The sequence below is a fragment of the Peptoniphilus hominis (ex Hitch et al. 2025) genome (assembly GCF_040096015.1).
Lineage (GTDB): Bacteria > Bacillota > Clostridia > Tissierellales > Peptoniphilaceae > Peptoniphilus_A > Peptoniphilus_A hominis.
Genome location: NZ_JBBMFO010000011.1, coordinates 1 through 51,590, shown reverse-complemented (window position 1 = coordinate 51,590; position 51,590 = coordinate 1). Strand labels below are relative to the sequence as shown.

Below are 51,590 nucleotides of genomic sequence, written 5' to 3'. Positions count from 1 at the left end.
ACTAAGATAAAGACTTTAAAGAGAAATTGTTTTGGTATGAAAAATTTTAATTTGTTTAGAAAAAGAATTATGTTTGCATGTAAGTAATGATAGGAAAACGAGAAAATTCGCAAAACCCCTAGGGGTTTTATTTGCTATACCTATTTTTAGTAATTTTTTAGTTATTTTAGTTTTGATATTCTATTAGCGTCTAAGTATTGATTTTTAAATGAAAAGAGAAACTCGAGTTAACGAGTCTCCCCAATATTTGACATAGAGCCTTTTTTCTTGTAAATTTTTTTAATAAATTTTAAAAATTTTTAAATACAATTTTTTTAACTCCCTTAAATATATAAAAGCTTCACAAAATTTTGCCTTTCTATTTTTTTTGAATAATGTGATATCATGTTAATAGGAAGAACTAAAGATAGACCAAAAATTAAAAAGGAGTGTGTCTTATGAAAAGAAAGTTTTATATTAAGCTTGGTTTTTTATTATTGCTAATGATGGTATTCTCTTCTTGCAAATCTCAGAAGGATACAACAGTAGAAAATACTTCCAATGCAAAAGAAGTTAGCCAAGAAAATGTGGGCGAAGAAAAAGAGGAAGAGATGGCGCATAAACTCTTTGTAGAAAAAGAAAATCCAAGAATTGTTGCCTTGTCAGTGAAGGCTGCAAAGGCCTTAAAATTTTTGGGTTATGAAAATGTTGTGGCAGTACCTAATGGAGCAGAATCTATTTATCCTGATGCCAGCTCAATAGGCGATGAAAAAGAGCCCGATTTTAAGCTTATAAATAACTTAAACGCAGATTATTTTTTTACAGATTCAAGTGTAACTTATGATAAACCTTTGGGACTAGACTTTGCTTCAGCTTCCTTTGAAACCTTAGAGGACACAAAAAATGGTCTCAACTTCTTTGCCAAGGGTTTGGGTTTAGATGAAGATGATGTCAAAGAAAAAATAGATTCATTAACAGAAAATATTTAGACTCATTAATTATTTTTATAAAATTTAAAAAATTTTAAAAAAAAGTATTTGACAAGTTGATTTTTGTCTCTTATAATAACAAACAAATCATAATTTTATTTATAAAAAATATTGGAAAAAACGAGTAGGTTTATTAAAGTTTTCAGAGAGTGGGCGTTTGGTGAAAGCCTATAATGGAGATATATTCGAAAATCCTTTTTCTTTATGCAAGTCTGAATTAACAGTAAGATTTGCCGCTTTAGTAGGCGTTATCTATACTCGGCATTGATTGATGCTTGTTAAGAGAGCTTACATTTTTGTAGGAACTAAGGTGGTAACGCGATAATTCGTCCTTTGTCTATTATTTAGACAAGGGACTTTTTTTTATTTATAAAATTAAAAATTAGGAGGAAAAAATGAAAAACTTATCAAGAAGTCAGTTTACTCAAGTGAGCATAATGCTCTTTGGATTGTTCTTTGGAGCTGGAAATTTAATTTTCCCTCCATTTTTAGGAAATCAAGCAGGGAATAGAACTATAATTTCCCTTTTAGCTTTTTCTGTTACCGCAATTATCTTTCCAATACTTGGAGCTATAGCTGTTGGCAAGACTGACGGACTTAAAAACTTATCTTCAAGAGTTGGAGAAAAGTTTGCCTTAATTTTTACTACTGCAATATACCTTTCAATAGGGCCTGGTCTTGGAATACCAAGAGCTGGATCTGTTCCTTTTGAAATGGCAATAGCACCTTATGTACCAGAAACTTTTAACCTATCTCTTGTAAGGCTTGCCTATACATTTGTATTCTTTGCTGTTGCAATGTGGGTTTGCTTAAAGCCTAACAAGTTAGTTGCAAGAGTTGGAAAATATTTAACTCCAACACTTTTGCTTTTAATATTTATAATGTTTGCAAAAGTTATGACTCTACCAAAGGTACCTGCAATGGCAAGTGGAAATTATAAGGATGCTCCAGTAGTTGCTGGTTTCCTTGCAGGCTATGACACCATGGATGCAGTTGCAGCCCTTAACTTTGGTTTTGTTGTCACTCTTGCTATAAGAAGATTTGGCGTTGAAGATAAGAAGCTTGTTACAGCTTACACTGCTAAGGCTGGTTTACTTGCAGGAAGTGTTTTGTTTGTAGTTTACCTAATGCTTTCAACAATGGGCATGGTTACATCAAAGGCCTTCGCTGGCGTAGAAAATGGTGCAGTAGTACTTACAGAAGCTGTTAAGCTTGTATTTGGCAACTCTGGTTTAGTTCTTTTAGCTTCAATATTTACCCTTGCTTGTTTAACTACTTGCATAGGTTTAATATCAAGTGGATCTGAATATTTTTGCACACTATTTAACCGCAAGATGTCTTACGGCAGATGGGTTTTCCTTTGGACCTTCTTCTCCTTTGTAATGGCAAACTTTGGACTTAATAAACTTCTTGCTTTATCAGTGCCACTACTAACTGTTATATATCCAGTTGCCTTAGTCTTAATACTTCTAGGATTTACTCATGACTTTGTTGGTTACTCCAGACTTTCTTATAAGGCATCAGCCTTCTTTGCAGTTTGTCTACCAATTGTATCTGTTGCCAAGTCAACATTTAATCTAAGTCTGCCTCTATTGACAAAGCTTGAAGCAAGCCTTCCAATGGCATCAAACGGTTTGTCTTGGGCCCTACCAAGTCTTGCTGCTGTAGTTTTAGTTGAAGCATATTCAAGACTAGTGTCACCATCAAAGGCTAAGGTAAAAGCAGAAAATTATATGTAAGATAAATTAGAAATTTAAAAACAGTCTCACATGATTAATGTGGGACTTTTTTATGCTTTCTTGCAAAGAGGATAAAAAAAATTTTTGATGCTTGTGATGAAAGGAAAATATGACAAATAAATTCTAATTGAATATGATTAAAAATTTTTTTGAATAGAAAAGTATTTTTGTTAAGAAAATTGGAAAAAGAAATATTATAATAATCTCGATAATTGTTATCAATTAATTTTTTATTTAATAAAGAGAGGTGTTATATTTTGAAATTATACAAAAAATTATTTTCCTACATACCTGAGAGAAAACTTCACGGTATTCTTGCATGTCTACTTACGACCTTGGGCATTGTTTTAGAATTTTATGCCTATTATTTAATTTGGATTTTGCTAAAGAATGTATTTACTGGTGGGGTCTTATCAGAAGAAAGAAGTCTTGCAATAAAAATTTTATTTTTATTTATTGCCTATGGTCTTTTATACTTTATGGGTCTTTGGATGAGTCACTTAGCAGGTTTTAGACTTGAAACGCGTCTTCGTGAAAGAGGCATAAGGCATCTTCTTAGGGCGTCTAATACTTTTTTTGACCTACACAATTCTGGAGAAGTGAGAAAAATAATTGACAACAATGTGGAGCAAACTCACATGATTGTGGCTCACCTAATTCCTGATCAAACAGCAGCATTTTTGACTCCTATACTTATGATTATCTTGACCTTCCTATTGGATTTATATCTTGGAATATTTTTTGTAGTCATTGTACTAATAAGTCTAGTCCTTGTAAAAAATATGATGGGTGATCAGTCCTTTATGAAGAAGTACATGGATATGCTTGACGAAATGAACGCAGGTGCAGTTGAGTATGTTAGGGCCATGCCTGTAGTAAAGATTTTTAACGCACCCCTAATTGGTTTTAAAAAACTTTATGATTCGATTCTAATTTATAAAGACATGGTCTACAAGTATTCTATGTCCTGCAGGATTCCTTATGTCCTCTTCCAATGGCTTTTAAATATTTTTATAATTACGCCAATATTTTTGGGAATCTTTATGGTTAATAGGGGAGCTGATCCTGGTCTTTGGGCGGCAAAAATTTTATTTTTCACTTTATTCTCGGGGATATTCTATTTAAACACAATGAAAATTATGTATGTATCTATGCATATCTTCCAGGCAAATTCTGCTGTGGATAATCTTGAAAATTTATTCAAGGAGATGAAGGCGAAGGAAATAGAATTTGGAAACCAAAGGGAATTCTTAAACAAAAATATTGAATTTAAGAATGTAGACTTCTCCTATGACGGAGAAAATAAAATTTTAAATAACTTTTCTCTCAGTCTTGAAGAAGATAAGGTCTATGCCTTGGTGGGTAGTTCGGGTTCAGGCAAGTCAACTATTGCAAAATTAATTTCTGGTCTATACCCCGTTGACTCAGGAGAAATTTTAATTGGAAATAAAAAGATTTCTTCTTATGACAAGGAAAGTCTTATGAAAAACATAGGAATTGTTTTTCAAAATCCACAACTCTTCCAAGGTATCTCCATTTTTGAAAATGTTAAGCTTGGAAAAAGTGATGCAAGTGATGAAGAAGTATTAAGGGCATTAAGGCTTGCAAGGTGTGATGAATTTATAGACAAATTTAAAGATGGTTATGATGTAGTGATTGGAGCAGAAGGTGTAAATCTTTCTGGGGGAGAAAAGCAAAGGGTAAGTATTGCTAGGATTTTCTTAAAGAATCCAAAAATAATAATAATGGACGAAGCTTCAGCAGCTGCTGACCCTGAAAACGAGTATGAATTACAAAGAGCCTTTAAGGAATTAATAAAGAATAGGACTACAATTATGATTGCCCACAGGCTTACTTCCATAAGAGGAGTAGATGAAATTCTTTTAATCGAAGATGGAAAGCTAATTGAAAGAGGAAGTCACGATAAACTTTACAAGGAAGACAGCAAGTATAAGAAGTTTGTGGAAATGTATATGAAGGCAAATGAATGGAGGGTTGACTGATGAAAACTTATTTAAAAAATCGCTATGGACTTACAGACAAGGGGGCAGAGGGTGCCCTTGTTGCAATAAGATATTCTAGCCTAAAGACCCTTTCTTATATGCTACCTATGTTCTTACTTATGTATGTAATGCAAGGCTTGTTAAATTTAGGAGACTTTAGTCCATGGATTTCAGTCATCGCCTATGTAATAATTGCCCTTCTTATGATTTTTGTAATTAATAGGGATTACATTACAACTTACAACGAAACCTATAAGGAATCTGCAAACCTTAGGATAGAAATTTCTGAAATAATTAAGGACTTGCCTCTTAGTTTTTATTCAAGTAGAGATTTAACAGATCTTTCTCAAACAATAATGAAGGATGTAGAAGCAATTGAACATGGCCTTTCTCATGCAGTTTCAGGATTTTATGGCTTTATAATAAATCTACTTATTATTACCATTTTGTTACTAATTGGAAATTTAAAACTGGGGCTTGCAGTTATAGTGCCAATTTATATTTCTGCTATTTTGAGTTTGCTTTCCGGCAAGATTCAAAAGAAGGGAGTAAGTTCCTATTATAAGGAGCAAAGGAAGTCCTCAAAGATGTTTCAAGAACTCATAGACCTATCTACAGAGATCAAGTCTTACAATTTGACTGGAGAAAAGGAAAAAAGTGGCGTTGACTTTGTTAGGTCCTTAGAAAAGGAGCATATTAAATCGGAATTGGGACAAGTTATCCCCAATGTTTTTGCAACAGTTGTGGCAAACTTATCCCTTGCCCTTGCAATATATGTTGGATTAAATAGCTTGATAGATGGAGAAATAAATATCTTGTATTTTGCAGCCTACTTATTTGCTTCAGCAAGATTAATTGATGGAGTTGCAGCCTTCAGTGCATTTTATATGGAGTTAATGTATATTGATTCACCAGTTGAAAAGATAAAGGCCCTAAGGAATGAAAAAATTCAAAGGGGAAAAAGAGCAGATTTGAAGTCCTTTGACATTAAAGGAGATAAGGTTTCCTTCTCTTACCTCGATGACAAAAAAGTTATAGATAATATTTCCTTTAAGGCCTTGCAGGGAAAGACTACTGCCCTTGTTGGTCCATCTGGTTGCGGGAAGTCTACCCTAATAAAATTAGTGGCAAGATTATATGATTACGACTCTGGGGAAATCACAATTGATGGTAAGGAGATAAAAAATATTGCCACACAAGACTTGTTCAAACACATTTCCATGGTCTTTCAGGACGTAACCCTCTTTAATGGATCGGTAATGGAAAATATTAGGCTGGGCAGGTCCAGTGCCAGTGACGAAGAAGTTCTTGAAGCAGCAAGGCTTGCCAACTGTGATGACTTTGTAAAGAAATTGCCAAGGGGATATGAAACAGAAATCGGCGAAAATGGTTCCAACTTATCTGGCGGTGAAAGACAAAGAATTTCTATAGCAAGGGCCTTCTTAAAGGATGCAGAAATAATTCTTTTAGACGAAATTGCCGCATCACTTGATGTGGAAAATGAAAAGTACATCCAAGAGTCTTTGAATAAATTAACAAAGAATAAAACTGTTATCATAATATCTCACAGGATGAAGTCAATAGAAAATGTAGACCAAATAATTGTTATGAAAGACGGAAAAATTGAAGACTTTGGAAAACATGAAGAACTAATAGAAAGAAGCAAGACTTACAAGAAGATGATTGAGTCATCAAATAAGTCAGAAGAATTTGTATATTAGGAGGAGATAAAATGAATAAAAATAATATGAATGGTCTAAAAACAAAGGATTTGATTACTATAGGGGTTTTCACAGCTCTCTATTTTATATTTAATATGATTGGGGGAATGCCTTTTGGAATGAATCCTGTATTAACCTTTTATCAGCCAATGGGTAGTGCTCTTCTATCAGGAATAATATTTATGTTTCTGATCTCGAAAGTGGCTAAAAGAGGAACAATTGCTATTTTGGCAATAATAATTTGTATTTTGAGATTTGCAACAGGCATGCATTGGGCTATGGGTCTTGGAACTTTAGTTATGGGAATAATTGCTGAATTTATAGCAGGAAGCAAGGCATATAAAAGTAAAAAAATAAACATCCTTTCTTTTGGAGTATTTGCACTTGGAGATATAGGGACTTTTGTCGTATATTTTATGGATCCTAAGTCTTGGTCAAATGCAATGATAGAAAAGGGGACAGATATAACATATATACAGTCTATGAATGCAGCAGCTGCTGATTGGATGATTTATGTTATTGTGATTGGAACTTTTTTAGTTGCTTTATTTAGTGCTTTTATAGGTTCTAAACTTTTAAAAAAGCAATTTGAAAAGGCGGGTATTATATGATTTTAGGAGAATTGAATACACATATTAATCCATGCACAAAAATAGTTTTACTATTTTTGTGCATAATTATATCTAGTATATTGCCCTCAATAGAATATGAATTAGCTTTTGTAGCATTAATTGCTATTTTTAGTCTTATAAATAGAAAAATCAAAATTGCTTTTACTGGGATATTAATATATCTATTAGTATATTTTCTTAGTATTTTAACTGTAAGATATGGAAGTAATACTTTTAGAAGCATATTTATGCCATTTTTGGGTTTAGTTAATAAAATTTATCCGGTATGTATGCTTTCTATGACAATACTAAGGACAACGAAAGTGGGGGAATTTTTATCTGCTATGGATTACGTTAATGTTTCTAAAAAAATTTCTATTCCCCTAGCAGTAATGCTTAGGTATATGCCAACAGTAAAAGAAGATTGGCGATATATAAAAGATTCAATGGGGCTTAGAGGGATTTCTCCATCCTTTTTTGGATTTATAAAAAACCCTTCTTTAACCGTAGAATGCATTTATTCTCCTATGATAATTATGGCAGCAAAAGCAGCAGATGAATTAACTATAGCTTCCATCACAAGAGGAATTGAATCACCAAATAAACGAACTTCAATTATAAGAATTAATTTTGGAATTTTAGATTATTTATCTCTAATAATTGGAGTAATAATTACTGCATTTACAATATATTTGAGGTATTTTTATGATTAAGTTAAATGAAGTTTGTTTCAAATATAGAAACACTAAGGATATTAGCTTAGATAATATAAATCTAGAAATAAAAAAAGGAGAGTTTATTTTAATATGTGGTTCTTCTGGATCTGGCAAAACCTCTATTACAAGGCTTATAAATAAGTTGATACCATATTATTATGAAGGAGATTTAAATGGTGATGTAAAAATAAATGATAAATTATTATCTAACTATCAAATGTTTGAACTTTCAAAAAATGTCGGAAGTGTTTTTCAAAATCCTAGAACCCAATTCTTTAATGTGGATACAAATAGTGAAATTGTATTCGCATTAGAAAACCAAGGAATAGAAAGAGAAATTTTAGAAAAGAAATTAGATGAAACCTGCAATAAATTAGAAATAAATAAACTAAAAAATAGAAATATTTTTTATTTATCTGGAGGAGAGAAACAAAAAATTGCTTTTGCATCAGTTTATGCAACAAATCCAGATATTTATTTACTTGATGAGCCTTCTTCTAATTTGGATATACCTACCATAGATATATTAAAAAAACACTTATCCATGTTGAAAGAGAGTGGTAAAACAGTTATTATATCTGAACACAGAATCTATTATGTAATGGATTTAGTTGATAGAATTATTTATATGAAGAATGGGAAAATTGATAAAATTTTTTCAAATAAAGATTTTTTAAGTTTATCTGAAGATGAAATTAAGGATATGGGTTTAAGAACAAGAAACAAACCTAGTTTAAATATAAAAGAAAAATCACCAATTATAGATAAGTCTTATTTACAAGTAAATAATGTTTCGATATATAGGAAAGATAAATGTCTTATAGATAAACTTAATTTTTCTGCAAATAAGGGAGATATTATTGCTGTTTTAGGATCTAACGGCATAGGGAAAACTACTTTTTTAAGAACTCTTTGTGGACTTTATACTGATTATAAGGGTGAGTTTATTTTAAAATCTAAAAAAATTGATGAAAAAGCAAGAAAGCAAATATCTTATATGGTTATGCAAGACGTAAATTATCAATTATTTGCTGAGAGTGTCTTTGCTGAGTGTAAATTAGGCATAAAGAACGCAAAAGATGATTTAATTAATGAACTACTAAATGATTTTGACTTATATAATTATAAAAATAGCCACCCTAACACTTTGTCTGGGGGACAAAAGCAAAGACTTGCAATAGTTTGTGGACTATTGTGTAACAAAGAAATTTTTATTTTAGACGAGCCTACAAGTGGGCTTGATTATAAAAATATGATTAAAACTGTAGAATTATTAAAGTTACATTCAAAAGATAAAATTATTTTTATAGCTACCCATGATTTTGAATTTGCAAGTTTAATTTGTAATCGTGTATTGAATTTATAAAAAGTTCGAAAGAAAATATTTTGGAGTTTGTAAATGAAAAATAATAAGAATTTAGCTTCTTGGGACTTTGAAGTCGTCGATGATAATGATGATTTTATAGAGTATCGAGGGATAAGCCATCCTAAAAATAAAATGAAAAATTATAAACTTTTCCCAGGACTTATGCTCATGTATATTGACTTAAGAGAAAAGTATCAAGTGCAGGCTTCTGATAGTAAGGGGATGAAGGGTTATAGGATTTCTTATAGCTATGAAGGTAATTACTTTACCTATATCAATGATACAAAAATTTTAATAACTCGAGAAATTTTTATTGGCAAGGCCCTTCCCTATGCAAGGGAATCCTATACAACCAAGGACAGGGTTCAGGCCTTTAACTTTTTCATTTTTGAAAACCAGATAGATAAGGATTCCTTTTACGGTAAAATCCTAGTGGAATTTTTGAAAAAAATAAATTCAATAAAGGATATGGGTTTTGTATATAGGAATGAAAGACTAATTCAAAGGGCCAATGAACTTATCCAAGTCCTAAAAAGTGAAGATATCTTGGGGATTTCTATAAAGGCTCTGGATTTAATTTACGATATTACACGAGAAAAAACTTCAGAAATAAGAAAATCTTATCAAAAGGAAGAAAAAAGCGAAGAAATTATTTTAATTGAAGAGTTTATTAAAGAAAACTTAGATAAGGATATTACCTTAGACTTACTTACCAAGAAATTTAAAATCTCGAAGTCAAACCTAAACAAAAAATTCATCAGAAAATTTCAGTACACTCCTATAAAGTACCTCAACAATTTAAGGATGATGAAAGCAGAAGAAATTTTAATGAATACAGATAAAAACATAACAGAAATTTCTATGGAACTTGGTCTCACAAGTCCATCAAATTTCACAAGGTCCTTTAAAAAATTTACGGGACTAAGTCCAAGTGAATACAGAAAAAAAGAAGCTCTAAGTGAATGAGCTTCTTTTTAATGTTTAAATTTTATAAAGTAAAGGAACCGATGTAATAATATTTACCTGCGTCCTTTAAGTCGATTGTCCATTTTTTATTTATGCCAATAGTCTTTAGCATTTCTTCCATGTAGAATAAGATTACGCCCATGTCGATAAGTGATCTGTTGTCTTCATCAGATTTTACCATATAAGCATCAACTTCTGATCCCTTAAGGACAAATCTCCAAGGTTGGAAATTTTTGTGACTTGGTGCATATCTTACTGATGAAAATACATCGAAGACGCCATAGTTTTCAAGTGTTTCTATGGAAATAGGATTTCCAATTGTATCTGCGAAGACAATTTCTTCAACGCTAAGTCTTGAACTTGTAACTTCTGGGTCAAATAATTTTTTCTTTTGTCCATAGCCAAGAGCAATTAGATAATCTATGCCTGTGCCATTTTCTCCGAAGATGGCTCTTTTTGTGTCTGCATCAACGCTATCAACTGTAATCCAACAAGTGTCTATGTCAAGGTCAACAATTTTTGTGTTTAATTTTTCTAGGCAGTAGCCACCCTTTAATATGTTAAGCGGTTTGTCTCCGTCAATGTCTAGTGCAATGTAGTGTGGAGCTTCTATCATGACTCCTGCATAGCCTGCTTTGCCTCTTAGTCCTTCAGCAACAATTTTTCCGTTTTCATAAAGAGAAAAACTTATGCCGCTTTCATTAGTTCCCATTTCGTCCATAAGTAATTTTATATTTTCCAAGGCATCTCTTGGAACTGTGTCCGTTTTAAAATTTCTGACAGACTTTCTTTTTTGCAAGAAATTTGTCATTAACATAGTAATACCCCCTAAACCAGTTTATATTTAAATTATATCACAATAGCAGGGTTAAAAAAATAGATTTAAAATATTTATGAAATAGTTTACACTAGAGTGGGAGGGATAATGTGAAATTAACATCTAGTCAATTAAAAGCTGTGGAACATTTTAAGGGACCTGCAATAGTTCTTGCTGTTCCTGGCGCAGGCAAGACAACTATGATTTTACATAGGACTAAGAGATTAATAGATAGGGGAGTGGACCCAAAGAGCATTCTTACTATTACTTTTTCCAAGGCGCAAGCTGTTGACATTAAGATGCGTTACAATTTAATGTTTGAGGATAAAAATGTTGTCTTTTCCACTATTCACGCCTTTTGTTATTCCATAGTTCGAGATTACTCTAAAAAATCTGGCAAGTCCCTTAGCCTCATTGATTCAAATTTAAAGAAAAAATATGAAATTTTAAGAGATATTTATAGAGATGTCAACAAAACTTATCCCACTGAAGAGCGAATTGAGACGGCAATTTCTGAAGTTGGCTACTGCAAAAATATGATGCTAAGTCCAGCTTCCTTTGCCAAGACAAAAAGATGCGACACTGACAACTTCGTCAACTTTTATGAGACCTATGAAAAGTATAAAAAGGACAAAAATTTAATTGACTTTGACGACATGATAAATCTAGCTTATGAGATTTTAAAAAGTAATGCATCTATAAGAAAAAAATATAGAGATAGGTTCAAATTTATTCAGCTTGACGAGGGGCAAGACACAAGTAGGAGTCAGTTTCAAGTTTTAAAACTTTTGGCTAAGCCTGACAACAACTTATTTGTTGTTGCTGACGACGACCAATCTATTTACGGCTTTAGGGGCGCCAGCACTGAAGAACTTTTTAAGCTGCAAAAAGACTATGAGGACATTGCGACTTTTTATATGGAAGAAAATTTTCGTTCAACAAAAAATATTGTAAACATTGCAAATATTTTTATTGCCCAAAATGAAAATCGCTTCGAAAAAACTGTTGTCACAGACAATCCCTTTGCTAAGCCTGTAAATATTATTAAGGTCAAGGAGCCCAAGGACCAGTATGCCTTTATCGAAAGGGAACTTCAAAAGGAGGCAGGGGACCTTTGTGTTTTATACAGAAACAATCTATCCAGCATTGGTCTTGTGGAGTATTTTGAGAGAAAAAATTATGATTTTAATATAAAGGACAAAAAGACTAAGTTCTTTTCTCACTTTATAACTCGTGATATTCTAGATATTTTAAATTTTTCTCATGATCTTTCTGATATTGACCTCTACGAAAAATTTTACTTTAAATTAGATGGCTACATTTCCAAAAAGCATATCGACTATATGAAGAGAAATAGGGGCAAAAATATTTTTAATATTTTAAAGGATTATCCAGGACTTCCATCTTACTACCACAAAAATATTAACAAGTTATTAGTTGGCTTTAGAAAAATTGCAAGATCTAATGTCTACGATGCCATTAATTATATAGACAAGGAAATGGGTTATGGAAAATATTTAAGAGAAAATGCCAAGAGATTCATGGAAACAGAGGCGACTTTAAACGAATACCTCTACTATTTAAAGTTAATTGCAAAAAACACTGAGTCTCTGGATTTATTTATTGGAAGGTTAAAGGAGTTGGAGTACGACCTCTTAAAGCCAAGAAGTAATAAGGCAAATTTAACTTTTTCAACTATTCATTCTGCCAAGGGGCTTGAGTTTTCCCGAGTTTTTGTTGTAGACTTATATGAGGGGACTTTGCCCTCTACTGCAAGTCTTGATGCCATAAGAGAAGATGAAGAGCTTTTTTGTGAAGAGCGAAGACTCTTTTATGTTGCCATGACTAGGGCAAAAAATGAATTATACTTAATGTACTCCCGATACACAAATGGAATGAAAAATGAAATTTCATCTTTTGTAACAGATTTAGAAACTTTGGCAGGTGATTAAAATGGATTTAAATGAAGAGATAAGAAAAATAATTAAAATAAAAGATGACATGCTCTTAAACAGTCTCTTTGATGAGTATCACCCTGTGGATATTGCCCTGGAGGCAGAGGACTTGGAAGATGAGGAACTGGAAACTTTTGTCAGCCTAGTAAGCCACGACAACATGGCACTTCTCTTTGAATCGGCAGAAGATGACCTTAGCGCAAGGATGATGGCATATTTTACTGATGATGATTTAATAGATATTTTTGCTCACATGGAAACTTCAATAGTTGCCGACCTTTTGGGTGTTCTTTCCACTGTGAGGAGAAAGGCAATCTTGTCCTCAATGAAAAGTGCAGAGAAAAACACCTTGAAGATGATACTTTCCTTTGACGAAGAGTCTGCCGGCGGTATCATGACCACAAATTTTATTGCCCTAAAGGAAAATTTGACGGCAGAAGAAGCCATAAAAAAACTTAGGGCAATTTCACCTGAGACGGAAATTATTGACGAAATTTTTGTAACAGACGATTATCACAGACTGCAAGGCATTGTGACAATTAGGGACCTTTTGGTTTCCAATGCAAAGACAGCTTTAAGAGATATCTTGGAAGAAGTGGACTTTTATGTATATGGCACTGATGACCAAGAAGTTGCAGCAAACCTCTTTAGCAAGTACGAGCTTGACATTTTGCCAGTAGTAAACAGCAACATGGCAATCCTTGGCGTTATTACATCAGAAGACATCATCGCCATCATCGACCAAGAGCACAATGAAGATATTTTGCAGATGCACGGTGTTAATGCAGATGAAGTTTATGACTCAACTTGGTTTGACTCCTTTAAGAGCAGGATTCCCTGGTTAATTGTAAATTTACTGACAGCCTTTTTGGCATCATCTGTTGTAAAGGGTTTTGAGTCCACAATTTCACAGGTAGTCGTCCTATCTGCAGCCATGCCAATTGTAACTGGAATGGGCGGCAACGCAGGCTCACAAACTCTTTCAATTATACTTACATCACTCGCTCGTGGTGAATTGTCCCTCAAAGAGGATTATAAACTCATTTTTAAGGAAATATTTTTGGGACTTTTTGAAGGAGCCATTATAGGAATTTTGGCGGCAGGAGTTTTTGTATTTTGGCATCACAATATCTATTTAGGATTTATTTTATTCTTAGCCATGATTGCCAACATGATAATTGCCTGCTCCATGGGCTTTCTCATTCCACTGGTCTTGGATAAGATGAAAATAGACCCAGCCATAGCCTCATCAATTTTTCTAACAACATTTACAGATGTATTTGGATTTTTTATCTTCTTAGGACTTGCCACAGTTTTCTTGCCACTTTTAATTTAAATAAAAACCACAGTTTACTTTAAGATTTTTGTAAGCTGTGGCTTTTTTTAATTTCTTTCAATATAATTTTGTATTTCTCTTTCGCTTGAAACTACAACTTTTCCATCAGAGTCTAGGAGGGGAGTGAGGCTGATTCCGTAGCCTGCATTTAGGTGTATATAGTTAACTCCCGTCTCAGTGTCTAATAGAATTTGTATGGACTCAGTAAGAGAGCCCTCCTTAAAAATTTTTATAAATCTCTTGTCTTCTCTATCTTTAAACATATTAAGCTCCCAATACTTTTTCATAGGCAAATCTTTCACTTTTGCCGCCAAGATAAACTAGTCCCACATAAGAATATTCCATTGAGTTTAAAAGATTTTGCATGGACTTATTTTCTCTGTGGGTGTCAATGCGAACTGATTTAAAATTATTTTCCCTTGCATAGGCTTCTGCAAATTCAATAATTTTTCTGCCATAGCCCTTTTTTCTTTCACTCTCGAGAGTTCCAATCCTGTGAAGAGCCACATAGGGCCTTGGACTTTTCCATTCTCCAGCTAAATTATTTTCATAGTCCTCATCATGGTCGTAAATTATTACAGTGGACACTACTTTTCCTTGGTCTTCTAAGACATAAATATTTCTGTTTTCTATAAGATCTTTAAAATTATTTAAATTTGGCTTGTCAGGACCCTGCCACTGGTTTATGCCCAGCGATTTTAATTTAAGAGAGCCATCTTCATAAATTTTTTCGATTTTTTCTCTATCTAATTCTCTTGCAAGTCTAAATTCCATGTTTCCTCCAAAACTACAGGCACTTTTTCTGATATTTCCAGTGAATTTCTCGTGACAAGGCAGTCGTAGGCGAGAATTTTTACCCCAGCCTCTCTTGCCCTTATAAGTCCCTGCGAAAAATTTTTATCTGTCAGGTAATTTGGCGTGAAAAACTTTACGCCCTTCATTTGAATTACAAAGAGGATGTAAGTTAAGTATTCGCCACTAGCATCAATGAGACCATTTATATGCTTAAGTCCCCTTGTAGTTGGCGCATCGGGGAAGGAGACGATACCCTTATTTTCAAGAGTCACGCCCTTGACTTCTAAAAGAGCCCTTTTGCCTTCGCCTTCTAAATAAAAATCAAAGCGGGAATCGCCATGAGAGTATTCTCTTTTTATTTTATTATATTTAAAGCCAAGGTCAATTTTATTTTGCAAAAATGCCTGGTAAGCTACCTCGTTGGGAGCTTGTGAGTCAATATTTATAATTTTATCGCCCTTCATGACGGCAATGAGGGTGTAGGAAGTCTTTCTATTGGGACTGTCATTATAAGTTAGAAAAACTGTGGCACCTTCTCTTAAAATTTCCTTGCACCTGCCAGTGTTTGGCACATAAACAGTAAGAGTCAAGAAACCCTTTTTGCAAAGAGCGATAAATCTATTTTTTCTATATAAAAATTCTGCTTTTAAAACACTCTTGTATTTCATAATTCACCCCAAAATATTATACAGTGAACTTTAAAATATGTAAAACTTGTTGTATCATAGGATAAAGGAGTGAGGACATGGACGCATTAGTTGTAATTGACATGCAGAATGATTTTATAAGTGGCTCTCTAAAGGGAAAAAAGACAGAAAAACTTTTAGATAAAGTTGTGGAAAAGGTAGAGGAATTTAAGGGAGAAATAATTTACACCCTGGATACCCATTATGAAGACTATTTAAAGACAAAGGAAGGAGAAAATCTTCCCATTGAACACTGCATAAAGGGTACATGGGGTCACGAAATTGCAGACGCATTAAAGGAAACAAAAAATTTTGATAGGGCGAAAAAATTTGAAAAAAATACTTTTGCATCCATTGAACTGGGAGAGTATTTAAAAAGTTTAGATGAAAAAGAGGGCATAGATAGCATTTATTTCTTGGGACTTGTGACAGATATTTGCGTAGTTTCCAATGCCTTATTGGTAAAGGGATTTTTGCCAGAAAAAAATATTTATATCTACAAAGATTTGACAGAGGGACTTACAGAGGAAAAGAAGGCAGCAGCCATTAGCGTAATGGAATCTTGTCACATAAAGGCTATTTAAATTTTTTATTATTGCTCAAGGAAAATTTTTAGTGGTAAAAATTTATAGGTACAGAAAAAAAGACAGGGGGGACTGTCTTTTTTGCGTTATTTTTAAATCTATTATGAAATTATTTTTGGATCGCCTATATTTAAGGAGTAATAGTAAATTTTTGCCGCGTCTTCCACATATTCTGCTGATAAAAAGGCAGACTCCATGTCCTTGCCGCAAGAGACAACCCCGTGATTTGCTAGTAGGCAGGAGTTTGATTTTTTCAAATAGGGAAGGATAGACCTTGCAAGTTCAAGGGATCCTGAAGGCTCAAAGGGAGCTACTTCAATCTCGCCACCTAAAAAGGGTTCCATCTCAATTAAAATTAGGGGAATTTTTTTTCGTGAAACTGCAAAGGCTGTGGCAAAACTTGAATGAGTGTGGACTATGGCATTGTAGGATGGATAATTTTTATAAATTTCCGCGTGCATCATCCACTCTGAGGAAGGTTTTTTGTCTCCCTCTAATCTTTCACCCTTAAAATTTATTTTTACAATGTCATCTTCTGTAATTTCTAAGTAGTCCATGCCACTTGGGCTAATGTAAATTTCATCATCTTGACCCCTAAGGCTTAAATTGCCGCTAGTGCCTGCCACTAATTTTTTATCTAAAAGTTTTTTTCCATATTCTACTAAAATTTTTCTGTAATTCATGTCGCACCTCAAATATAATTTATCACATCTTACCTGCAATTGACAATTGCTTATCCTGTGTTAGACTAAAGATAAATGGAGAGATACTATGTTAAAGAAAAAAATTTTTGAAAATTATAAAAAAAGTGCAGACTATATTTTAGAAAAGATAAAAACAAGGCCAGAGCTTGCCATAATTCTCGGCACAGGTCTTGAAAATCTTTTAGATGAAATGGAAAATAAGCTAGAAATTGACTACAGAGATGTGCCAAATTTTTTGGTTTCCACAAGTAATAGTGAGGGAAAATTTATTTTTGGAAAATTATCAGGCAAGTTTGTAATTTGCATGACCAAAAGATTTCACTACTATGAAGGCTATGACTTTGACGAACTTGCCATGCCAGTTTATGTTTTAAAGCTCCTTGGGGTAAAAAATTTAATTCTTACAAATGCAGCTGGAGCTGTGAATTATAATTTTTATCCAGGAGATATTTGCCTAATTAGAGACCACATAAATTTTGCTGGCGTGAGCCCAACTAGGGGCAACAATTTGTCAGAATTTGGTGAAAGATTTTATCCCATTGACAATTTATATGACAAGGAACTTAGAAGGATAGCAAAAAAATCTGCCCTTGAAGAGGGGATTGACTTAAAGGAAGGAGTTTACTTCTTCACTGTAGGACCATTTTTTGAATCACCATCAGAAATTAGGGCAATAAGAAGTCTTGGCGGCGACTTAGTTGGTATGTCAACTATTACAGAAACTTTGACGGCTGGTCATTGCGGCATAAGGGTCCTTGCCTTTTCAGTTGCCACAAATTATTCCTCTGATCGCATAGAAAATATGGACGGAAGCGAAGTTGAAGATGTGGCAAGGGAAGTTTCGCCAAAATTAAAAAATTTGATTGTGAAAATAATTGGGGAGTTGGAATAAATGAAGAGACAAGATTATGATATGCCCTTTATGCTAAAATATGAAAATGTGGCTTGGTATGAAGATGGAGAAGTTAGGATTTTAGACAGGAGAGTCTATCCCAAGGAAATACGCTTTGAAATATGTAGGACTCACAAGGAAGTTGCAAAAGCTATTAAGGACATGGTGACACAGTCGGCAGGACCCTACACAGCAGCAGGAATGGGCATGGCACTTGCAGCCTATGAGGCGAGAGATTTAAGGGGCGAAGAGTTATTAAACTTCTTAGAAGGTGCAGCAGAGACAATTTCCACTGCAAGACCAACTACATCTACAAGACTTAAAAAAGTCACTAGAGGGTCTATAGAAGCTGCCAAAAAGGCAATGGAAAGTGGAGATGACGTAGTGGAGGCTCTTTTCCAAGAATCTATAAATTCTTTAAACAGAAGATACAGCGCCATGAATGAAGTTGCAAAATATCTCTGCGATTTGATACCTGATGGGGGAAAAGTTTTGACCCAATGTTTTGCAGAGACAATTATTGGCACAATGACTAGGACTTTAAAAGAGCAAGGGAAGAATGTTAAATTCTACTGCGCCGAAACTAGACCCTACTATCAAGGGGCTAGGCTCACTGCAACATGCATAAGCCAAATGGGTTTTGACACCACAGTCATAACAGACAATATGGTTGCCTACACCATGGAAAATATAGGCATAGACTTATTTACATCGGCATCGGACACAATAACTTTAGATGGTCATGTGGCAAATAAAGTTGGCACTCATCAAATTGCCATCGTGGCTCGCCAGTTTAAGGTGCCCTTTTATGTAACGGGCATGCCAGATGGGGAAAAGAAAGCTAAAGACGATATAGTAATTGAACTTCGTGACCCTTCACTTGTATTAGGAGACCACACAGCAGAGGGAGTAAAGGCAATTTATCCTTCCTTTGACATAACGCCACCAGAACTTATTACAGGCTTTGTGACAGACAAGGGAATTTATAAGCCAAGTGACCTGAAAAAATATTTAGAGACAGATCACAAAAGTTATTATTAATTTTAAAAATTTGCATGAAAAAAGGAGAGCAGTTCGAGTTTACTGTTCTCCTTTTTGTTTTCTAATCATTAATATTATTTTTGCAAGTAGTTCATGAATTTTTAAATATAAATCTTGTATTCTAGCTTTTATTAGACTTTCCTCACAAGTGTAAGAAAAACTAACTCGCTTGCCATCTTCGTCATCATACCAGCAACTACCCATAATAAATCCTTTTTCTTTGCATTCTTTTCGCATTTTCTTTTCTAATTTATATCTAAAAATTATTTTTCTAAAAAATTTCATAGTTTAATTATTTAAAGAAATTAGTTATACCATTATTTAATTCATCAATAGATACTTCAAATTACCTGTTTTCAGAATTTAAGAAAATTACAGAATTATCGGACTTTGCAAAAACAAGATTTGTACATAATACACATACAAAAACTAATGAAGTTATTAAGTTAAAATTTTTTAACTTCAAGCTATAACCTCCTATTTAAACAACATTAAGAAAAAGGTTTAATTATGAATAATATAACCATTATTAATTAATAATATAAAATATCTTAAAAAAGTGTTACGAAAATAAAGTTAATTATGAACCAAATCATCTTAAATAGAAGTTCAAAAAGTGTAAAGGCAATGGCGTACCAGCCAATGAAATTAATTTTTGATCTTCCAATAAACTCTCTGCTGTAAAGAGTGATTGCAATTAAGACAGAAAGCACAACTAATAAAAATGTGGCAAGAGGCATTGCTGTCAAGGCTTGCAACATGTTGTATTTTAAGAAGCCACCGAAGGGTGAAATTAAAAAGCCAAGGAACAAAAATACCTTACAAATTATCCAGTTTATAAGGGCGAATTTTTTCACTTCAGGATAAGATGTGTCAATGTCGTCTCTGTCAGTTGCAATATTAAGTGGTACATAAAATTCAAAATAGTCAAAGACCATTTTAAGAATTAAAAATAAAATTAAAATAAATCTAAAAGACCCGCTGCCAATTAAAAGTGCAAGGGCATTTAATAAAGCGCCTATTCCAATTACAATTTTACTTTCCTTTGAGCCAAAGTCGCCAACGTAATTTGAAATCTTGTTGGTAATTTTACTTAAAAAGTCTAAAACCTTGTCCAGACCGTCCATGGATTTTTGTGAAATTTTTGTTTCCACGTCGCTTACCTTGTTGGATAGGTCTTCTTCAATGACCTTGTCAACCTTTGAATCCACAGAATTTATTTCCTTGACAGGTTTTTCGCCCTTGTCTTTAAAGGAAAATAGTGCCTTGAGATTTTTAGATTTTTTCTCTTTAAGAAGAGTTGCTGCCTCTTTTTCTAGGGGCTCTACTTTTTCTGAAGCTTTTGAATCCTTAGAAATTTTTTCTTCGCCAGAAGCTTTAATTTTATCATGGTCTTTTTTGTCAGAAATAATTTCTTTTGATTTTTTTTCTTCTTCAGCTTCTTTTGCTTTTTTCTTTTTTTCCTCTTCAGATTTTTTTATGGCATTTTCAATATCAATCTTTGGAGTGGAAAGAGTGTTCTCAAAAGTTTTTTCTGAATCTTTAAGAGATTTGCTTATCTCCAAATTTCTCGTGTCTTCTTTTTTCTTGCTGTCGTCTTTTATGCTTGAGAAAATAGAAAATTCATCGTCTTCTTCGTTAATGAAATTTTTCCACTTTTCTTTTAAAGAAAATTTCTTATCCTTATCAATTTTTATATCTTCTAAATTATAGGAATTTTCAAAAGAATCATCCTTAGAGATGATATCTTGTGAAGATTTTTCTTCTTTTGCAGAAGAAGTTTTTTCCTTTTCCTTATAATTTGATTTTTTTAGCTCTTCTTGAACTCTTCTAACCAGTTCTTTTTGGCTCATGCCAAATTCAGATTTAACATCATTATTGGCAGCTAAAAATTCTTTGTCAGCTTTTTTTGTGTCAATAGGATCAAGTTTCTTTTCAGAAACTTTAGATTTTTTTTCTATATCAATATCCTTTGCAGGAGATTTTTTAATTATCTTTTCCTTTGCAGGTGATTTTGATTGGACATTGCCCTTTTGGTAGTCTTCAATATTTTTGGAAATTTTTCTGTCTACTTCAGCAATAATGTTTTTGAGTTCATCAGTGGTGTCAATGGCATCAAGAGACTTTGGATTAAAGACTCTAGTGTGTTCAGAAACTTTTTTTACCTTAGTGGTGTCTTCTTTTTTGTCATCTACCTTGGATGTAATTCTTACCTTGACATCCTTTAAGTTGTGACCACAGGAAGCACAAAAGTTGTCCTCTTTAGAGACAGGATTTCCACATTTTGGACAAAACAATTTAGCACCTTCTTTCATTATTTCTATTAAAATATTATAACATATTTTTACTAGTGGACAAATCTTTTATATAGTAAATTAAAGAATTACAAAAGCTCTTACCAGCAAAAAAAATGTATTTAAAAGTAAAATTATGTAAAAAAAGAAGCCTCGAAAGGCTTCCTTTAAAAGTTAAGCTAAATTATTTTGCTTCTTTTTCAGCGTTAGCTTGGTTAGTAGCTTCTTCTGCTTTTGCGTTTTCAGCTTTAGCGTTGATTTCTTCTTTAGCTTCTTCTTCTTCAGCTTTTACATCAGCTTCAGCTTCTTTAGCGTTAGCTTCAACTTTAGCTTTGTTAGCTTCAGCTTGTTCTTCTACTGCATTTTCTTTAGCGTTAGCAGCTTCTTCAGCTTTTTTGTTAGCGCCTTGGCATGCTACCATACCTAACATTAATACAGAGATCATTCCAACGCTTGCTATTTTCTTTAAATTTTTCATTTTAATAAATCCTCCTATTTGAAACACATTGTTTCTTTGATTTGTCTACATAATATACTTGCCATGTGAAAATTATGTGAAGAGGATGTTAAATATTTTGGAAAAAGAAAAATTGTCTCTAAATCCTTAAATTTAATTTAATAAAAAATTTTTTCATGTATAATTATTTTAGGTGAGAAAATGTACAAAGCATTATATAGAAAATACAGGCCAAAAACCTTTGACGAGATTTGTGGTCAAGAAGCAGTTACAACTTCATTAAAGAATCAAGTAAAAAATGGTGAAATAAGTCACGCCTATATATTTCAAGGAACTAGGGGAACGGGAAAGACATCTGCTGCAAAAATTTTGTCCCGTGCAGTAAATTGTCTTCATCCTATTGATGGCAATCCCTGCAATGAGTGTGAAAATTGCAAGGCTATCTTAAGCGAATCAGTTTTAGATGTAGTGGAAATGGATGCCGCAAGTAACAATGGTGTTGACGATATAAGAGAGCTAAAGGAAAAAGTAATTTATCCGCCTCAATCTTTAAAGTACAAGGTCTACATAATTGACGAGGTTCACATGCTCTCCAAGGGAGCCTTTAATGCCCTCTTAAAAATTTTGGAAGAGCCGCCAAGACATTTAATATTTATACTTGCAACTACTGAAATACAAAAAATTCCTGCCACAATTTTATCTAGGTCTCAAAAATATAATTTTAAGAGAATTTCTATAGAAGAAATTACAGAAAACTTAAAAAAAATTACAGACCTTGAGGGAAAATCCTGTGACGAGGAAGTTTTTACTCTTATTGCCAAGTCTTCTGATGGTGCAATGAGAGATGCCCTTTCAGTTTTGGACCAACTTATTACAAAGAATAGGGACCATATAAAGTTAGAAGATGCCATGGAAGTCCTTGGTATTTCCTCATCAGAACTTTTATTTTCACTTTCAAGGGCTCTTGTGGAAAAAGATGTAGCTGGGGCACTTTATGCCATTGATGAAATTTATAAAGAGGGCGTGGACTTTAACACTCTTTCTTCACAAATTTTAAATCACTTTAGAGATTTTTTACTGGTAAAAACTTTAAAGGACCCGAAAAAAATAATCTATACATCTCACTTAAGTGAGTTTCAAGAAATGGCTGGAGAAATTGACCTAGAAGACCTACTTATTATTATCGACATTTTAAAAAATCTTGCAGTGGAAATAAAATATGCAGACAATAAGCGCGTGGTCTTCGAAATGAATGCAATAAAAATTTGCAAGAGACTTGTAAAAGACGACATGGCTCTAAGACTTAAGGCCTTGGAAGACAAGTTAAGTAGCCTTGAAAATAAGGGGCTTGCAAATAATTTTAGGCATGAAGAAGTTTTTCCTGCAATGAATAAATCAGATATAGAAAAAAATCTTGATAAGGTTACTGATAAAAAAGAAATCCCAAATAATTCTGACCATTATATTTTAAGGGATGGGGGAGAGGACCAGTCAATTGAAAAATCAAATCAATCTGCTATAATAGAGGATAATAGTGAAGTTAATCAAGTTGGAGAAGTTACACTTTCTCTTGAAAAAATAAACAGCGATTGGGGAAAAATTCTAGCAGAACTTAAATCTAAAAGTTACACTGGCTTTGGAGGATTTTTGACCTTTGCTAAACTAGAAAAGTTTCACGACAATATTTTAGAAGTAGTTTTTCAAGAGGGGTATGAATTTTACTACAATTACTGCTCAGAGCCTGAGAGAAAAAATATTTTGCCAGACCTATTAAAGTCCATTTACGGCAAGGATATTGATGTTAGGTTTAAACTTCAAAAAGCTGGAGCAGACAAGTTAGAAGAAATTTTTGGGAAAAATAATATAGAAGAAATTTAGGAGGAAATATGGCTAGAGGTGGATTTAACGGCTTCCCTGGTGGAGGCGGAAGAAATAATATGATGAAGCAAATTGAAAAGCTTCAAAAACAAATGGAAGAAATGCAAGAAAATTTGGCAAATGAAGAAATTTCTGCAACTTCTGGTGGCGGAGCAGTTTGTGCAACTGTAAATGGAAACAAGGAACTTATTTCTATTAAGCTTGACAAAGATGCAGTTGATCCTGATGATGTTGAAATGCTTGAAGATCTAATCGTGGCTGCAGTAAATGAAGCTATGAGAAATGCTGAAAGCAAAATGAATTCTCAAATGGGCAAATTAACTGGTGGATTAAATATTCCGGGGCTATAAGATGAACAAAGAAATTGGTCCTATTGAAGATTTAATAAAAAAATTAAATAGACTTCCTGGGATTGGTTCTAAAACTGCTCAAAGGCTTGCCTATCACATTATAGGTCTCGATGATGCTGAAGTTGTAAGTTTAAGTGATGCCATCATTGCTGCAAAGAGAAATACAGTTCAGTGTTCCATTTGTATGAATTATGCTGACAGCGACCCCTGCCATATTTGTTCAAGTAAGATAAGGGACGACTCTATTATTTGCGTAGTAGAAAGCCCCAAGGATGTAGACGCCATGGAGAGGTCTAACAGCTTTCGTGGAAAATACCATGTACTTCACGGTGTAATTTCGCCACTAAAGGGGAAATCGCCAGAAGATGTAAGGGTAAAGGAACTCATTGAGAGAGTGAAAAAGGAAAATATTAAAGAAGTAATAGTTGCAACTAATCCCACTGTTGATGGCGATGCAACTGCAACTTATATAAAAAATATTTTAAAGGACTTTGATATTACAGTTTCGAGAATAGGATACGGCTTGCCAGTTGGAGGAGATCTTGAGTTTTACGACGAGATCACCATTCAGACTGCCATGGAAAATAGAAGAAGGCTAGATTAATTTTGGGACTTGGTCCCAAATTTTTTCTTTAAAAAACTTTAGAAAGGGGAAAATTTTGTCTAACAACAAAAATAATTTTAATAAATATATTCCCACAATTCTCTATGTAATTTTGGCGATAGTGATTTTTTACCTAGTCGCCATAGTTTTTGTGCCAAGGCTTAACAAGGAAAAGGACATAAAAGAAATTGACTATGTTTCCTTTGTAAATCTTGTCAACAGGGGCGAAGTTAAAAAGGCAGAGGTTCGAGATAGGACCATTGCCTTTGAAATAGAAAAAGATGGGAAGAAAGTTAAGTATGAAACTAATAGGATGTATGATCCAAATTTAGTTGATAGGTTAGTAAATAAAAATGTAAAGTCTGCTCAAGTTTATAAGCCTGAAATGAATCCAGTGCTTTCCTTTATAATTTCAACTATTGCTACCTTTGCAATTCTTATTGCCTTTTGGATCTTTCTCTCAAAATTTATTTTCAAGAGAATGGGCGATGTTGGTCCCATGAGTCTTGGCAAAAGTGGAGCAAAGATCTATGTTGAATCTACTGATGGAATTAAATTCGAAAATGTAGCGGGACAAGATGAGGCAAAGGAAGCCTTGTCAGAACTTGTGGACTTTTTACACAATCCAAAGAAGTACACAGAAATTGGTGCAAAACTACCTAAGGGGGCCCTATTAGTTGGTCCTCCAGGCACTGGTAAGACTCTTCTTGCCAAGGCTGTGGCAAGTGAAGCAGAGGTACCCTTCTTTTCAATTTCAGGTTCAGCCTTCGTTGAAATGTTTGTAGGTCTTGGTGCTGCTAAGGTTAGAGACTTATTTAAGCAAGCAGTAGAAAAGGCTCCTTGCATAATTTTTATTGACGAAATCGACACAATTGGCAAGAGAAGAGATGGGTCTGGAATTTCTGGCAACGATGAAAGAGAGCAAACTCTTAACCAACTTCTTTCAGAGATGGACGGCTTTGACGCCAAGGCTGGAGTTGTAATTCTCGCTGCCACAAATAGGCCAGATTCTCTTGATCCAGCTCTTTTAAGACCAGGAAGATTTGACAGGAGAATACCAGTTGAGCTACCTGACTTAAGTGGAAGGATAGCAATACTAAGAGTTCATGCCAAGGACATAAAAAAGGAAGAAAATATAGATTATGACAAAATTGCTCGTGCCACTGCAGGTGCATCTGGTGCCGACCTTGCCAACATGATAAATGAGGCAGCCCTTCGTGCAGTTCGTGAAGGCAGAGACAAAATGAGTGAAAGAGACTTGGAAGAATCTGTAGAAGTTGTCCTTGCAGGTTATGAAAAGAAAAATGCAGTTATTTCTCCAAAGGAAAAGAGAATAATTGCCTACCACGAAGTTGGTCACGCCCTTGTTGCTGCAAAGCAAAAGGATTCTGCACCAGTTCACAAAATTACAATTATTCCAAGAACATCAGGAGCTCTTGGCTACACTATGCAAGTTGATGAGGAAGAAAAATTCCTTATGACTAAGGAAGATGCCATAAATAGCATTGTAACCCTAACTGGCGGAAGGTCAGCTGAAGAATTAATTTTTAACATCAGGACAAGTGGTGCGTCAAATGACATTGAAAAGGCGACAAAAATTGCCAAGGCTATGGTTACAAGATTTGGAATGACAGATGAATTTGGCTTTGTTGCACTGGAATCAATGACCAATGCTTACCTTGGTGGCGATACATCATTACAATGTTCACCACAAACACAATATGAAATAGACGAGGCAGTCCAAAAAATTATTGACCAGGCTCACGATGAGGCTAGAAAAATTTTAAAAGAAAACATCAGGGCTCTTCATGCCATTGCAGAATATCTTCTTCGTCAAGAAACAATAACTGGCGAAGAATTTATGGACATTTTAAAGGAATACGATGAGAAAGAAAATCAAGTTGAGGTCCAAGATGATGGCGAGTCTATAGATGAAAGCCAAGAGATGTAAAGGCAAAAACATATAAAAAACCCATAAACAACTAATTTTAGGTCAAGAAGATTTTTCTTTTACACCATAGTTAAATTAATATTTATTATAGAAAAGATTTTTCTAATTACAGAAAAGTCTTTTTTTTATGAAAAAATTAGATTAAAATGTATAAAAGGGGTAAAAGGAAATTAGAAAGAAGAGGAGAGAAAAATGATTTTTACAAATGCAGTTGTGCTGTCAGTAATTATTTTGGCAGCCTTATGTTTAGCAAAAGTCCCTGTATTTTTCTCGCTGATGATTTCAGCAGTATGTGCAGGACTTTTTTCTGGAACAGGAATTACAGAAACGATGAAACTTCTCATAGGAGGAATGGGAAATAATGCAGAAACAGCTCTTAGTTATATACTATTAGGTTCACTGGCTTATTGTATGCAAGAAACTGGTGCAGCAGATATAATGGCTAAGAAGATTGGTTCGCTAGTTAAGGACAATAAAATTTTACTATGTGCAATTATAATTGTAATTGCTATAGCGGCAGAAACAATAATTCCAATTCACATAGCTTTTATACCAATTTTAATACCACCACTTCTAGCAGTGACTAACAAGATGAAAATGAACAGAAAGATGCTTTCTGTTTCCTTTGGTTTCGGACTCAAGGCACCTTATATTGCCCTACCTATTGGTTATGGTGCAATATTTCACGGCTTGATTGTAGATTCCTTTGCTAGATCAGGACTTACTATTACAGATAAGGATGTAACAGGAACTAACTGGATAGTTGCACTTATAATGTTTTTAGGTCTATGTGCTGGCTTGATTTTCTTTATGAAGGATAAGGAATATGACACTAAAAGTGTTGAAGGTAAAATAATTGAAGTGCCAGAAAAATTGGAAAAGAAACACATAATTGTTCTTTTATCTGGAGTAATAACAGTTGTTGTTCAAATTCTCACAAACTCACTTCCACTTGGAGCCTTAATTGGACTAATATTTGTAGTTGTAACAGGCGTAGTTAAGTGGTCTGATATGCAAAAGATGCTTGACGGTGGCATTAAGATGATGGGATTTATTGCCTTTGTAATGCTCTTGGCAGCAGGATATGCAGAAGTAGTTAAAGAGTGTGGAGCAGTTGACGATTTAGTTCAAGTAGCGACTAAATTCTTAGGTGGCTCAAAACTTGTAGCATCCTATGTAATGATTCTTTTAGGACTTATGATTACTCTTGGAATAGGAACATCCTTTGGTACAGTTCCTATTATTTCAGCAATTTATGTGCCAATTGCATCAAGTCTTGGATATTCAATTCCAGCTACTATTTTACTTGTAACTGTAGCAGCAGCTTGTGGGGATGCAGGTTCACCAGCATCTGATACAACTTTAGGACCTACATCTGGTCTTTCAGTTGACGGGCAACATGAGCACATCAAGGATACTTGTATTCCACAAATTTGTTTCTTTGGAGTGCCACTAATTTTAATAGGCGGATTTGTCACAACCTTAATTTAATATCAATAATAAAGACAAAAGAGGCTTCTGCGGGGTGAACAGAAGCCTCTTCTTTTTTGCCAAAATATAAGTAAAGGACGTAAAATAAATTTTTATTTTACTTAATATATTATAACTCTATGATAGAAAAAGTAAAGAAATATTTTGCCATGTGAATAGTATTCCACAATGTGGTTTATCTATTTTTTTGGCAGTCAGGACAGATGCCACGAAGTTCAACTATATGGTTTGTGACAGTGTAGCCAGTTTCTTCTTCAGCAATTTTTTCGAAATCTGAAATTGGACAATTTTCTATGGCAGAAATTTTGCCGCATTTGTCGCAAACTATGTAGTGTCTGTGACCCATATTTGCAAATTCAAAATAATAAAGTCCATTGTGATACAAGTTTTTCTTCAAAATATTTTTATCAGTAAGTTCATTTAGCATCCTGTAAAGGGAAGTGAAGCTAGGCAGAGATTTTTTGTCCACAGCTTCAAAAATTTCCTCTGTATTCATGGGTACATGAGAATTATATAGAAGATCCAAAAGGGCAAGCCTTCCCTTAGTTACCTTTAAATTATTTTTCTTTAATATATCTTCAAAATTTTTCAAAAATTCACCTGCTTTCAATCTTATAAGTATTATATCAAAATTTATTTAATTTAAAAAATTACTTTAAAAATGAAAAAATTTTGCTATAATAATTAATGGAAATCATTATTGTTTAGGAGGAAAAAAGAAAAATGAAAAATATTAAAAAATTATTAATTTTATTAGCGGGAATAGTTTTATTCTCAGGCTGTTCTAAGGCAGCAGAAACAAAGGATGCTGGGAAAGATACAGAAAACAAGGAAGGGCTAAAGGTTTATGCCTCAGTTTATCCAATCTATGACTTTGCCAAAAAGATTGCTGGCGACAAGCTTGATGTTGAGATGGTAATGCCACAAGGTACTGAACCTCATGGCTGGGAACCAGATACTAATGCCATAAAAAAACTCGAAAATGCAGATTTATTTATCTACAATGGTGCAGGTCTTGAATCATGGACTGACAAGGTAATTGATTCTCTATCAAATAAGGATTTAAAAGTAGTGGAAGCTTCAGAAGGCGTGGAACTTATTAAGTCAAATCATGACCACGAAGATGAAGATCATGACCACGACCATGAAGGGGCAGAAGAAAATCACAATCATGAAGCAGCTGAAAACAACCAAAATCACGAAGCTGAGGATCATGAACATGAAGGTCACCACCATGGACTAATGGATCCCCATGTTTGGATTTCACCAAAGAATGCAAAAATTGAAATGGAAAACATAAAGAATGCTTTAGTGGAACTTGACAAAGAAAATGCAGATTATTATGAGTCAAATTACCAAAAATATGCTAAAATGTTAGATGAACTTGATGCAAAATATTCTGAACAATTAAGCCCTCTTCCAAATAAGACTATTGTAGTTAGCCATGAAGCTTATGGATACTTATGCAAGGACTACAATTTGACTCAAATTGGTATAAAGGGTATAAATGCAGAAACTGAGCCAGATGCAAAGAAAATGGCTGAGATAATTAACTATGTAAAAGAAAATAAAATCACAACTATTTTCACAGAAGAGTTAATTGATCCAAAAGTTTCAAAAATTATTGCCGATGAAACGGGATGCCTTGTGAAGGTCCTTTCACCAATTGAAGGATTAAGCGAAGAACAAATAAAAAATAATGAAGATTATTTTAGCATCATGGAAGAAAATTTAGAAAATTTAGTAGGTGCTTTAAAATAGTGAAGGAAAAATTGTTAGAAATCAAAAATCTAAGCTTTAAATACAGCGATGACTTAGTTTTAGATGATATAAATTTTGATGTCTATAGGGGCGACTATATCGCCCTTATAGGTTCTAACGGTGCCGGAAAGTCGACTTTAGTTAAGCTGATTTTAAATCAACTTAAACCACTTACCGGCACTGTTTCTTTTTATACAAAAAATGGATTAAAGGATATTGGCTATGTGCCACAACTATCTGTCCCATCTTCTTTGGAATTTCCAATAACAGTTACAGAATTATTGTCTCTTGCACTTTATCCAAAGAACAAGGGCTTTAGAAAATTAAAATCTTATGACAGGGAAAAAATTACAAATAACCTAAGTCTTGTTGGCATGGAAAAATATAAGGATAGACTGTACACTGAGTTATCTGGTGGTCAAAGGCAGAGAGTTTTAATTGCCAAGACCCTTGTAGCCACACCTGAGTTTTTAATCTTAGACGAGCCCATGACTGGTGTGGACAGAGAATCTAAGGATTCACTATTTCATCTTTTGAGCCACATCAATAGAGAACACAATATTACAATTTTAATGATCACCCACAATCTTGAAGAAGTGGAAGAAAATGTAAATAAAGTTTTTGAGATAAAAGACGAAAAAATTAGGGAAGTGAAATAATGGAAATCTTTCAATATTCATACATGATAAAGGCACTAATAGTTGGAGCCTTCTTGTCAATAATTATCCCTTGCATGGGTGTTGTAGTTGTCAATAAAAAGATTTCTGTAATAGGCGATGCCCTATCCCATGTGTCCCTTGCTGGTGTAATGCTGGGACTAATCACTTCAACTTCGCCAGTTCTTGGAGCCCTAGTCTTGTGTGTTCTCGGCTCTTTATTTTTGGAATATGTGAGGACAAAATTTCCTGGTTATCAAGAAATTTCCTCTGCAATCTTAATGAGCACAGGCATTGGTCTAGCATCACTTTTTTCTGGTTTTGTAAAGACAAGTGCCAACTTCGAAGAATATCTTTTCGGCTCTATAATTGCCATACCAGAATTTGATTTTTATTTGATCTTAATAGTTTCAGTAGTGGTATTTATTTTATTTTTCTATCTTTTTACTGACCTCATGTATATTTCCTTTGACGAGTCATCGGCGAGATTATCAGGAGTAAATGTTGATAGGGTAAATTTAATTTTTATGATTTTAATTGCAGTTACAATTTCTGTCTCTGCAAGAACTGTTGGGATTTTAATTATATCATCACTAATGGTAGTGCCAGTGGCATCAGCCATGCAGTTTAAGCTGGGATACTTAAAGACCACTATACTTGCATCAATCTTTGGTTTTATTTTTACAATAACAGGGCTTGTGGCATCCTTTTATATAGGACTAAAGCCAGGCGGGGCAATTGTATTAATTGGAGTTTTATTTTTAACAATTATACTTTTAATAAAGAAAAAATAAGAGTGAGGACGGCATGTGTCCCCACTCTTTATTAATATGTTAAGTTTTAATTTTTAACTAATAGTGAACATAATCTTCTTCATAGAAATATTTAAAATGCGAAGATGCTCCTGTTAGAGAAAAATACAATTCACCACCTTCGCCAATACCAACACTTCCGCCACCAGTAGTGTTAATTGTACCGTTATTATAGAAGTCTCCATTAATTGAGTAATAAATTTTTGTGTTAGTTTCTAAGTTATAGTATATGTTACCTGCAAAAGTTTTTGATTTTGAATTATACTGTCTATTCATATCAACTTTTAAGATTTTATAAATATAATAAGCACCATGACGAGAATCAACTTGAATATAAAATTTTAATGTAGGTTTATAGTCTGGACTTACATTTAAAGCTTTAGATAATGTAGCATAAGAAAAATCTTTTAATTCAGCTTCATTATTATTTGAAAAATCTCCAGCAAGAATAGAATATATTTCACTTTCAGTATATCCATCTTCTAGCATGGTATTGAACATTTCATCATAGGTTAATAATTTGTTTTCAGAAGGGTCAATATCTATAGTTTCCTTTTTAATATTTAATTTATCAGAATTAGCAAATATAAGTAGAAGAGATACAAAAAGTAATGAACTTAAAAGTAAGAATTTTTTAAATAAATTCATGATTGTCCTCCTAAAAAATAAATAATCTTAATTAAAATAATCTCTCATCTAATTACCTCTAATAAATTTTAATATAGATAGCGAAACTTTTCAACGATATTAAGATAAAGTAAAAATATTTTAGCTTAAAAACAAGAAGATTCTTTATTTATAGGCATCTTTGTTTTATTATAGAGAGAGCAAGGCATAGGAGTGTTTTATGAAAATTCAAGTTAAAGAAAATAATTATACAATAGATATTGATTATAAAAGTGATGAAAAGTTAAGGGACTATTTATTTAAAAATGAAGACGCAAAATTTTTAGTTATAACTGACGAAACTGTATTTGCTATTTACAGCGAGAGATTAAAAAAACTTATGGCTGGCTTAAATTATTTTATTTATAAATTTCCTGCTGGAGAAAAATCCAAGTCCATGGAAAACTATATAAGTATAAATAAATTTTTGCTGGAAAATAATTTTAACAGAGGGGACATAATCATTGCTTTTGGTGGCGGTGTTGTTGGCGATATATCTGGTTTTGTGGCAGCAACTTATCTTAGGGGAATTGACTTTATCTCTGTGCCAACTACACTTCTTTCCATGATCGACTCTTCCGTTGGCGGAAAAAATGGCATAAATTTTATGAATTTAAAAAATCAAATTGGCGCCTTTTATTTTCCAAAATATGTCCACATTGATTACAGTTTTTTGGAAAGTCTTGACCAGAGAAATATTAACAATGGACTTGCAGAAATTTTTAAATATTCCGTCTTAAGGGATAGGGAGTTTTTTGATTATTTAAAATCTGCAAAAAAACTCGACTATGAAAAAATTATTTATAAGTCTTTAAATATTAAGCTGGACTTTGTGCGAGATGACGAGAGGGACAGGGGCAAGAGACAAAAGCTAAACCTGGGTCACACTATCGGTCATGGCATAGAATCTCTTTCAAATTATAAACTAAACCATGGCGAAAGCATTGGCATTGGAACAATTTATATGGCAAGGGCTACCTACAAGATGGGGCTTGCGGAAGATGATTTCTCAGAAGACTTAATAAGAGCCTTTAAAAATCATAATCTTCCAACTGATTATGACTTTGAGACGGAAGAAATTTTGGAGATTTTAAAGCACGACAAGAAGATAAATAAAAATCTCATAAATGTAATTCTTCCAGTAAAAATTGGTCAAGTTATAAGTAAAAAAATTACTTTTGATGAGCTTAAAAAAATAATTGATTTAGGTAAGGAAAATGAATAGAATTATTGAAAATAAAAAATTATCTGGAGAAATTTCTGCAATTACATCAAAATCCTATGCCCATCGTGCAATTTTTTGTGGAGGGCTGGCAAGGGGAGAATCTGTAATAGAGATTGATGACCTTTCAAAGGACATAGAGGCATCTCTTAATGCCCTAAAGGCCCTTGGGGTTAGGGTAAAAAAAATAGGAAATAAATTTTATTTTGATCCACCAGAAAAATTCTCTGGACCAGTTACTATTGATGTCAATGAAAGTGGCTCTACCCTTAGGTTTTTGCTGCCAGTCCTTGCCGCCCTTGGTCTTGAGTCAAAAGTCATTAGGAGGGGAAGTCTTGTGGGGAGAACTAACTCTGTCTACTTCAATGAATTTCCCAAGCATGGAGTAGATCTTAAAGAAGTTGGAGATTCAATTTATTTAAGAGGAAAGCTAAAGGATTTTAATTTCAATCTTCCAGGGAATATTAGCTCCCAGTTTATATCTGGACTTATGCTTGCATCAGGCTTTTTCCAGGAAGATTTTAATATAAGGCTCACAAGTGAAACTGAATCAAAGCCCTATATTGACATGACAATAGATGTAATGAAAAATTTTGGAGTTGAAGTAATTGAAGGTAAAAATTCTTTCACTTGCAGGGGAAAATTTTCTCCAGCAAATTATGTGGTGGAAAAAGACTGGAGCAACGCACTATTTTTTTTGGCAGCTGGCGTAAAGGTCCTGGGACTTAATAAAAATTCACTGCAGGGAGATAGGCATGCCTTAGAATTTTTAAGGGACTTGGGTTATGTTAATATTTCTAAAGAAGACTTTCAGCTAAAAAAAATAAGAGATGGGAAGAAAAATGTTCTTCTAGATGCAAAAAATATGCCCGATGCCGTTCCAATTCTTTCAATAATGGCGGCACTTTCAAATACAGAGACGGAAGTTATAAATATAAAGAGGTTAAGGTTAAAGGAAAGCGACAGGGTAAAGAGCACTGTAGATATGCTGGAAAATTTGGGAGTAGAAGTAAAATTATTTGAAGACTCCTTTTCCTTTAGGGGAGTAGAAAAATTTAAGTCTGGGAAAATAAATACTTATAATGACCATAGAATTGCCATGGCTGCCTCTATTGCAGCTACTTTTGCAGATGGTCCAATTACAATTAATGATAGCCAGTGCGTGGAAAAATCCTATAAAAACTTTTTTGATGATTTTAAATCTTTAGGAGGTAAGACAAATGTCATATAGCTTTGGCAAAAATTTTAAAGTAACACTCTTTGGTCAGTCACATTCTGAGAATCTTGGAATTGTCATTGAGGGAATTAGTGCAGGATATAAAATAAATAAAGATTTAATAAGAAAAAACCTTGAGAGAAGAAGACCTGGCAGGAATAATTTTTCCACTGCTAGAAAGGAAGATGACGATTTTAAAATCCTAAGTGGAGAAGTTGAAGGCATAACTTGTGGGGCACCAATATGTGCAATTATCGAGAACAAGGACCAAAGAAGCAGGGACTACGAAAACATAAAGGACAGACCTCGCCCATCTCACGCAGACTATCCAGCCTATGTTAAATTCAAGGGCTTTAACGACATAAGAGGCGGCGGACAATTTTCTGGCAGGATGACTGCTCCCATAGTCATTGCAGGTTCTATTGCTGAAGATTTGCTTTTAAAGAGGGGCATAAAAATTTTCTCTAGGATAAAAAGCTTAGGCGATGAAAGTGACATTGACTTAAATTTAAATGATATTGGCGAAGAAAAACTTTACGATTTAAAAAATGAAGACTTCCCAGTTTTTGAAGATTCAGCAAGAGAAAAAATGCAGGAAGAAATTTTAAGGGCAAAGGAAGAGGGAGATTCCCTTGGCGGAATTGTTGAGACTTTTATTTTAAATATGCCAGTGGGCATTGGCGAGCCTTTTTTTGATTCTCTCGAGTCGGTAATTTCTCACGCAGTTTTTTCTGTTCCCGGCATAAGAGGAATTGAATTTGGCTCTGGATTTGAGGCAGCAAAAATGTGCGGGAGCAGTCACAATGATGAATATTATTATGAAAATGGACAAGTAAAGACTAAGACCAACAAGCACGGGGGAATAATTGGTGGACTTTCAAGTGGCATGCCAATAATTTTTAGGACAGCAGTGAAGCCTACCAGCTCCATTGGGAAGAGACAAAGGACCATATCACTAAGAGATAAAAAAAATGTAGACCTAGAAATTGTGGGAAGACACGACCCTTCAATTGTGCCAAGAGCCCTAGTTGCCATTGAAATGATTACTGCTATTGCAATTTTAGACTTAGTAATGGAAGGTGAAAGATGAAAAATTTAGATGAGTCAAGAAAAAATTTGGACGAAATTGATTCACAAATTGTCCATCTTTTAGAAAAGCGAATGGAAATTTCCAAGGAGATTGGAATTTTTAAAGCAAATAATAATTTAAAAACAGAAGACTCGGGTCGGGAAGATGAAATTATAAAAAACTTGGAAAATAAAATTGCTCCAGAATTTAAAGATGCCATAAAGCCAATTTATTGTGAAATTTTTAAGGAGAGCAAAAAAATAATTTCGAGAGTTAAGGATGAAAATTTTAAGTTTGGACTTATTGGTGAAAGTTTGTCCCACAGCAAATCCAAGGAAATTCACGAGTTATTTGGAAGATATGACTATAATTTAAAAAATTTAAAACAAAATGAAGTGGAAGATTTTTTTGAAAAGAAAAATTTTAGGGGAATTAATGTTACTATTCCCTACAAGGAACTTTCTATAAAATATTTAGACCAGGTTGACCCTCTTGCCAGAGAAATTGGTGCAGTTAATACAATTGTTAATAGAGACGGAGAATTATTTGGCTATAACACAGACTATCTTGGCTTTGATTATTCCTTAAAATATTTTGACCTTGACCTTAAAGATAAAAAGATTTTAGTTCTTGGTTCTGGCGGTGCAAGTAAAATGGTTCAAAAACTTGCAGCTGATAGGGGAGCCAAAAGGGTAGTTGTCATTAGCAGAAGGGGAGAAAATAATTACGACAACATAGAAAAATTTAGTGACTTTAACCTAATTATTAATGCAAGTCCAGTAGGCATGCACCCAAATAATATGGAGTGCAAGGTGGACTTAAGTAAATTTAAAAAGCTAGAGGCTGTAATAGATTTAATTTACAATCCCCTTAATACAAAATTAATTTTAGATGGGAAGAAGCTTGGCATAAAAACTATGAATGGACTTTTAATGTTAGTTGCTCAAGCCTTCTTTGCAGGAGAACTTTTTTTAGATGAAAAATTAGATGAATCTTTAATAGAAAAAACTTATTTAAAAATGAAAAGTGACATGGAAAATATTGCCCTTGTTGGCATGCCTTCCTGCGGTAAGACTACAATGGCAAGGCTATTGTCAGAAAAATTAAATAGAGTTTACTTTGACACAGATAAATTAATCGAGGAAAGGGAAGGAAAAATCCCAGAGATTTTCGAAAAAAAAGGCGAAAAATATTTTAGAGACCTTGAGACAAGTGTACTAGAAGAGGTCTCCAAAAAAACTGGAATAATAATTGCCACTGGCGGCGGCACACCCCTAAGGGAGATTAATAGAGACCTTCTTTTGCAAAACTCACTTGTAATATATTTAGACAGGGACATAAAAAATCTTGAGACAGAGGGAAGACCTCTCTCAAAAAATTTTGAGACCCTAGAAAAAATGTATGGAGAGAGAAATAAAATTTACCAAGATATTTCACACATAAAGATAAAAGTTATTGAAGATGAGGAAAAGACTTTGGAGAAAATTCTGGAGGAAATAAAAAATTATGAAAATTTTAGTAATTAATGGTCCCAATATGAATATGCTTGGAATTCGCGAAGTCAATATTTATGGCAGGGATACTTACGAAAATTTGTTAAAATTAATAGACCAAGTTGCTCATGAAGAAAACATTGAAATCCAGGAGTTTCAATCAAACCATGAAGGGGATCTTGTGGATAAAATTCAAGCTGCCTACAAAAAAGTTGACGGCATTGTTATAAATCCAGCTGGCTACACTCACACCAGCGTGGCAATTTTAGATGCCCTAAAGGCTGTCAGCATTCCCACAGTTGAAGTTCACATTTCAAAGGTTTCAGAGCGTGAAGATTTTAGGCAAGTTAATTTTATAAGGTCCTATGTTATAAAATCCTTTGAAGGCTATGGAATAGAAGGCTACAAAAAGGCAATAATTTATCTAAAAAATTATTTAAGGGAGCAAAAATGAAATCACTTATAATTGACAATTACGATTCTTACACTTACAACCTCTTTCAGTTAATTGGAAAGGTCAGTGGTATTGAACCTCTTGTAATTAAAAATGACGAGATGACTTATGAGGAAATTTTAGATTTAGACTTTGACAATGTAATTATTTCTCCAGGTCCAGGCAGCCCTGATAAGGAAAAGGACTTTGGAGTTTGTAAAGACATCATTGAAAAACTTGATAAGCCAATTTTGGGAATTTGCCTCGGTCATCAGGGAATTTATTATTATAATGGTGGCAAAATTTTAAGGGCAAGTGAACCCATGCACGGCAGACTTAGCCAGGTAATTCACAATGGCAAAAATTTATTTAAGGGAATAAAAAATAATTTTGTTGTAACTAGATATCACTCACTAACTTGCCAGGATAAGGAACTTGAAAGTATAAATATTGACGCAAGGACTCCCGATGGAGTTGTCATGGCAATTTCTCACAAGACTAAGCCAATCTATGGCCTTCAATTTCATCCTGAATCCATAGCAAGTGAATGCGGCGAAAAATTAATTGAGAATTTTATAAATATTTGCAGAGAATTTTATAAGGAAGACCAATTTTATTATGAAATAATTGATAAAAGTTTTGATACAAAAAATATTTATGAAAAACTTTATAAATATGACCATAAAACTCTTTGGCTGGACTCAAGCAAGGTGGAAGAAGGTCTTTCAAGGTTTTCAATTTTTGGATTGCAAGGTCCAAAGGCTCACACAATAAAGTATGACGTGGATAAAAGTCTTGTAGAAAAAACCTTTCTTGATGGAAGAGAAAAGGAAAGCTTTAATACAGACATCTTCACTTATTTAAAAGAAAATCGAAAGAGATGGACTTACAAGGAATCACTTCCCTTTGATTTTCAATTGGGCTACATTGGCTACTTGGGTTATGAATTAAAAAAAGATACAGAAAAGGTCACAAATAAGAATTCCTACGACTATCCCGACGCTTACTTTAAGTATTGCGACAGGGCTCTTGTCTACGACCACAGAGATGAAAAGCTCTACATCCTATCTTGCCAAGAGGACAAAGATTGGATTAAAGAGATAAAAAATATTTTGGAAGAAAATTTTGAAGAAAGAATTAAAGAGACAAGCAAGAAAGATTTTCCAAAATTAAAATTTGTAAAGAATAAAAAAACTTATATAGAGGACATAAAAAAGATAAAAGACTTAATTTGCCAGGGAGAGACTTACGAAGTATGTCTTACAAATCGCTTAGACATCTATGATAAGCTCGATGGCAAAAAGTATTACATGAATCTTCGAGAAAAAAGCCCAGGACAATACTCTGCCTTCTTGCCCCTAGATGAGATAAAAATTGCCTCATCTTCCATGGAAAGATTTTTAAAGGTGGATAAAAATAAAATTGTGACGACAAAGCCAATTAAGGGTACTATTAGGAGAGGAAACAACCTAGAAGAAGATCAAAAACTTATTGATGAACTTCGAAATGAAGAGAAGACCAAATCTGAAAATTTAATGATTGTGGATTTACTTAGAAACGATTTGGGTAAATTTTGTGAGATTGGTTCAGTTGAAGTGCCAAAGTTAATGGATGTTGAGACCTATAAAACTCTCCACCAACTTGTGACTACAGTTTCGGGAAAAATTAAAGAGGATGTTGATATAATTGATGTGCTGAAAAATACTTTTCCAGGCGGGTCTATGACAGGTGCGCCAAAAAAACGCACACTGGAAATCATTGACCAGTTGGAAAATTATCCTCGCGGGATTTATTCAGGCACAATCGGTTTTATATCAAATAATTCTACAATGGATTTTAATATTGTCATAAGAACTGCCCTTATAGAAGAAGACAGGGCGACTCTTGGAGTAGGTGGAGCCATAATTCTTCTATCAGATGCAGAAGAAGAATTTGAGGAAATTGTCTTAAAGGCAAAGGGGTCTCTCAATGCACTAGGAGCTTATTACAATAATTTTGATGAGATAGATATTGAGGGAAGCAAAGGATAATGAGTGAAATGAGTAAAGGGAAAATTGTAAAAATTAGAGATGTAAATGTGGGAGGAGGCAAGCCAATAATTATTGCTGGACCTTGCTCCATTGAATCTCGAGAACATATTATTGAAGAAGCAAAAGCCTTAAAGGAAAGGGGCATAGACATTCTAAGAGGTGGAGCCTTTAAACCAAGGACAAGTCCCTTTGATTTTCAAGGGCTTGGCTTTGAAGCTGTAAAATATTTAAGGGAAGCATCTGATAAGACAAATCTACCCATAGTTACAGAAGTCTTAAGCGAAGACCATGTTGATGCTATGGTGGACTATGTAGATGCCTTTCAAATTGGCTCTCGCAATATGTATAACTATGCTCTTTTAAAAAAAGTTGGAAAAACTATGAAGCCAATAATTTTAAAGAGAGGTTTTTCTGCAACTCTTAGAGAATGGGAAATGGCTGCAAAATATATTGAAGTTGAGGGAAATGAAAATATAATTTTTTGTGAGAGAGGCATCAGGACCTTTGAGACTGAGCTTAGGAACACTCTTGACTTTGCAGGAGCCTATTATATAAAAGAAAAGACTGGCTATCCAGTTATAATAGACCCAAGTCATGGCACTGGCAGGCGAGACTTTATTGAGCCCATGGTTAGGGCGACACTTGCCCTTGGTCTTGATGGAGTCATGATTGAAGTTCATGAAAATCCTGACCTGGCAAAAAGTGATGGACAGCAAACTATTGACTACGAGACTTATGAAAAAATTGCAAAGTTCCTAGGAGAATTTAATGAAAATAGAATTTGATGATGGATTTTCCTTTGGCAAGGGCGCCTTTGAAACTATAAAAGTAGTTGATGGCGACCCTCTCTTTTTAGAAAAACATTTAGAACGATTAAAAAAGTCTTTAAAATTTTTTGGCATTGAAAGAAAAATTGATGAGGAAAAAATTTATGGCTATATAAAAAATTCAAAAGAGAAAAATTTTGCCCTAAAGCTTATAGTTTCTGATGAGAATTTTATTTTGACAAGTCGCAAGGACAATTACAGAGATGAAAATAAAAGCCTTAGCTTAAAAATTTCTAAGGTTAGGAGAAATAGCACTTCAAAAATAATTTATCACAAGAGCCTTTGTTACTATGAAAATATTTTGGAGCACAGGTGGGCTGTGGAAAGTGGTTATGACTCAGCCCTTTTCTTAAATGAAAGGGATGAGGTTTGCGAAACTTCCTTTGCAAATATTTTTTTCGTGAGAGATCATAAAATCTTTACTCCAGAAATTTCTTCAGGACTTTTAAGGGGAACTATGAGAGATTTCCTCCTTGAAAACTTTGAAATCAATGAAGAAAAAATTTATGCCAAAGATTTAGCAAGTTTTGATGAGTGTTTTATTTCAAATTCCTTGATGGGCGTGAGAAATGTCACGTCAATTGACGAAATAAAATTTACTGGCGTTGACAAGACAAGGGACATTCAAGAAAAATTAAAAATTTATGGATTTTAAGAGACTGGCGAGACCAGTCTTTTTTAATTTGCTAAAGAAGAAAATTAAATAGATGAAGAAAATTCTTTTTTGTTGTAAAATTAAAGTAATGAAAAGGTGATTTTATGAAAAAAACAAATGCAATGAGAATCCTTGAAGGGGAAAATATAAATTTTGAAATAATCGAATACTCAACTAAGGACGGAATTGGCGGAGTAGATGTTGCAGAAAAATTAGGAGAAGACAAAAATAGGGTCTTTAAAACTCTTGTCACAGAAGCAAAGGATGGCGAGCATTATGTCTTCGTCGTTCCTGTTTCCAGTGAACTTGATTTAAAAAAGGCAGCGAAGGCATCAAATTCTAAAAAAATTGAAATGATTCCACAAAAAAAACTTCTTCCACTGACTGGTTATGTTCATGGAGGTTGTTCTCCCGTTGGCATGAAAAAATCTTTTAAAACTTTTATAGACTCATCAGCAGAGGACTTAGACTACTTTTATGTTAGCGGAGGGAAGGTTGGCATGCAAATAAAAGTCAATCCCAAGGAATTAATTTCTGCAATTGATGGAGAATTTTCTGATATTAAAAAGGAGTAAGTATGTACAGAGATATTTATGAAAAATGGCTTGCAAGTGAAAATTTAGATGAAAATTTGAAGCGAGAACTTTTGAATATTAAAGATAATGATGAAGAAATTGAAGACAGGTTTTATAAGGATTTAGAATTTGGCACTGCAGGACTCCGTGGCATTTTAGGCGCAGGCACAAATCGCATGAATTATTTAACTGTAGGAAGAACAGCTCTTGCTCTTGCTAATTTAATCGACAGCCTTGGCGAAGATGCAAAGAAAAGAGGAGTGGTAATAGGTCGTGACATAAGGCATTACTCCTACGAATTTTCAATTTTAACTGCAAAAATTTTGGCAGAAAAGGGCATTAAGGTTTACCTCTTCCCAGGCATTGTTCCAACACCACTTCTTGCCTATGCAATTAGGTACTTAAAAACTATTTCTGGCATAATGATTACAGCCTCTCACAATCCAAAAAATTACAATGGCTTTAAACTTTATTGGGAAAAGGGCTCACAAATTTTATCAGACATTGCTGATGAGGTGGAAGCGGAATCACAAAAAATTGACATCTTAGATTTTGATTTTGCCAGCTTAAAAAAATTAGGCGACTATGAAAATATAAGATTCCTTGGAGATAGGATCACTAAATCTTTTTACAGAAATACATTAAAACACACTCTTACTGATGATGTGGACAAGGAAATAAAAATTGTCTACACTCCACTAAGTGGCTGCGGCAATAAGTATGTGAGAAAAATTTTAGCCCTTCGCGGCTTTAAAAATGTTTATGTAGTTCCTGAACAAGAAAATCCCGACGGAGATTTCAGCAATGTGACAAATCCTAACCCAGAAGACCCAAGGGCCTTTGACAGGGCAATAGAACTTGCAAAAAAAGAAAATGCCGACATAATTATTGCAACAGACCCTGATTCAGATAGGGTGGCTGTAATGGAAATGGGCGAAGAAATTTTTAGAATCACTGGCAATCAAATGGGCTTTATCCTTGGAAACTTTATTTTGGAAAGAATTAAGGATAAAAATATAGAAAATGGTGCTCTTGTTAAGACTCTTGTAACTGCCGATTTGATTAAAAAAATCGCTGCAGACTATGGCGTAGAAGTCTTCGAAACATTAACGGGCTTTAAAAATATTTGTAATCTTCCAAATATTTGGGATGAAACTGGCGAGAAGAATTTTATCTTTGGCTACGAAGAGTCCATTGGCTATGTAATTGGCGACCACATAAGAGACAAGGACGCCATTGGCACATCAATGATTGTGGCAGAGCTGGCAGGCTACCTTAAGAAGAGAAATTTAAAAATAGGAGATTATTTGGAAGAAATTTATAAAAAATATGGTTATTATGAAGAATTTTTAGACTCAGTTTATTTTGAAGGCAAAGATGGAAAAGAAATCATGAAAAAAATCATGGATGATTTTAGAAAGATTGAAGACTTTGAAAAAATTGGCGACCTAAAGAAAAAAGTTGACTATATAGAGGACGAGGAAAATCCACAAGATTTATTAAAATTTTATTTTGGCGAAGAAACTTGGTTTGCCTTAAGGCCATCAGGCACAGAGCCAAAATTAAAAATTTATGCCTATGCAGTTTCTGAAAATAAAGATGAAGCGAAAAGAAAGATAAGGGCAATGAAAGAAGAAATAATGGAAAAAATCCAGGCAAGCAGGTGATTTAATGATACTATTTTGTGACTTTAACCCAAAAATTGTTAGAGAATTTAAATTAAATAATGAGACAGAAAATATAATTGAAAGCTCAAAAATTTATCCCGGCGGCAAGGGTCTTTACATGTCTCTATTTGCAAAAAAACTTGGCGTGGACTCAGAAGTTTTTATGCTAAAGGGAAGCACTAGGGGTAGAGAAATTGCTCTCAGCTTAAGCCGACTTGGCATTGATGTAAATTATACAGCCCTCAAGGATGAAAATGTTGAAGAAGTTATAATAAGGGGCGCAGATTTTGTAAAAGATTATAAGACCCAATATCCTAGAATCACTATGGAGGACAGGAACGACATTTTAAATTCCTTTGAAAGAGCCCTTTACAACAAAAAAATTGCTGTAATTCCAAAAATTGATTTACTTGGACTTGATGATGAGATTTACCATCGACTTATTACAATTTGCTTTAAAAACAATATAAAAGTTGCCGTAAATCCAAAAAATCTCCAGACAATAGAAAAGACTAATCCCTATATTTTAGTCTTTGACAAGGATGACATTGAAAAGGAAAAAAATATTAACTACACTGGCGAAGTTATTAACTACAACAAAAAATTTATTCAAGCTGGAGCTAAAATTGTCCTTGTAAATAGCAAGAGAGCCACAATAATTTCCACAGAGGATAAAAATTATAGGGCCTATGTCAATAAGGAAAAATTGGGCAGAAAAGAATTGACAGAAAAATTTGACACAGAACTTTCTCTTGCAGGTCTAGCCATGGCTCTTGACAGAGATTACGATTTTATCACTTCAATAAAGCTTGCAATATCCTGTGGAGTGTGGGAAAATTTTGTTGAAAAAGATGTAATTGAAATGAGCGCTATTAAAAAAATTATGAATAGCGTTGAAGTTGAAGAAATTTAAGAGGAGGATAAATGAAAAATTTTCACTTAAATAGAGATAATGTGCTCTTTGCCTTTATTGACATTCAAGACAAACTTTTAAAGGCCATGTATAACAAGGAAGAAATTGTAAAAAATTCTACAATTATGGCAAAGGTGGCAAGTATTATTGGGGCAGAAGCAATTTACACAGTCCAGTATCCAAAGGGACTTGGCTACACCAATGAAGAAGTTAAAGCGCCACTAAAGGATAAGGAAGAATTTCCAAAGCTTACTTTTAATTCCTATGGCGATGAAGGAATAAAAAATGAAATTGATAGACTTGGTAAAAAACAAATTATTATCTGCGGCATGGAAACACATATTTGCGTTTTCCAAACAGTGAGGGCACTTTTAGAAGCTGGCTTTGAAGTTTTTGTAGTAGAAGATGCTCTTGGCTCAAGGTCAGAAAAAAATACTAAAAATGGCATGGCACAACTTCGTGAAATGGGTGCAGTTATAACAAATACAGAGACAGTTTTATTTGACCTAGCAGGCATTGCAGGCACAGATGAATTTAAAACTTTACAAAAATTAATTATTTAATCGAGGAGCTTCCAGGTGGAGCTCTTTTTTGTTTTCACTGTGATATAATTACTTTGGTGATAAGATGAAAATAATTCACGCAGGTGATTTACATTTAAAAAAATTTTACAGGGGAAGACTTCCTCTTGAAGTTTCAAATAAACTTTTAGAGGATACTTGGCGTGCCTTTAAAGACTTAGCTGACTTTTCTAATGAAGTCCAGGCAGATATTTTTTTACTTGCTGGCGACTTATTTGAGAGAGAATTTTTTAACCTAAGGGACTTAAAGAGATTTCTAGATATAATTGAGACCATTAAGGCAAAGGTCTTTGTAGTCTTTGGAAATCACGACTATCTTTCATCTGACAATTTATTTTTAAAGGTAGATTTGCCAGAAAATTTATATATATTTAAAAGTGACTTGGATTTTTATGAATTAAGTGACTTAAATACTAGAATTTATGGAATATCCTATGACAATTATAATTTCAAGAAAGATTTTAGCCAGGTGAAACTTGATAAAAACTTTATCAATATTGGTCTCTTTCACTCTGACTTAAAAGACGAGAGGTATTTACCTCTTGATGAAAGTTTTATGAGAGAATTTAATTATCTGGCACTGGGTCACATCCACAAGAGAGGCAAGGTCCTTGACAATGCCTACTACTCTGGCTCACTGATTCCACTTTCCTTTAAGGACCAAGGCAAGAGGGGAATAATTTTTTTAGATGATGAGAAAAAAACCCTTGAATACAAAGATTTTTCCAGGAGAGAGTTTGTAAATCTTGATGTAAAAATAAGTGAAGACATGACTTTTTCTGAAATTTTAAAAGACCTTCAAGAAAAAATAGAAGAAGACAATTTATATAGGATTACTCTTAAGGGAAAGAGCTTGCACAAAAGGGAAATTGAAAGCTTTTTGAGAGAAAATCTTTCAGCCTTTTATTTTGAGATAAATAATGAACTGACACAAGCCCTTGAAGGTGACTTTGAAATTAAAGACAAGTATATTCTAGATCTCCTTGACACTTTTTCTGATGAAGAAATAGAAAGAGATGCCAGAGACCTTTCTAGGGAGTACATTTTGGAGCAATATTATGATATTTAAGGAACTGGGAATTTTAAATTTTGGAAAATTTGAAAATAAAATAATAGAGCTTGACAGGGGTCTTAATTTAATTTCAGGAGAAAATGAGGGCGGCAAGTCCACTATCGTTAATTTTATAGATGGAATTTTTTACGGCTTCAGCAGAGACTCTCTAGCAAGAAAAGTTCGCGATGATATTTTTGAAAAATCAAGACCCTGGTCTTCCAATTTATATAGGGGCTATGTGCTTTTAAGTGACCAGGACGAAAATTATAGGCTGAGTCGAGACTTTGATGCCGATGAAATTTCTATATTAAATATAGAAAATGGCGAAGATCTCTCCAAGGATGAGAGAAATTATTTAAATTCACGAATCCCACAGCCTGGTCTCATATTTTTTGACATGAGCAGAAAGCTCTACAAATCTAGTTTTTTTATTTCTCAAAGATTTTCTCAAGTGGAAGAAGATGCTGCAGGAGAAATAAAAAATAAAATCGACAACTTTTCTGTCTCTCAAGATGAAAATCTTGATTTGACAAAGGTCCTGGACAAGATGAATAAAGATTTAGATGACTTGGGTACTAAGAGGCGAAAGACATCTGAAATTGGAAGGACCTATGGAGAGCTAGAAAAAATTACAGCTGATAAAATAAATTTTGTAAGCTTAAGGGAAAATTATGAAAAAACTGCCCAAGCCCATAAAGATGCTGAGGAAGAATTAAAGGATCTTGAAGATAAGATGAGGGGCAGAAAGCTTTTTGAACTCCAAGAATTAAAAAAGAAGTTAAAGGAAAGCCAAGAAGAAAAGATTAGGCAGGATGAAAATTTTGATTTTTCTGACCTTGAAAGAGCCATTGAAATAAATAGGTCTACGGGACTTTATTCAAGCAAGCTTGACGATTTACTTTCCCAAGAAGGTCATATTTTTGAAATTGACGATGATGCAGAACTTGACTACAAGAGATTTAAGGAAATTAAAGAAGAAATTGCACTTTTAAATGAAAATAATTTTTCTAAAGAAATAGAAATAATTTCTGCAGACATAAAAAACATAGAAAAAGTTGCCTTTAAATACTTTTTAAAAATATTTTTATCATGTCTTGCAGGTGGAGCCACAGTCTTTCTTTCAATTTATTTGAAAAAATATTTTTTCATAATTTTTTCTATAATATTTTTTACTTATTCTTACTTTAGAATTGTAAAATACAGAGAAAACAAGGACCTTTTGCATCGCCTAAAAAACAAACTCATAGATTTTAAGAAAAAATCCATGGACAAAACCATAAAGAAGAAAGAATTTGATAAGGATTTTGCTGAACTTCTTGAAAAATATCAGGCAAGAGATATAAAGACTCTTTCAGAAATTTTAGAGAAAAAAAAGGAAGAAAACTTAAAAAATATTTCTAAAAATGAGTACAATGAAAGTTGGAAGGAAAAAAATCACCTTGAAATAAGAGAGACCAAGGAAAAAATTTCAAATCTTGAAGCAGAACTCCTAAAAATTTTTGAAAAATATGGCGTAAAAAACATTAAAGACTTAAAAAATTTAGTTTATGAACTTAAAGACTCCAATAAGGACAAGACAAGTGAATACGAATATAGAATTGAAGCCCTTGAAAGAGAAAATTTAAGTGGCAAAATTTATAATGAAGAGTCCCTAGAATCAATTTCAGGCAAAATTAAAGAAGTCACAAGAGAAATTTCAAACTTAGAGGGAATTTTAAAAACTCAGGAAGAATCCTTGGAAAAACTGAGAAGCCTAGAAGAAAAATCCTTTGAGCTTGAGGATAAACTTAAAAAATTAGAATATAGGAGAGAACTTCTAGAGCTTTCTATAGATAAATTTGAGAATTTTATAAATCTAAGGAGAAGAGACACTCTGCCTATTTTAAAAAATAATATTTCAAATTATTTGGACAAGATGACCTCATCTAAGTACAGCGAAATTTTAATTGATGACAGATTTGACATAAAGGTATATGATAAAAATGTTGGCGATTATGTAGCTTTAGACAGGCTAAGCCTTGGCACCATGGACCAAATTTATCTTGCCTTTAGGCTTTCTATTTCAAAAATAATTACTGACAAAAAAATTCCCCTTGTACTTGACAGCCATTTCGACTCCTACGATGATGAAAGGCTAAGAAACACTCTGGAAGTCTTAAAGGATGAAGAGCAAGTTTTAATTTTTTCAAGTTCAAATAGGGAAAGAGAAATTTTAGATAAATACAATTTGACATATAATTTAATTAAACTTTGAGGTGTATATGATATTCGCAATAGGAGATCTTCACTTCGATTATACAGAAGAAAAACCTATGGATATTTTTGGAGACAAGTGGGAAAATCACGAAGAAAAAATAATTGAAAACTGGAAAGAAGTGGTCAGTGATGAAGACCTAGTTCTCCTGCCAGGAGATATTTCTTGGGCACTAAAACTAGATACAGCAGCCCTTGACTTAAAGAGAATTGATGACCTACCTGGAACCAAAATAATTTCCAAGGGCAATCACGATTACTGGTGGTCTTCCCTAAACAAGATGAACAATTTAGACTTGAAGACCATTCACTTTTTGCACAACAACTCCTTTGAATACAAAGATTATTCCATTTGTGGAACGAGAGGTTGGGCTTCTCGTGATTCTTTTGAATTTTCGGAAGATGATGAAAAAATATATTTGAGAGAGGTCCAGAGACTTAAAAACTCCCTGGATTCCTGTGTAAACAAAAAAATAATTGCCATGATTCACTATCCACCCTTTAACCAAGATTTGAGACCCAATGAATTTTCTGAGACTCTCTCAGACTACAAGGTGGAAAAATGTATCTACGGTCACCTTCATGGCAAGGGTCACAAGTATTCCTATGAGGGAGAACTCTTGGGAGTGGAATATGAATTTGTTGCAAGCGACTACTTAGATTTTAAGTTAAAAAAAATTTTGGAGGACTAATGGAAAGAGAAATTGAAGTTAAACTTCTTGATATTGACATAAAAGATTTTGAAGAAAAAATAAAAGCCCTAGGCGCTGAATTTGTAAAGGAAGAAGATCAAATTAACATTACAGTTAATTCAACGGCACATAAAATTTATAAGAAGCATGGCTATCTTAGAATTAGGGTTGCCAAGTCTGAGGGCCAAGAGAAAAAATATTTTACCTTTAAGGAAAATATTTCTGACATAAAGGTTAGGGACAATATAGAACACACTACTGAAATAAATAGTGTGGAAGATTTAATAAATATTTTAAAATGTCTTGGCTATGACAAATTTCACAAGGGCTACAAGAACAGAAAAAAATATAGTTTAAATTCCCTTGTCATTGACATTGACACTTGGGATGAAGACACTTATCCAAAGCCTTATGTGGAGATTGAAGCGCCAAGCATGGAAGAAATTTATAGCCTCGTTGATGAACTTAAAATAGATAGAGAACATGTATCTACAATGTCTATTGACGAACTTAGAAAATCTTTAAAAAAATAGTGTGACATATATAATTAATGTGTTATAATATTTTTAGCAAATAAGGAGGAGCTTATGTCTAAGTATAATTATATTAAATGGTTTGATGAAATTGGTAAAGAAGATGTAGGAATTGTCGGAGGAAAGGGCGCAAACTTAGGTGAACTAACTAGTTTTGGACTACCTGTGCCTCCAGGATTTTGTGTCACTGCAAGTGGCTACACAAAATTTATTAAATACGCAGAACTTGACGAAGTTGTAAAATTTTTGATGGAAGCTGTAGATGTTGAAAATGTTGATGAACTTACTAATGCTTCAAAGGAAATCCAAAAGAAAATAAAAGAAAAAGAATTTGACCCAGAACTAAAAGAAGAAATTTTATCTGCTTACAGAGAATTTTCTGAAAACATTGGAGTTAAAGACCCAGAAGTTGCTGTTAGATCTTCAGCTACTGCAGAAGATTTGCCTGACGCATCCTTTGCAGGACAACAAGATACTTACTTACACATTTCTGGTGAAGAAGAACTTTTAAATCACATAAGAGATTGCTTCGCATCACTTTGGACTTCAAGGGCAATTTATTACAGAGAAAAACAAAATTACGATCACTTTGATGCTGCTCTTTCAGTAGTTATTCAAAAAATGGTTAACTCTGAAAAATCTGGTGTAATGTTTACAGCAAACCCTATTAACAACAGCAAGGATGAAATGATGATTAACGCAAGCTACGGACTTGGCGAAGCTGTTGTATCAGGAATTGTAACGCCTGACGAATATATTATTGACAAAAAGACAAAAAAAGTTATCGAAAAAAATATTTCTGAAAAAGAATACATGGTAATTAAAAATGAAGATGGCGTTGGAACTAGAGTAGTGAATGTAAAAGACATCTTAGGACCTGATGCAGTAAAGGCTGAAGCACTTTCTCCTAAGGAATTAGACACTCTTGTTGAAAGAGGACTTAAGGTAGAAAAACTTTACGGCTCAGTACAAGACACTGAATGGGGCTTTGACAGAGACACTAAAGAATTTTACTTCCTACAATCAAGACCTATTACAACTCTTGGCGACAAGGAAGAAAAGGAAGAAAAATTAATCACTCTTGTTAAGGGACTTCCTGCTTCTCCAGGAATTGGCAGAGGAAAAGTAAAACTTATAAAGGACATTTCAGAAATCAACCTTGTTGAAGAAGGCGATGTACTTGTAACTGCCATGACTAACCCAGACATGGTTCCTGCAATGAGAAAGTGTGCTGGAGTTGTTACTGACGAAGGCGGAAGAACTTGTCACGCAGCTATAGTTTCAAGAGAACTACAAATTCCATGTATAGTTGGAGCAAAAACTGCAACAAAAACACTAAAGACAGGGGACACTGTAACAGTTGATGCAGTAAGAGGAATTGTTTACGAAGGCGAAGTTCTAAAGGAAAAAGAAGAAAAGAAATCTCCTGACTCTCCAAATGTTTCAAGCATTGCAAACCTAGATGAACTTAGAAATCTATTTGCACCAACAACTGCAACTAAGATTTACATGAACCTTGGCGAACCAGAATTAATTGAAAAATATAAAAACTTGCCAATGGACGGCATTGGACTTATGAGAACTGAATTTATTTTCACAAATATGATTGGTGCTCACCCAATGTATTTAGTAAAGACTGGTCAAGGCGACTTAATGATAGATAAACTTGCTGAAGGAATTTCTAAAGTTGCACAAGCAATTTATCCAAAGAATTTAGTTGTTAGAACTTCTGACTTTAGGACAAATGAATTTAGAGGTCTAAAGGGAGGAGACGAAGTTGAGCCAATTGAAGCTAACCCAATGATTGGTTGGAGAGGCGTTTCAAGATATATTTCTCCTGAATACGAAGAAGGCTTTAGACTTGAATGTCGCGCTATTAAAAAAGTTAGAGAAGAATATGGACTTACAAATGTAATTGTTATGCTTCCTTTCGTAAGAACTCCTGAAGAACTTAGAGTTGTAAAGGGAATTATGGCTGAAGAAGGTCTAGTTCAATCTAAAAACTTTAAGATTTGGATTATGGCAGAAGTGCCAGCAGTAGTTCTGCAAGCAGAAGAATTTGCAGAATTAGTTGACGGATTCTCCATTGGATCAAATGACTTGACACAACTTGTAATGGGCGCAGACAGAGACTCTGGCGTTCTTAACAATATGGGCTACTTTGACGAAAGAAATGATGCGGTAAAAATTGCCCTAAAGACAATTATTGATGCAGCCAACAAAAAAGGAATCACTTGCTCAATTTGTGGACAAGGACCAAGCCAATACCCAGAACTTGCAGAATTTTTAGTTGAATGTGGAATCACTTCAATGTCAGTTAACCCTGACACAGTTGAATACACAAGAAGACTTGTTGCAAGTGTTGAACAAAAAATTATTTTAAAGAAACTTAGACAAATGTAAGATATAAATAAAGAAAGATCTCATGGCGACATGGGATCTTTTTTCATGCCTTAAATCATAATTTAAGTCATAAAAAATGGCTCTATGTCAAATATTGGGGAGACTCGTTAACTCGAGTCTCTCTTTTCATTTAAAAATCAATACTTAGACGCTA

48 protein-coding genes and 1 other annotated feature are annotated in these 51,590 nt (G+C 33.7%); of the genes, 38 read left to right on the top strand and 10 right to left on the bottom strand.

What is annotated here, in order from left to right; all coding sequences use genetic code 11:
- Window positions 1–437 precede the first annotated feature (437 nt).
- From WMO19_RS04880 to WMO19_RS04845, 8 genes are all read left to right on the top strand, one after another.
- On the top strand, window positions 438–968 hold the full coding sequence (locus WMO19_RS04880) for a hypothetical protein (RefSeq protein ID WP_349170470.1): 531 nt from the start codon (window positions 438–440) through the stop codon (window positions 966–968).
- A gap of 103 nt (window positions 969–1,071) precedes the next feature.
- Window positions 1,072–1,305 (top strand) — a binding site (T-box leader).
- Between the two features lie 58 nt (window positions 1,306–1,363).
- On the top strand, window positions 1,364–2,707 hold the full coding sequence (gene brnQ / locus WMO19_RS04875) for a branched-chain amino acid transport system II carrier protein (protein ID WP_349170468.1): 1,344 nt from the start codon (window positions 1,364–1,366) through the stop codon (window positions 2,705–2,707).
- Between the two features lie 257 nt (window positions 2,708–2,964).
- Window positions 2,965–4,710, top strand: coding sequence for an ABC transporter ATP-binding protein (locus WMO19_RS04870; RefSeq protein ID WP_349170466.1), 1,746 nt, complete (start codon window positions 2,965–2,967; stop codon window positions 4,708–4,710).
- Complete coding sequence (locus WMO19_RS04865) at window positions 4,710–6,431, top strand: ABC transporter ATP-binding protein (protein ID WP_349170464.1); 1,722 nt, start codon at window positions 4,710–4,712, stop codon at window positions 6,429–6,431. Before WMO19_RS04870 ends, WMO19_RS04865 begins: the two co-directional genes overlap by 1 nt.
- Window positions 6,432–6,442: 11 nt before the next feature.
- Window positions 6,443–7,042: an MptD family putative ECF transporter S component gene (locus tag WMO19_RS04860; protein WP_264350349.1), complete on the top strand. Its 600-nt coding sequence runs from the start codon at window positions 6,443–6,445 to the stop codon at window positions 7,040–7,042.
- Window positions 7,039–7,755 (top strand): energy-coupling factor transporter transmembrane component T, encoded by a 717-nt coding sequence (locus WMO19_RS04855; RefSeq protein WP_316719511.1) that lies wholly within the window; start codon window positions 7,039–7,041, stop codon window positions 7,753–7,755. Before WMO19_RS04860 ends, WMO19_RS04855 begins: the two co-directional genes overlap by 4 nt.
- On the top strand, window positions 7,748–9,124 hold the full coding sequence (locus tag WMO19_RS04850; protein ID WP_316719512.1) for an ABC transporter ATP-binding protein: 1,377 nt from the start codon (window positions 7,748–7,750) through the stop codon (window positions 9,122–9,124). The genes WMO19_RS04855 and WMO19_RS04850 overlap by 8 nt, the downstream gene beginning before the upstream one ends.
- A 33-nt stretch (window positions 9,125–9,157) precedes the next feature.
- Window positions 9,158–10,090, top strand: a complete 933-nt coding sequence (locus tag WMO19_RS04845) for a helix-turn-helix domain-containing protein (RefSeq protein ID WP_349170461.1) — start codon at window positions 9,158–9,160, stop codon at window positions 10,088–10,090.
- 22 nt (window positions 10,091–10,112) lie between these two features.
- Here the strand turns inward: WMO19_RS04845 and WMO19_RS04840 are convergent, their stop codons facing one another.
- The gene (locus WMO19_RS04840; protein ID WP_349170459.1) at window positions 10,113–10,907 is read right to left on the bottom strand and encodes a nitroreductase family protein; all 795 of its coding nucleotides are present in this window, start codon (window positions 10,905–10,907) and stop codon (window positions 10,113–10,115) included.
- Window positions 10,908–11,017: 110 nt separating this feature from the next.
- Between WMO19_RS04840 and WMO19_RS04835 the strand changes: the two genes are divergently transcribed.
- Together WMO19_RS04835 and mgtE are read left to right on the top strand one after the other, a co-directional pair.
- Window positions 11,018–12,859 carry an ATP-dependent helicase gene (locus WMO19_RS04835; protein WP_349170457.1) on the top strand — a complete coding sequence of 614 codons (1,842 nt, stop codon included), beginning with the start codon at window positions 11,018–11,020 and terminating at the stop codon, window positions 12,857–12,859.
- Window position 12,860: 1 nt separating this feature from the next.
- Complete coding sequence (gene mgtE / locus WMO19_RS04830) at window positions 12,861–14,198, top strand: magnesium transporter (protein WP_349170455.1); 1,338 nt, start codon at window positions 12,861–12,863, stop codon at window positions 14,196–14,198.
- Window positions 14,199–14,245: 47 nt separating this feature from the next.
- Here the strand turns inward: mgtE and WMO19_RS04825 are convergent, their stop codons facing one another.
- The 3 genes from WMO19_RS04825 to sfsA are packed head-to-tail and all read right to left on the bottom strand — an operon-like array spanning window position 14,246 to window position 15,661.
- Window positions 14,246–14,461, bottom strand: coding sequence for a DUF6440 family protein (locus WMO19_RS04825; protein ID WP_349170453.1), 216 nt, complete (start codon window positions 14,459–14,461; stop codon window positions 14,246–14,248).
- Window position 14,462: 1 nt separating this feature from the next.
- A complete protein-coding gene (locus WMO19_RS04820; RefSeq protein WP_349170452.1) occupies window positions 14,463–14,972 on the bottom strand; it encodes a GNAT family N-acetyltransferase in 510 nt (169 codons plus the stop codon).
- Entirely contained in the window at window positions 14,945–15,661 is a 717-nt protein-coding gene (gene sfsA, locus WMO19_RS04815; RefSeq protein WP_349170450.1) for a DNA/RNA nuclease SfsA, read from the bottom strand. Before sfsA ends, WMO19_RS04820 begins: the two co-directional genes overlap by 28 nt.
- Before the next feature lie 77 nt (window positions 15,662–15,738).
- On the opposite strand from sfsA, the gene WMO19_RS04810 reads away from it, so the two are divergent.
- On the top strand, window positions 15,739–16,263 hold the full coding sequence (locus tag WMO19_RS04810) for a cysteine hydrolase family protein (protein WP_349170448.1): 525 nt from the start codon (window positions 15,739–15,741) through the stop codon (window positions 16,261–16,263).
- Window positions 16,264–16,364: 101 nt separating this feature from the next.
- Here the strand turns inward: WMO19_RS04810 and WMO19_RS04805 are convergent, their stop codons facing one another.
- Window positions 16,365–16,946: a class II aldolase/adducin family protein gene (locus WMO19_RS04805; RefSeq protein WP_349170447.1), complete on the bottom strand. Its 582-nt coding sequence runs from the start codon at window positions 16,944–16,946 to the stop codon at window positions 16,365–16,367.
- Between the two features lie 88 nt (window positions 16,947–17,034).
- Here WMO19_RS04805 and WMO19_RS04800 point away from each other — a divergent pair, with 88 nt between their 5' ends.
- Both WMO19_RS04800 and WMO19_RS04795 read left to right on the top strand, forming a co-directional pair.
- Entirely contained in the window at window positions 17,035–17,859 is an 825-nt protein-coding gene (locus WMO19_RS04800; RefSeq protein ID WP_349170445.1) for a purine-nucleoside phosphorylase, read from the top strand.
- Complete coding sequence (locus WMO19_RS04795) at window positions 17,860–18,900, top strand: s-methyl-5-thioribose-1-phosphate isomerase (RefSeq protein WP_349170443.1); 1,041 nt, start codon at window positions 17,860–17,862, stop codon at window positions 18,898–18,900. It begins immediately after the preceding gene.
- Between the two features lie 39 nt (window positions 18,901–18,939).
- On the opposite strand, the gene WMO19_RS04790 is transcribed toward WMO19_RS04795, so the two are convergent.
- From WMO19_RS04790 to WMO19_RS04780, 3 genes are all read right to left on the bottom strand, one after another.
- A complete protein-coding gene (locus WMO19_RS04790) occupies window positions 18,940–19,185 on the bottom strand; it encodes a hypothetical protein (protein ID WP_187115836.1) in 246 nt (81 codons plus the stop codon).
- A 266-nt stretch (window positions 19,186–19,451) separates the two neighbouring features.
- On the bottom strand, window positions 19,452–21,215 hold the full coding sequence (locus WMO19_RS04785) for a zinc ribbon domain-containing protein (protein ID WP_349170441.1): 1,764 nt from the start codon (window positions 21,213–21,215) through the stop codon (window positions 19,452–19,454).
- 163 nt (window positions 21,216–21,378) lie between these two features.
- Complete coding sequence (locus tag WMO19_RS04780) at window positions 21,379–21,699, bottom strand: hypothetical protein (protein WP_349170439.1); 321 nt, start codon at window positions 21,697–21,699, stop codon at window positions 21,379–21,381.
- 153 nt (window positions 21,700–21,852) lie between these two features.
- Here WMO19_RS04780 and dnaX point away from each other — a divergent pair, with 153 nt between their 5' ends.
- From dnaX to WMO19_RS04755, 5 genes are all read left to right on the top strand, one after another.
- Complete coding sequence (gene dnaX, locus WMO19_RS04775) at window positions 21,853–23,529, top strand: DNA polymerase III subunit gamma/tau (protein WP_349170437.1); 1,677 nt, start codon at window positions 21,853–21,855, stop codon at window positions 23,527–23,529.
- Between the two features lie 8 nt (window positions 23,530–23,537).
- Window positions 23,538–23,879 carry a YbaB/EbfC family nucleoid-associated protein gene (locus WMO19_RS04770; RefSeq protein ID WP_019124256.1) on the top strand — a complete coding sequence of 114 codons (342 nt, stop codon included), beginning with the start codon at window positions 23,538–23,540 and terminating at the stop codon, window positions 23,877–23,879.
- Between the two features lies 1 nt (window position 23,880).
- A complete protein-coding gene (recR, locus tag WMO19_RS04765; protein ID WP_349170435.1) occupies window positions 23,881–24,483 on the top strand; it encodes a recombination mediator RecR in 603 nt (200 codons plus the stop codon).
- 55 nt (window positions 24,484–24,538) lie between these two features.
- On the top strand, window positions 24,539–26,434 hold the full coding sequence (gene ftsH / locus WMO19_RS04760; protein WP_349170434.1) for an ATP-dependent zinc metalloprotease FtsH: 1,896 nt from the start codon (window positions 24,539–24,541) through the stop codon (window positions 26,432–26,434).
- 192 nt (window positions 26,435–26,626) lie between these two features.
- Window positions 26,627–27,925, top strand: coding sequence for a Na+/H+ antiporter NhaC family protein (locus tag WMO19_RS04755; protein ID WP_349170432.1), 1,299 nt, complete (start codon window positions 26,627–26,629; stop codon window positions 27,923–27,925).
- Between the two features lie 175 nt (window positions 27,926–28,100).
- Here WMO19_RS04755 and WMO19_RS04750 read toward each other — a convergent pair whose 3' ends face one another.
- Window positions 28,101–28,517 (bottom strand): Fur family transcriptional regulator, encoded by a 417-nt coding sequence (locus WMO19_RS04750; RefSeq protein ID WP_349170431.1) that lies wholly within the window; start codon window positions 28,515–28,517, stop codon window positions 28,101–28,103.
- A gap of 131 nt (window positions 28,518–28,648) precedes the next feature.
- On the opposite strand from WMO19_RS04750, the gene WMO19_RS04745 reads away from it, so the two are divergent.
- From WMO19_RS04745 to WMO19_RS04735, 3 genes are read left to right on the top strand one after another with little or no spacing between them, the layout of a single operon-like run.
- A complete protein-coding gene (locus tag WMO19_RS04745) occupies window positions 28,649–29,686 on the top strand; it encodes a metal ABC transporter substrate-binding protein (RefSeq protein ID WP_349170430.1) in 1,038 nt (345 codons plus the stop codon).
- Entirely contained in the window at window positions 29,686–30,345 is a 660-nt protein-coding gene (locus WMO19_RS04740; RefSeq protein ID WP_349170428.1) for a metal ABC transporter ATP-binding protein, read from the top strand. Before WMO19_RS04745 ends, WMO19_RS04740 begins: the two co-directional genes overlap by 1 nt.
- The gene (locus WMO19_RS04735) at window positions 30,345–31,136 is read left to right on the top strand and encodes a metal ABC transporter permease (RefSeq protein ID WP_349170426.1); all 792 of its coding nucleotides are present in this window, start codon (window positions 30,345–30,347) and stop codon (window positions 31,134–31,136) included. The genes WMO19_RS04740 and WMO19_RS04735 overlap by 1 nt, the downstream gene beginning before the upstream one ends.
- Before the next feature lie 57 nt (window positions 31,137–31,193).
- On the opposite strand, the gene WMO19_RS04730 is transcribed toward WMO19_RS04735, so the two are convergent.
- Window positions 31,194–31,802 (bottom strand): hypothetical protein, encoded by a 609-nt coding sequence (locus WMO19_RS04730; protein WP_349170424.1) that lies wholly within the window; start codon window positions 31,800–31,802, stop codon window positions 31,194–31,196.
- Between the two features lie 199 nt (window positions 31,803–32,001).
- On the opposite strand from WMO19_RS04730, the gene aroB reads away from it, so the two are divergent.
- The 17 genes from aroB (at window position 32,002) to ppsA (ending at window position 51,436) form a co-directional block, all read left to right on the top strand.
- Window positions 32,002–33,045: a 3-dehydroquinate synthase gene (gene aroB, locus WMO19_RS04725; protein ID WP_349170423.1), complete on the top strand. Its 1,044-nt coding sequence runs from the start codon at window positions 32,002–32,004 to the stop codon at window positions 33,043–33,045.
- Complete coding sequence (locus WMO19_RS04720; RefSeq protein WP_349170421.1) at window positions 33,038–34,273, top strand: 3-phosphoshikimate 1-carboxyvinyltransferase; 1,236 nt, start codon at window positions 33,038–33,040, stop codon at window positions 34,271–34,273. The genes aroB and WMO19_RS04720 overlap by 8 nt, the downstream gene beginning before the upstream one ends.
- A complete protein-coding gene (aroC, locus tag WMO19_RS04715; RefSeq protein WP_349170419.1) occupies window positions 34,263–35,348 on the top strand; it encodes a chorismate synthase in 1,086 nt (361 codons plus the stop codon). The genes WMO19_RS04720 and aroC overlap by 11 nt, the downstream gene beginning before the upstream one ends.
- The gene (locus WMO19_RS04710; protein ID WP_349170417.1) at window positions 35,345–36,853 is read left to right on the top strand and encodes a shikimate kinase; all 1,509 of its coding nucleotides are present in this window, start codon (window positions 35,345–35,347) and stop codon (window positions 36,851–36,853) included. The genes aroC and WMO19_RS04710 overlap by 4 nt, the downstream gene beginning before the upstream one ends.
- Window positions 36,834–37,274 carry a type II 3-dehydroquinate dehydratase gene (gene aroQ / locus WMO19_RS04705; protein ID WP_349170415.1) on the top strand — a complete coding sequence of 147 codons (441 nt, stop codon included), beginning with the start codon at window positions 36,834–36,836 and terminating at the stop codon, window positions 37,272–37,274. Before WMO19_RS04710 ends, aroQ begins: the two co-directional genes overlap by 20 nt.
- Complete coding sequence (gene pabB, locus WMO19_RS04700) at window positions 37,271–39,283, top strand: aminodeoxychorismate synthase component I (RefSeq protein ID WP_349170413.1); 2,013 nt, start codon at window positions 37,271–37,273, stop codon at window positions 39,281–39,283. Before aroQ ends, pabB begins: the two co-directional genes overlap by 4 nt.
- Window positions 39,283–40,068, top strand: coding sequence for a 3-deoxy-7-phosphoheptulonate synthase (aroF, locus tag WMO19_RS04695; protein ID WP_349170411.1), 786 nt, complete (start codon window positions 39,283–39,285; stop codon window positions 40,066–40,068). Before pabB ends, aroF begins: the two co-directional genes overlap by 1 nt.
- Complete coding sequence (locus WMO19_RS04690) at window positions 40,052–40,765, top strand: aminotransferase class IV (RefSeq protein WP_349170409.1); 714 nt, start codon at window positions 40,052–40,054, stop codon at window positions 40,763–40,765. The genes aroF and WMO19_RS04690 overlap by 17 nt, the downstream gene beginning before the upstream one ends.
- A 104-nt stretch (window positions 40,766–40,869) precedes the next feature.
- Window positions 40,870–41,340, top strand: coding sequence for a Cys-tRNA(Pro) deacylase (ybaK, locus tag WMO19_RS04685; RefSeq protein WP_332087017.1), 471 nt, complete (start codon window positions 40,870–40,872; stop codon window positions 41,338–41,340).
- 2 nt (window positions 41,341–41,342) lie between these two features.
- A complete protein-coding gene (locus WMO19_RS04680; RefSeq protein WP_349170406.1) occupies window positions 41,343–43,007 on the top strand; it encodes a phospho-sugar mutase in 1,665 nt (554 codons plus the stop codon).
- A gap of 4 nt (window positions 43,008–43,011) precedes the next feature.
- Complete coding sequence (locus WMO19_RS04675) at window positions 43,012–43,920, top strand: PfkB family carbohydrate kinase (RefSeq protein WP_349170405.1); 909 nt, start codon at window positions 43,012–43,014, stop codon at window positions 43,918–43,920.
- 11 nt (window positions 43,921–43,931) lie between these two features.
- A complete protein-coding gene (locus WMO19_RS04670; protein ID WP_349170404.1) occupies window positions 43,932–44,483 on the top strand; it encodes an isochorismatase family protein in 552 nt (183 codons plus the stop codon).
- A gap of 64 nt (window positions 44,484–44,547) precedes the next feature.
- Window positions 44,548–45,570, top strand: coding sequence for a metallophosphoesterase family protein (locus tag WMO19_RS04665; protein ID WP_349170402.1), 1,023 nt, complete (start codon window positions 44,548–44,550; stop codon window positions 45,568–45,570).
- The gene (locus tag WMO19_RS04660) at window positions 45,560–47,809 is read left to right on the top strand and encodes an ATP-binding protein (protein WP_349170400.1); all 2,250 of its coding nucleotides are present in this window, start codon (window positions 45,560–45,562) and stop codon (window positions 47,807–47,809) included. Before WMO19_RS04665 ends, WMO19_RS04660 begins: the two co-directional genes overlap by 11 nt.
- Before the next feature lie 7 nt (window positions 47,810–47,816).
- Window positions 47,817–48,500 (top strand): metallophosphoesterase, encoded by a 684-nt coding sequence (locus WMO19_RS04655; protein ID WP_349170399.1) that lies wholly within the window; start codon window positions 47,817–47,819, stop codon window positions 48,498–48,500.
- Window positions 48,500–49,033: a class IV adenylate cyclase gene (locus WMO19_RS04650; protein WP_349170397.1), complete on the top strand. Its 534-nt coding sequence runs from the start codon at window positions 48,500–48,502 to the stop codon at window positions 49,031–49,033. Before WMO19_RS04655 ends, WMO19_RS04650 begins: the two co-directional genes overlap by 1 nt.
- Before the next feature lie 54 nt (window positions 49,034–49,087).
- Entirely contained in the window at window positions 49,088–51,436 is a 2,349-nt protein-coding gene (ppsA, locus tag WMO19_RS04645; RefSeq protein ID WP_349170396.1) for a phosphoenolpyruvate synthase, read from the top strand.
- Window positions 51,437–51,590 lie beyond the last annotated feature (154 nt).

What these genes read in the sequence shown, in the direction of transcription:
- WMO19_RS04880 (WP_349170470.1), top strand. Translation starts at nt 438, where the DNA reads ATGAAAAGAAAGTTTTATATTAAGCTTGGTTTTTTATTATTGCTAATG.
- brnQ (WP_349170468.1), top strand. Translation starts at nt 1,364, where the DNA reads ATGAAAAACTTATCAAGAAGTCAGTTTACTCAAGTGAGCATAATGCTC.
- WMO19_RS04865 (WP_349170464.1), top strand. Translation starts at nt 4,710, where the DNA reads ATGAAAACTTATTTAAAAAATCGCTATGGACTTACAGACAAGGGGGCA.
- WMO19_RS04860 (WP_264350349.1), top strand. Translation starts at nt 6,443, where the DNA reads ATGAATAAAAATAATATGAATGGTCTAAAAACAAAGGATTTGATTACT.
- WMO19_RS04855 (WP_316719511.1), top strand. Translation starts at nt 7,039, where the DNA reads ATGATTTTAGGAGAATTGAATACACATATTAATCCATGCACAAAAATA.
- WMO19_RS04850 (WP_316719512.1), top strand. Translation starts at nt 7,748, where the DNA reads ATGATTAAGTTAAATGAAGTTTGTTTCAAATATAGAAACACTAAGGAT.
- WMO19_RS04845 (WP_349170461.1), top strand. Translation starts at nt 9,158, where the DNA reads ATGAAAAATAATAAGAATTTAGCTTCTTGGGACTTTGAAGTCGTCGAT.
- WMO19_RS04840 (WP_349170459.1), bottom strand. Translation starts at nt 10,907, where the DNA reads ATGTTAATGACAAATTTCTTGCAAAAAAGAAAGTCTGTCAGAAATTTT.
- mgtE (WP_349170455.1), top strand. Translation starts at nt 12,861, where the DNA reads ATGGATTTAAATGAAGAGATAAGAAAAATAATTAAAATAAAAGATGAC.
- WMO19_RS04825 (WP_349170453.1), bottom strand. Translation starts at nt 14,461, where the DNA reads ATGTTTAAAGATAGAGAAGACAAGAGATTTATAAAAATTTTTAAGGAG.
- WMO19_RS04820 (WP_349170452.1), bottom strand. Translation starts at nt 14,972, where the DNA reads ATGGAATTTAGACTTGCAAGAGAATTAGATAGAGAAAAAATCGAAAAA.
- sfsA (WP_349170450.1), bottom strand. Translation starts at nt 15,661, where the DNA reads ATGAAATACAAGAGTGTTTTAAAAGCAGAATTTTTATATAGAAAAAAT.
- WMO19_RS04810 (WP_349170448.1), top strand. Translation starts at nt 15,739, where the DNA reads ATGGACGCATTAGTTGTAATTGACATGCAGAATGATTTTATAAGTGGC.
- WMO19_RS04805 (WP_349170447.1), bottom strand. Translation starts at nt 16,946, where the DNA reads ATGAATTACAGAAAAATTTTAGTAGAATATGGAAAAAAACTTTTAGAT.
- WMO19_RS04800 (WP_349170445.1), top strand. Translation starts at nt 17,035, where the DNA reads ATGTTAAAGAAAAAAATTTTTGAAAATTATAAAAAAAGTGCAGACTAT.
- WMO19_RS04795 (WP_349170443.1), top strand. Translation starts at nt 17,860, where the DNA reads ATGAAGAGACAAGATTATGATATGCCCTTTATGCTAAAATATGAAAAT.
- WMO19_RS04790 (WP_187115836.1), bottom strand. Translation starts at nt 19,185, where the DNA reads ATGAAATTTTTTAGAAAAATAATTTTTAGATATAAATTAGAAAAGAAA.
- WMO19_RS04785 (WP_349170441.1), bottom strand. Translation starts at nt 21,215, where the DNA reads ATGAAAGAAGGTGCTAAATTGTTTTGTCCAAAATGTGGAAATCCTGTC.
- dnaX (WP_349170437.1), top strand. Translation starts at nt 21,853, where the DNA reads ATGTACAAAGCATTATATAGAAAATACAGGCCAAAAACCTTTGACGAG.
- WMO19_RS04770 (WP_019124256.1), top strand. Translation starts at nt 23,538, where the DNA reads ATGGCTAGAGGTGGATTTAACGGCTTCCCTGGTGGAGGCGGAAGAAAT.
- recR (WP_349170435.1), top strand. Translation starts at nt 23,881, where the DNA reads ATGAACAAAGAAATTGGTCCTATTGAAGATTTAATAAAAAAATTAAAT.
- WMO19_RS04755 (WP_349170432.1), top strand. Translation starts at nt 26,627, where the DNA reads ATGATTTTTACAAATGCAGTTGTGCTGTCAGTAATTATTTTGGCAGCC.
- WMO19_RS04745 (WP_349170430.1), top strand. Translation starts at nt 28,649, where the DNA reads ATGAAAAATATTAAAAAATTATTAATTTTATTAGCGGGAATAGTTTTA.
- WMO19_RS04735 (WP_349170426.1), top strand. Translation starts at nt 30,345, where the DNA reads ATGGAAATCTTTCAATATTCATACATGATAAAGGCACTAATAGTTGGA.
- WMO19_RS04730 (WP_349170424.1), bottom strand. Translation starts at nt 31,802, where the DNA reads ATGAATTTATTTAAAAAATTCTTACTTTTAAGTTCATTACTTTTTGTA.
- aroB (WP_349170423.1), top strand. Translation starts at nt 32,002, where the DNA reads ATGAAAATTCAAGTTAAAGAAAATAATTATACAATAGATATTGATTAT.
- WMO19_RS04720 (WP_349170421.1), top strand. Translation starts at nt 33,038, where the DNA reads ATGAATAGAATTATTGAAAATAAAAAATTATCTGGAGAAATTTCTGCA.
- aroC (WP_349170419.1), top strand. Translation starts at nt 34,263, where the DNA reads ATGTCATATAGCTTTGGCAAAAATTTTAAAGTAACACTCTTTGGTCAG.
- WMO19_RS04710 (WP_349170417.1), top strand. Translation starts at nt 35,345, where the DNA reads ATGAAAAATTTAGATGAGTCAAGAAAAAATTTGGACGAAATTGATTCA.
- aroQ (WP_349170415.1), top strand. Translation starts at nt 36,834, where the DNA reads ATGAAAATTTTAGTAATTAATGGTCCCAATATGAATATGCTTGGAATT.
- pabB (WP_349170413.1), top strand. Translation starts at nt 37,271, where the DNA reads ATGAAATCACTTATAATTGACAATTACGATTCTTACACTTACAACCTC.
- aroF (WP_349170411.1), top strand. Translation starts at nt 39,283, where the DNA reads ATGAGTGAAATGAGTAAAGGGAAAATTGTAAAAATTAGAGATGTAAAT.
- WMO19_RS04690 (WP_349170409.1), top strand. Translation starts at nt 40,052, where the DNA reads ATGAAAATAGAATTTGATGATGGATTTTCCTTTGGCAAGGGCGCCTTT.
- ybaK (WP_332087017.1), top strand. Translation starts at nt 40,870, where the DNA reads ATGAAAAAAACAAATGCAATGAGAATCCTTGAAGGGGAAAATATAAAT.
- WMO19_RS04680 (WP_349170406.1), top strand. Translation starts at nt 41,343, where the DNA reads ATGTACAGAGATATTTATGAAAAATGGCTTGCAAGTGAAAATTTAGAT.
- WMO19_RS04675 (WP_349170405.1), top strand. Translation starts at nt 43,012, where the DNA reads ATGATACTATTTTGTGACTTTAACCCAAAAATTGTTAGAGAATTTAAA.
- WMO19_RS04670 (WP_349170404.1), top strand. Translation starts at nt 43,932, where the DNA reads ATGAAAAATTTTCACTTAAATAGAGATAATGTGCTCTTTGCCTTTATT.
- WMO19_RS04665 (WP_349170402.1), top strand. Translation starts at nt 44,548, where the DNA reads ATGAAAATAATTCACGCAGGTGATTTACATTTAAAAAAATTTTACAGG.
- WMO19_RS04660 (WP_349170400.1), top strand. Translation starts at nt 45,560, where the DNA reads ATGATATTTAAGGAACTGGGAATTTTAAATTTTGGAAAATTTGAAAAT.
- WMO19_RS04655 (WP_349170399.1), top strand. Translation starts at nt 47,817, where the DNA reads ATGATATTCGCAATAGGAGATCTTCACTTCGATTATACAGAAGAAAAA.
- WMO19_RS04650 (WP_349170397.1), top strand. Translation starts at nt 48,500, where the DNA reads ATGGAAAGAGAAATTGAAGTTAAACTTCTTGATATTGACATAAAAGAT.
- ppsA (WP_349170396.1), top strand. Translation starts at nt 49,088, where the DNA reads ATGTCTAAGTATAATTATATTAAATGGTTTGATGAAATTGGTAAAGAA.